The organism is Thioalbus denitrificans (assembly GCF_003337735.1).
Taxonomy (GTDB): Bacteria; Pseudomonadota; Gammaproteobacteria; order DSM-26407; family DSM-26407; genus Thioalbus; species Thioalbus denitrificans.
Genome location: NZ_QPJY01000005.1, coordinates 18265 through 74150 on the forward strand (window position 1 = coordinate 18265; position 55886 = coordinate 74150).

A 55886-nucleotide genomic window follows, 5' to 3' on the forward strand; every position below is an offset into this window, starting at 1 on the left:
GAGACGATGGAGCCGTCGCTGTCGGAGGATCCCCTGCCGTCGAAGTCGCACCCAAGCCCCGCGCAGGCGGAGGTGAACGCGGCGGTCGGCGGGGCGTTGGTGTCGCTCCCGCCGCCGGCGGCGACGAAGACCGGTGCGAAGACCGGGTCGCCGATGTCCAGCAGGGGCTCCAGGATGCCGTCGCCGGAGTCGTCGGTCCAGTTGAAGTTGCCCTTCCCGAGCAGCGTGTCGCGGATGGCCTGGTGCGTATCGCCCTGGCTGGCCAGCAGCGCCGCGGCCCCGGCCACGTGGGGTGAGGCCATGGAGGTGCCGCTGATGGTGCCGTACCCGCCCCGCTCCAGGGGGTAGGTGGAGCGGATGCAGACGCCGGGGGCGGCGATGTCTGAGTTTAAGGGGTCGGTGACAAATGCTAATCGTTAGCATTTGTCACCGAATAGCTTTTCCCCGCCTCAGGGCTTGAATACGGTCACCGTCGTTCCGGTACCGCTGGTGAACTCCACGCTCGACACCTTCTTTCGGATGCCGCCCAGGGTGCATGCGCTGCCCGAGCAGCCTTCGGTTCCCCCACTGTAGGACCAGGTGCCGGTGAGGCCGGAGCCGTCCGCCGTCTCGACCATCGCGGTCCAGGTGGAGCCGTTGTTCTGGCTGCTGGTCAGCAGTTCCCCACCGCCGCCCGACGCCACCGTCACGTCGTGCTGAACTGTCCCGGAGGCGCCGCCGTCGTCGGTGACGGTGAGGCTGACCGTGTAGGTTCCGTCCGTTGCGTAGGTGTGGGAGGCGGTGGGCCCGGAGGCCGTGGCGCCGTCGCCGAAATCCCACGCGTGGGTGACGATGGAGCCGTCGCTGTCGGAGGATCCCCTGCCGTCGAAGTCGCACCCAAGCCCCGCGCAGGCGGAGGTGAACGCGGCGGTCGGCGGGGCGTTGGTGTCGCTCCCGCCCCCGCCGGCGGTGACGAAGACCGGCGCGAAGACCGGATCGCCGATGTCCAGCAGGGGCTCCAGGACGCCGTCGCCGGAGTCGTCGGTCCAGTTGAAGTTGCCCTTCCCGAGCAGCGTGTCGCGGATGGCCTGGGGCGTATCGCCCTGGCTGGCCAGCAGCGCCGCGGCCCCGGCCACGTGGGGCGAGGCCATGGAGGTGCCGCTGATGGTGCCGTACCCGCCCCGCTCCAGGGGGTAGGTGGAGCGGATGCAGACGCCGGGGGCGGCGATGTCGACGGTGGCCCCCCAGTTGCTGAAGTCCGCCAGCGTGTCGTCCTGGTCCGGGCGGCAGGTGGGGGCGCCATAGCCGCCCGCCGCGCCGTCGAAGTCGGCGAGCGCAGAGACGGTGATGGCGTCCGGCGAATTGGCGGGGGTGTGGTTGGCGGCGTCGTCGTCTTCGTTGCCGGCCGCCACCACCACGGTCACCCCGCCGTCGACGGCATTCCGGATCGCGTTGTCCATGGCCGTGCTGCTGCCGGAGCCGCCGAGGCTCATGTTGATCACCTCGATGCCGCCCCGGGCGGCGACCCAGTCGATGCCGGCGATGATGCCCGCCAGGCTGCCGGAGCCCTGCGCGTCGAGCACCTTGACGGCCCAGAGGCGCGCCCCGGGGGCCACGCCCACCACCCCGATGCCGTTGTCGAGCGCGCCGATGGTGCCGGCCACATGGGTGCCGTGATAGTGGTCGTCGTCGCCGTCCCGGGTGTCGTCGCAGAAGTAGCTGCGTTTCCAGGGCGGACCGCCGCCGGTGCTGTTCAGGCAGTTGGCGCCGCCCACCACGTTGAGGTCCGGGTGCTGCCGGTCGATGCCGGTGTCGAGCACCGCCACGTCCGCATCGACCCGGTAGTCGTCCAGCCCGTCGATGGCCAGCGCCGCCTGGTCGGCGAACATCCGCCGGACGCCGGTCGGGACCTCCTGCCCGAAGGCCCTCACCGGAATGTCCTCCTCCACGTAGGCCACCCGCGGGTCGCGGGCCAGGCCGGCCAGCGCCGCGCGGGGCATGGTGATGGAGAAGCCCCGCAGCGCCGTCCCGTAGACGTAGCCGACCCGGCCGCTGGTGCGCCGGGCCACGTCGGCCGCCACGGCTTCGGGCATGCCCGCGTCCGCGTTCAGCACGACGATGTAGCGGTCCTGGGGCGGGCCCGCCTGCGCCATTGCGGAGAGGGTGAGGAGGCACACGGCGAGCAGGCCGGAAAGGGAATGCCGGGATTGCGGGTTCATGATCTTATTCGCCTCCGCTGGCGCGACTGGCAGTCATCTTGTCAGTCAATAGTAGCAGCCGGCACGCCGCCCCGATGCATTCCCGCAGGCCGGGTATGGGAATGGGGATGCCCCCGGAGCCGGCCGGCCTGTGGAGGAGAATGATGCAGCCGGTGACCGCCTTGGGCCGCCCGCGGCTCCGGGCGCCCCACGCGGGCTCTACGCCTACTGCCCCCCGCCGTCCCCGGCGCCCGCCTCCGGCGCGCTCTTGACCAGTTCGTCGACCGATGCCTGCATCCGGGCGAGGGGCAGGGCGCCGGCGCGCACCAGCACCTTGCCGGTTTCGTTGTCGCGCAGGAGGTTGCCGGGGGTGCCGCTGATGCCGAGCGCGATGCCCGTTTCGTAGTCCTTCTTCACCCGGTCAGCGTGGCGGCCGCTCTCCAGGCAGGCCTCGAAGGCGGTCCGGTCCAGTCCGATCTCTGCGGCCAGGGCGCCGAGGTCGCCGCCGGGCATCCCCTTTCCGTTGGAGGCGGTGCGTTCGTAGAGGGTGTCGGCGAAGCGCCAGAAGGCGTCGTTGCCGCCCAGCTCGGCGGCGCACTCGGAGGCTTCCGCCTCCCGCTGGGCCATGGGGTTGTGGAAGGCGAGGGGAAAGTGGCGGTAGACCCAGTTCACCTGGCCGTCCGAAGCGTCCACCAGCGCTTTCGCCGTGGGGTGGAAGCGCTTGCAGAACGGGCACTCGAAGTCGGAGTACTCGACGAGGGACACGCGGGCTTCCGGGTTGCCGTAGATGTGGTCGCGCGCCGGGTCGGCGGGGGGCATCTTGTCCGCCCTGCTCCGGGCCGCCTCCGCGCGCTGGCGCGCGGCTGCCGCCTGGGCCTCCCGCTGCTTCGCCACGTAGCGCTCGATGCCGGCGTCGATGGCCTGGTCCAGCGCGCCGCTCTCCTGCAGCTTCCTGACCACCTCGCCGCTGATGCGCTCCACCAGCGCCGCATCGTCCTCCGGCGCCGCCTGCGCCGGGGCGGCGGTCAGCAGCAGGAGGGCGGCCAGGATGGGGGCCGCGCGGCGGCGCATTGCGGGGCTGAACGGGATCATGGCGTCCTCCTCGTCGGGTCGGGTGGGCGGCTTCCGTCCGGATCGCCGGGGCGGGTGTCCGGCCCTGGCGGAACGGCTCCGGTCCCGGAGCGCGGCGCCGATAGAAACCTTGGACAGCGGAAACGGGATCAGTTCGTTTGGAATCGGTGTGGTCGGGTGTGCGGTGGGGAGGAAAGGGAGGTAGACGGTGGGCGGGTGGTTGGGACGGGGGCTGTGGATTTGTACTCGTCCCGTATATATGGATTTCGGGCGGCGGGGTGTGAGTGGTTGGGTTCGAGTCCCGATATCCCCCGTCTTTGTCAAAGAACACATTTATCAATAAACACGGACTCGCTGAAACGTGTTGCCATGGTTCATGGTGATTGACGTGGAGTTTGTCGAAAACCAGTGAAACACTATTGGCTATACTTTCTGTATGGAATTGCTGGCGATTTTCAGAAGCCTGCAAGCGGTCTGGCTGCGGTCAACCTGGATACTATATGGTCCGCCTGTGCGTTGTAGCGATAAGCAAAGGAGGAGCCGGTGATGAAGACGAAATGCACTCTATGGCTCTTGACAGTGATGATCATGTTAGCGGGAGGCTGTGCCGGTTCTCGGCAGCAGTTCAGCCAGGAACAGTATCCCATCGGCATGACGGTGCACAGTCCCTTCGTTTTCTATGGGAAACAGGTGCCCCTGCCCGAGGGTGATTGGCGTATAAGCGCACATCTCGATGAGTCCAGGGCTTTAAGGACCAGCGATGTTGCAGGAGGTTCCGGCCCGACGGTCGAGAGCGGAGGCTACACCCGCGTGTTCGCCGCGCTTACCGAGAGCAGGGACAATTTACTGACAAAAGCCGTGATAATCAGTTTGCCGATCAATGTGCCTGGGAGTATCGGGCTTTCGCTAAATGACATTTGCAACGAATATGATCTTCAGTATTGTGTGAGCCCCGAAAAAGGTGCCCATACCCAGTCCCAGTGGTGGGTTTACAGGGAACCTGTTGGAGCGCTCGTGGTTGATCTATGGCTGGAAAATCTATTGCGAGACAACGCGGAATCCAAAGTCAACCCCGTCATGCTTGAGATGCTGAAAGACCTGAACGCCAGAGATGTCTCGTTTGATGTGTACATGCAGTCCGTTTGCTACCAGATGGCGCGTGGTCGAGAGATGATGACGGTCTGTTATCTCTGGAATGAGCACACCGAACACGTTACGAGCCTTTCATTGTGGCGTTGGGGCGCGGAATGGTTGGACAAGGTCAAGGCGGGGTTCGATAACAAGTTGGCACCATGAGTTGGTGCCGGGAAATCGCAGGGCTTTGATGGTGATGTCTGGATGCTGGCAACAAATGAACAATCCGTGGACGGTCACGCAGTTTATATGATTCTGTGTGGAATCCCCCGGCTCTGTAACGAAGAAGTCGGACCGTGTTGACGGGGTGGAAGCCGCATGATGTGTTGCATAAATCAATTCATCGGGTATTTTCCATGGAGGTGGAAGTCAATGAGGTCTGTTCATGTATTGTTGGCGACTGTCGCATTGACGGTATTTTCAGTTTCATCAGTTATTGCAATGCCGTCCACCAGGCAGATGACTGAGGAGTCATTGAGCTTTGGGCGTGACATAGATTTCGTCGAGAATGTGAAGGTAGATATTGCTGGTGCGGAAGCAAGTGCAGATATAAGTGTCAGACTCCCTGGGACGATAGTGAATGGAAATGTTGTACCGGTGTTCATTGACTCCTCGCTGAATGGAGTCAAGGCAATAGATTTGTATTCAAACAGGCATAACGACAGGATTGCATCGTTTACGCTGGGAAAGGTCACGCTTCCTTATGTAAGTACACGATTCAGGGTCGGCAAATCGGGTGAGTTGTACGTTGTGATGCGTGCTGGCAATAAAGATTACTATGCGGTGGGCAATCTGAATGTTCTGAAATCCGGGCAGGAAAATATGCGGGCATGTGATACGGACGCACGGTTTTATACAACGGTTGAGGATGGGGTTGTCACAATAAAGTACATGATCATGCACTGCATGAATGTTGGAAGATACATCAAGTGGATGAAGTTATCGCATGATGGTGAAACCATCGTGGAATCAGAGCTGTCTCTTGGAGTCAGCAGAAATCCATTTTTCAGCTTCAAGTTCATGGGTAATGAAAGAGGCAGTTACAAGCTTGAATGGGAAGATACGGCTGGTGATAAAGGCGTGAAAATTTATAGAAAATGATTCCATGTCCGGGAATGGTTTCTGCATGGTGGTGCAGTATCCAGTTGGGGATGCGGGTCGGTAAGCTTGGCGGCATGAAACCTCCCCGGGAACTGACATTGGTGGCCTGCTCCGGGCAACGCCTAGCCGAGGTCGATTGATTTCACCCCGCGGAGCGCGGGGTGATTCCCCGACTACTTCTTCTTCCCCCGCTTTTCCATCTCCTGGCGCAGCAGCTCGCCGAAGGTGCCGACGCCGGGCTCGGCGCGGGGCTCCTCCCGGGGCGCGGCCGGCATCTCGGCGGCGTCCGCCACGTCGGCGTCCAGCGACAGGCTGATGCGCTGCTTCTCCGTGTCGACGCCGAGCACGGTGACCTCCACGGTGTCGCCCTCGTTGAGCACTTCGCGGGGGTGGGTGATGCGGCGCCCGGCGCCCAGCTCGCTGATGTGGACGAGCCCCTCCAGCCCCGGCTCGAGCTCCACGAAGGCGCCGAAGGGCTGCAGGCGCGTCACGGTGCCCCGGACGCGGGCGCCGGCGGCGTAGCGCTCCCCGGCCTGCTGCCAGGGGTTGGCGGCCAGGGCGCGGAGCGACAGGGCGATGCGCTGGGGGTGCCTGGGGTTGTCGCTCTTCTCGATGCGCAGCACCGCCACCTCCACCGCCTGGCCCACGCTGAGCAGGTCCTGGGGGTGCTTGACGCGGCCGTAGGCCAGCTCGCTGACGTGGATCATCCCCTCCACGCCGCCGAGGTCCACGAAGGCGCCGAAGTCCTTGAGGCTGGTGACGACGCCCGGCAGCACCGCCCCCGGCTCCAGCCGGGCGCGGATCGCCTCGGCCTGGGCCGCGCGCTCCTCCTCCAGCACCGCGCGCCGGGAGAGGACCACGTTGGGGCGCCGGCCGCCCTCGATGCGGGTGACGCGGAAGGAGAGGTGCTGGCCCACGAAGGGCTCCAGATCCTCCACGAAGCGGATGTCCGCCTGGGAGGCGGGGCAGAAGGCGCGCAGGCCCGCCACCTGCACCTCCAGGCCGCCCTTGGTGACGGCGCTGACCAGCCCCTCCACCGGCAGGCCGCTGCGGAAGGCCTCCTCCAGCTCGCCGGTGTCGTGGACGTGGCGCTGGGTGCCGGTGCCCAGCAGCAGGGTCCCGGTGCGCTCGTCGTTGCTGATCACCACCGCCTCGATGCTGTCCCCCTCCGCCACCTTCAGCGTGCCTTCGGCGTCGGTGAGCTCGGCGATGTCGATGGAGCCCTCCACCTTGCCGCCGAGGTCCACGAAGGCGCGCTCGGCGTCGATGGAGATGATGGTTCCGCGCACGTGGTCACCCGCCTGCGGCGTGGCCTTGGCGGGGGTGGGGTGTTCGCGATCGTACTGCCGGAGCAGCGCTTCGAAGTCTTCGGTATCGGCCATGGGGAGAGTTTAACCCGGATAGTCCGTCGGGAGGCGCGATTACCGCGCCGGTCGGGTGAAGCGCGCCGCCTGTTCGCCGTCGCGCAGGAGTGTCGCGGTGCCGTCGCCTTCCACCACCAGGCGGTAGTGCTCCTCGAGGTCGGGGCTGGACGCGGCCTTGCAGGCCAGGGCGATGGCCCGCGCGCTGTCGCCGCTCCAGAAGCAGTGCCGCCCCGCCTGCGCCTCGCCGGCGGCGAACAGGTCGGCCCGGCCCTCGTAGGTGACCTCCAGGCGCTGGAAGCCGGCGCCGGAGCCGGGCGCGGCGATCCAGGTGCCGGCGGCCGGGTGCGGCGCGCAGCCGGCCAGGGCCAGCAGCAGCGCGGCGGCCGGGCAGGCGAGGCGGATGGCGGATCGTTTCATGGCGCGTCCCACGGGGAGGAGAGGGGAAACGTACCCCGATTCGACGGTGCGGGCAATCCGCCTCCGGACCGGGCCGGCGCCGCGGCGCCGGTCAGTAGCGGTAGCCGCGCTCGATCTCGGCGCGGGTGAGCACGCCGTAGACCCGCGGGATGCCCGGCACCGTGGTGCGGACGACGTAGAGGGCCTCGGCACCGTGGCGGTGCATCTCCTCCTGGGCCTCCTGCAGGCTCGCCTGGATATCCACGGGCGTGGCGGTGAGGCGCTCGGCGGGGAGCTCCAGCAGGTCGAACGCCTCCCGCTCCGGCGCCTCGCGCAGCGCCCGCACCAGGTCCACCGCCGGGAGCAGCTGGGCGGGGGCGTCCTCGGGGCGCACCAGGATCCAGCCGGGGGCGTCCGCCAGCTCCCGTTCCACCCGGGCGCGGTCGGGCCGCGCCGGCAGCTGGGCGTAGCTGCGGCTCATCACCCCGGCCACCCCCACCTGGCGCAGCGCCCGGGCGATGCGGTCGTTGCGGTAGTCCACCCCCATGGAGCGCAGCAGCGCCAGGAAGGCCGACTCGCGGCCGTGCAGGGCGCCGCAGGTGAGGGTGGCGGCGATCACCGCCAGCATGCCCGGGAAGAGGATGTTGGGGTTGCCGGTGAGCTCCAGGATGGCCAGCAGCGCCGCCAGCGGCGCCTGCAGCACCCCGGCCATCATCGCCCCCATGCCGAGCATCACGTGGAAGCCCACCGAGGCCTCGGGGATGAAGCCGAAGCCCTGCGCCACCACGGCGAACAGGCCGCCGCCCATGGCGCCGATGACCAGCGACGGGCCGATGAGCCCGCCGGGCACCCCGAGCCCCACCGCCGCGGCGGTGGCCAGCAGCTTCATCACCACCATGGCCGCCAGCAGGCCGAGGGTCACCTCCCCCAGCAGCGCCTGGTTGACGGTGTCGTAGCCGATGCCCATCACCGCCGGCACCCACAGGGCGATGAGCCCCGTCAGCGTGCCGGCGACCACGGGCCGCAGCCACAGGGGCAGCCGCCGGCCCCAGCCGTTGAACAGCAGCAGGGCGCGGATGAACAGCGCCGCCGCCCCGCCGAGCGCGATGCCCATGAGCAGGATCAGGGGCATCTCCGCCATGGAGCCGAGATCGAGGGGCGGGACGGTGAAGGCGAGATCGTCGCCGAAGGCGAGGCGGGTGAGGGTGGTGGCGCTGATGGTGGCGAGGATCACCGGGGCGAAGGCCGCCACGGTGGACTCCATCATCAGCACCTCCATGGCGAAGGCCACCCCCGCCAGCGGCGTGTTGAAGGTGGCGGCGATGCCCGCCGCGGCGCCGCAGGCGGCCACCACCCGCAGGCTGTTGTTGGGCAGCCGCAGCCACTGGGCGGGGATGTTGCTGGCCGCCGCGCCCAGGTGGATGCTCGGCCCCTCGCGGCCCACCGAGTGGCCCGCCACCAGCGCCAGGGTGCCGCCCACGAACTGCATCAGGGCGTTGCCCCAGGGCAGCCGCCCCTGATGGTAGTCGAGCCGCACCAGCAGGTGCGGCACCCCCACCCGGCGCATCCCCTCGGGCACGGCGCGCCACAGCAGCCCGAGCACCAGTCCGCCCGCCACCGCCAGCAGCAGCCGCCACTCCGGCGCCAGGTGCTCGTAGTCGTAGAGGTGGCCGTGGAGGAAGGTGCGCTGCAGGATCTCCACGACCCAGCGGAACAGGATGATGACGGCGGCGGCCAGCACCCCGCTGAGGATGCCGAGCAGCGACAGCTCGGCGATGGCGTCGGCGCGGGAGACCCGCAGGCGGAACGCCTCCAGGCGCCGCGCCGCGCCCGTCCGGAGCCTCTCGCCCACGCTCTGTTCCATCGCCGCCTCCCCGTCCCCGACCCGACCGAGTATGGGGCGGCGGGGCGGGGCGGGGCAACCGCGCGGCGGCGGGTCCGGGACAGGGATCAGCCCAGGGCGCCGGCCGGCTCCGCCGGCAGGGCCGGGGCCGGTATCATCCCCCGCAGCCGCTCCAGCGCCGCCGGATCCAGCCGGCCCACGCGGCTCGCCCCGCCGCACAGCGCCCGCCGGAAGCCCAGGTAGTGGGGCTCCAGCGCCAGCAGCTCCGGCACGTCCGCCTCCCGCAGCGAGCCCGCCAGCCCCGTCACCAGCCCGAGGTTGCGGCCGAGCGCGAGGAACGCCGTCAGCTTGCGCCGGCTCACCAGGCCGGGCAGGGCGCCGGAGCGCTTGTCGGCGGTGTCGAGCATCACCCCGGTGAAGCCGGCCGCGCCGATCCGGGCCACCAGGCCGAGGTCGGGGGCGCGGTCGGCGAACAGCACCGCCACCAGGCGCACGCCGGTGGCCAGCCGGCCCAGCGCCTCGACGCAGGCCTCGGTGCCCGGCTCCCCGGTGAGGCCCACCTTGACGTAGTCCACCCCGGTGACCGACATGCGCCGCACCCGCGCCACCAGGGTGGCCGGGTCCATGGGCAGGTCACCCACGGTGGCGCTCACCGGCCGTCGCCGGCGCACCTGGTCGACGATGGTCCGCACCTGGGGCTCGGGCAGGGCGCCCAGCGCGCCCCGGGCCGGGTCCTTCAGGTCGATGATGTCCGCGCCGCCGGCCAGCGCCAGCTCCGTCTCCTCCAGCGTGCACACGCTGGCCAGCATGCGGGTCATGCGCACGCCTCCCGCTGCCGGTGGGCGGCCACCGCGGCCAGCAGCCATTCCCAGGCCTCCCGCTCCCGCGCCCCGGCGGTCTTCTCCACGGCGATGGCGAGGTAGCCGAGCTCCGCGTCGATCTTCTCCGCCGGCAGGCGGTCGAGGCGGCTGACCAGGATGGCCAGCTCCAGCACCGCCGCCTGGGCCCGGTTGAAGCCGCGGAAGGGGGCGTGGGTGGCGTGGTGGCGCGCCCGGCAGAGCAGGCGCGGGCGCACCGGGTCCTCCTCCACCCGCTCCACGCTCACCTCGGTGTGGGCGATGGCGCCCGCCAGGCGCAGCCCCGCCACCCGGTCGGTGGGCACCACCGGCCAGTCCCGGCGCCCGGTGAGGCAGCCGGCGAAGACGCGCACGTCGTCGGTGCAGTTGATCGCCGCGCAGCCCTCCCGCAGCAGGTTGTCCAGGGTGCGCGAGGGGCGGAACGGGGCGATGAGCACCTCGCCGCCGCTCTCGCGCACGCCCATGGGGGCGATGTGGGCGCTGCCGTCGGCGTTGCGGGTGGTGACGATGACTTCCTGGATCATCGGTTCCTCCGGTCAGTGGATCACCAGCTCGGCCCCGGCGGTCTCGGCGAGCCGGCCGGGGTCGAGGCGGAAGTTGTCCAGCCGCTGCAGGTGGTAGCGGTCGAACCAGGCCGCCAGGGGCCGCTCGATGGCGCGGTCGTAGTCCGGGTTCACGGCGTGGGTGCGCCCCCGCACCGGGTTGACGACCCGGCCGTCGCGCACCACCGGCACGCCGTCCTTGAACACCAGCCGGGCGGCGCGGAACATCTCCCCCCGGTCCTCGAGGTCGGCGTACACGGCGATGTCCGCCACCGCGCCGGGGCCGAGGTGGCCGCGGTCGCCGAGCCCCAGCAGGCGCGCGGGCGCGGCGCGGGTCATCACCGCGATCTCGTACAGGCTGTACTCCCGCTCCAGGTGGCGCAGCAGGCAGGCGTCGGCGGCCTCGGGGTTGATGCGCGCCAGCCAGCGGGCGCGGTGGTCGCGGCTCATGAGCAGGTGGAACAGCTCCGGGTAGGCGGTGAAGGGGGCGCCGTTGGGGTGGTCGGTGGTGAAGAAGACCCGCCACGGGTCGTCCACCAGCAGGAACAGCTCCAGGCCGATGGCCCACTGCAGGGCGTTGACGAAGTTACCGGCCCGGTAGCGGAACGGCACGATGCCGCCGCCGCCGTCCTCGCCCTCCCACAGCGCCCACTTGCGCGGCCGGGCGATGCCGCGGGCGGCGTGCTGGCGCATCACGTCGCCGGAGATGGTCACCGTCTGGCCGAACAGCACCTGGCCCACGTCCACGGTGATGTTGGGGTGGCGGCCCAGCGCCTCGGCCAGGCGCGCGGCGCCGGTGGAGAAGCCGTGGGGGCCGTCGGCGCCGTAGCCGTAGAACTGCACGTGGGCCAGGTGCATGGGCAGCCCCTCGGCCGCCTCCATGGTGCGCAGCGCCGTGTCCACGTTGCCGGGCACGCCCAGGTTGTTGCAGTGGACGTGCAGGGGGTGGCCGATGCCGAGCGCCACCACCGCCCGCTGCAGGGCGTTGAGGATGCGCCGGGAGGTGACGCCGTAGAAGGGCACCTCGTCGTCGAGCCCGAACTCCCGGGCGTTGAACTTGAAGGCGGTGGCGCCGCCGGCGTTGATCACCTTCACCCCCAGGCACTGGGTGGCGCACAGGGTCCAGGCCACGTAGTCGTTGACGGTGGCCTGCCCTGCGCCCTCGCGCAGCAGCCGCAGCAGGAAGTCGTCGTTGCCGAGAATCGCCAGCCCCGCCTTGTCGAGGATGGGGATGTCGGCCAGCTCGGCGTGGGCGTGGCCGGCGTTGATGGGCAGCACCGCCGGCTCCACCACGGTGGTGAAGCCCATCTCCGCGTAGCGGTAGCCGGTGTCGAAGGTGGACCAGGGCGAGCCCCCGAAGGGCAGCCCGGGGTAGCGGGCCTGTTGCGCCACGTGCTGCTCGGGCATCAGCACCCGGGCGTTGTTCACGTTGCCGCCGGCCACGTGGCTGTGGATGTCGATGGCGCCGGCCATCACCACCTGGCCCTGGAGCGGGTAGTGGGCGTCCACCGCCGCCGGGTCGGCGGGCGGCGCGCAGATGCGCCCGTCGCGCAGGTAGAGATCGCGCACCTCGCCGTCGATGCCGTGGGCCGGGTCGTAGATGCGTCCGCCGCTGAGCCGGGTCAGCATGTCAGTTCTCCTCCCGCGCGGGGATCAGCTCGAGGATGCGGCCGAGCACCGCCGCGGCGGTGGGCCAGGGATTGTCGCGCAGGCGGCGCAGCCCGAGGGTGGCGAGCCCGTCGCCGCGGTGGATGAGCCCGGCGTGGTCGATGCCGGGCACGCCCACGGGGATGAACACCTCGGGCTCGGCGGCGAGCCGCAGCCCCGGGTGGCCCACCGCGACGGTGGGCACGGGGGACTCGGGCGGGGCCGGGTCCGGGCGCAGGCAGGAGAGCCACAGCAGGGCGTCGGCCTCGCCCGCCGCCAGCAGGCGATCGCCGCGGTGCAGGTGGGGATCGTAGGCGGCGCGGCCCCCGGCGAAGGCGGTGCGCAGGCTGAAGCCGCTGTGCCAGGCGCAGGCCTGGTGGGCGCTGGCGTCGGCGTCGCCCGCGCCGAGGGGCAGCAGCGCGGCGCGGCCGGTCCCGTTCAGCGATCGGACCAGGCCGGCGGCCTGCGCCAGGGCGAGATCGGCGTGGGGGAAGTCGAACTCCGCCGCGCTCCAGGCGATGACCGGGTAGCGGGCCGCCCGCAGCCGCGCCAGCAGCGCCGCCAGCGCCGTCCGCCCCGCGCCGCCCGCCCCGTCGGCCATGACCGGCCGCCCGGCGAGCAGCGCCCGCAGCCAGCCGAGCGCCTCGCCGGCCCGCGCCACGGGCACCGGCAGCAGCTCCGGCTCCAGCGCCCGCACCGCCTCCGGCAGGGTCTCCGGGGCCACCGTGTCGAGGATCACCAGCGCCGGCCCGGCGCCGCCGTCCAGCCGTTCGGCGGGCCGCAGCACCCGGCCGGCCAGCCGCGGCAGGCGCCGGAACAGGCCGGCGCCCAGCACCACCAGCAGGTCGCAGCGGTTGCGCACCTCGCCCAGGCTGGCGGTCATCCAGCCGTCGCCCTGGAACACGGCGAGGTTGCGCTGCAGGGCGTCGCCGTGGGCATGATCCACCGTGGCCCCGAGGGCCCGGGCCAGGTGCAGGGCGGCGCGGATGCCGGCGAGATCGGCGGCCAGCCCGCTCACCAGCGGCGCCCGCGCCCCGCCGAGCAGGCCGGCGGCCGCGGCGCAGGCCGCCTCGAGGCTCGCCGGCGCGCCGCCCACCCGCGGGACGGCCGGGGACGCCAGGGCCGCGTCGGCCGCCGCAGCGGCGGCGTCCAGGATCGGGCAGTCGTCGGGGGCGCTGAGGCGCAGCCGCGTCCCGTTCAGGTGCGGAGACAGATCGTCACACCCCAGTGCACAGAAGGGACAGGGGACGGTGGCGGCGGCGGTGGCGGGGCTGGCGTCGGTCATGGGGTTTGCTGATCTCTCCGGGTGTCCGGCGGGAGATTCAGCAAGAACCGGACCAGCGCCGCGGGGGTCAGGCGCGCCGGCGGCGGGTGGGGCCGGGGGCGGCCTGCCGTTCGAGATCCACGGCCGGCGGCCGCACCACGCTGCCCCAGTCGAGGGGCTGGTCCTGGACGTAGCGCTTACCCAGCCGGTGGGCGATCTCCGCCCGCGCCAGCTCCACCCCGAGGTAGAAGGCGTGGCCGCCGTCGCCCTCCACCCCGAGGGCGGGGTAGAGCTCGAACGGGTCGCTGCCGCTGCGCACGCCGTCGCGGTTGTAGACGTGGATGCCCGCCCGGCTCACCTGGATGCGGAAGTTGGGGTCGCGCACCGCGCCGGCCGCGGCGGCGATCTCCTCCGGGGTGTAGGGGAAGGGGCGGCGCTCCCGGTGGGCGGCGAGCCCCCCGTGCAGCCGCTTGGGCAGGCGCTGCTCGGCCCGGGCCCGGAACATGATGCGCCGGGCGAGATCCGCCTCGCGCACGGCGCTGGCGCAGTGGGGGCTCACCTGGGTGGTGAGCACGTGGCGGATGCCGAGCTCCGAGGCGAAGCCGAACAGCAGGGCGTTGATGCCGGTGGTGTCGGCCTCGGTGAGCTCGGTGAGGTTGCCCACCCCCAGCATCAGCTCCGCCCCGGGATAGCGCCCGCGCAGGGTGTGGTAGCGCACCAGGGAGTCGGCGAAGCCGAAGTGGATGGGGTCCAGCACCGGGTCGGCGATGCAGGGGCGGCCCCGCTCCGCCATCCATTCCAGGCTCGCGCCGAGCGCCTCCAGGCCGCCGTCGGGGCCGGGGATGAGCACCGGCACCGCGGCGGTCTCCTCCGCCACCCACAGGGTCTCGGGCGTGAGGCTGAGCAGGAACGCCGCCCCGGCCCGGTCGCCGGCGATGAGATCCTCCGGGCGCAGGGAGTCGACGCTGACCCGGTGGCCCGCCCCGCACAGGGCCTCCACCGCCTCGGCCAGGTGGGGGAAGGGGGTGTCGGGCAGGCAGCCCAGGTCGATGACGTCGGCCCCGTCGGCGGCCAGCGCCGCGGCCCGCTCCAGGATGGCGGCCACCGTGAGCCGGGGGGCGTCGGTGATCTCGGCGAAGATGCGCACGTCGTGTTCGCTGAGATCGGGCGGGCCGCCGCCGTCGCGCCCGAGGTACTCGGGCAGGTCCATCAGCTCCTCGGGGCCGCGCTCCACCGGCACGCCGTAGCGGGCCGCCAGCGCCTCCAGGTCGCCGCGGCAGCGGCCCGGCACGACGATGCGCTCCGCGCCGCCGGCACCGGGCAGGCGGCGGGCGATCATCTCGGCGGTGAGCAGCGCCGCCACGCTCACCCCCAGCTGCCGTATCTCCCAGCGGAACGGGAGCGGCGCGAGCCCCTCCAGCACCCGGCGCAGGTTGGCCTCGGCCAGCCGGCCGGTCAGGAACAGGACGTGTCCGGACATGCCGTCTCCCCCAGCAGGACCCCGGCCAGCTCCTCGAAGCGGGTGACCACGCGGGTGTGCTCGAACCCGGCCAGGCGCCCGGTGTTCTCCAGGTCGATGCGCCGCGGGTAGACCGGGACGGTGCCGCCCGGCGCCTCGGTCTCCATCGCCGGCTCGCTGTCGCAGGCGAACACGACGCTCGGCACGCGGCACTTGCCCGCCTGGGCGTAGATGTTGGTGACCAGGGTGTCGGAGATGCCCTGCACCATCTTGGCCACGGTGTTGGAGGTGGCCGGGGCGATGACCAGCCGGTCGTAGACGCCCTTGTAGAACAGCCCCACCGGCGCGGCGCTGGCGGTGGTGTCGCGGAATACCCGCAGCCGCGACTGCAGCGACTTCACCGGGATGCCGTACATGTGCAGCACCTCCGCGGCGGCGCGGGTGAGGAAGAGATCCACCGCCGGCAGCCGCTCCGCCAGCTCCAGGCACTCGCGCAGGTAGTGGCCGGAGCCGGTCAGGCCCCAGGCGATGCGCGGCGTGCGGGGCGGTGCGGTCACGGCGCCACCTCGCGCCGGCACACGCCCCACTGCCGGTCGGCCTCCTCCACGGCCACCTCCAGGGTCTCCAGCCCCCGGTTGCTGCCCGCCTCGCGCAGGGCCCGGATCAGCTCGCCGCCGATGTGCCAGGCCAGCATCTCGGCGGTGGCGTTGCTCACCGGCAGCACCCGGCAGCTGTCGGCGGGCAGCACGAAGCGGCGGCCGTGGCTCTCCACCCGCAGGGCGTCCCCCTCGGGGGTGATCGCCACCTCGCGGCTCTCGCCGGGCAGCAGCACCCGGTCGTGGAGGGTGCGGCAGATGGCCGCCGCCAGGCGGGTGAGCTCCACGAAGTCGAGGACGAAGGCGTCCCCGGTGTTGCGGCCCACGGCCTCCACGCGGACGTGGAAGTTGTGGCCGTGCAGGTTCTCGCAGGTGCCGCCGAAGGTGATGAAGTGGGCGGCGTTGAAGTGCAGCTCGCCGGGATCGACGCGCACGGCGAAACGTTCGGGGTTCGGGCTCAACGGTCTCCTCCGCTGCCGGGATGATCTCTCCGGGGAGGAGAGCAAAAGACGTGCCGCCCCGCAAGGGCGCCGTGCGCCCCCGCGGGAGGCCGGTAACCTAGCGCGGCGGCCGGATGCCGTAGCGCTTCATCTTGCGGTAGAGGGTGTTGCGGCTGAGGTTGAGCCGCGCCGCGACGCGGGTGACGTTCCAGTGCAGGGCCTCCATCTCGCGCAGGATGGCGTCGCGCTCGGCGGCGGCCAGGGCGTTCTCCGGCTGCTGCCCGGACCCGTCCCCGGCGGCGGCCAGCGGCAGCTCCAGCAGCTCGTCGGGCAGATCGTGCACGGTGATGTTGTCGCTCTCCGCCAGCCCCACCACCGTGCGCATGACGTTGCGCAGCTGGCGGATGTTGCCGGGCCAGGCGTAGGCGTCGAGCCGGGCCAGCGCCTCGGTGTCGAAGTGCAGCTCCCGCCCCCCGGACTCGGCCCGGGCGAGGGCCTCGATGAGGGCGCGGCGGTCGCCGCGCTCCCGCAGCGGCGGCAGGGTGAGGGTGATGCCGTGCAGGCGGTAGTAGAGATCCTGGCGGAAGCGTCCCTCGGCCACCTGCTGCTTCAGGTCCCGGTGGGTGGCGCTGATGAGGCGGATGTCCACCGCCACGGCGGTCTCGCCGCCCAGCGGGAACACCTCCCGCTCCTCCAGCACCCGCAGCAGGCGCGCCTGCAGGTGCAGGGGCATGTCGCCGATCTCGTCCAGGAACAGGGTGCCGCCGTCGGCCTGCAGGATCTTGCCGCGGCTGCCCTCGCGGCTGGCGCCGGTGAAGGCGCCGGGGCGGTAGCCGAACAGCTCGCTCTCGATGAGCGTCTCCGGCAGCGAGGCGCAGTTGACCGCCACGAACGGCTTGTGGCCGCGGCGCCCGGCCTGGTGCACGGCCTTGGCGAACATGTCCTTGCCGGTGCCCGTCTCGCCCATCAACAGCAGCGGGATGTCCCGGTCGCTGAGGCGGCGCGCGCGCTCGATGTTGCGGCGCATGCGCGCGTCCCCGAACTCCAGCGCGGCCAGGGGGTCGCCCGGCTCGTCGGTCACCGCCGCCACCGCCGGGGCCGCGCGGCGGCCGCGGGCGGCCGCCGCGAAGGGGGCCGGGGCCTGGTTCTCGGGCGGCTGGAACACGGCGAAGTAGCGCCGCCCGCCGCGGGCCTCGCGGATGGGCAGGGGCTGGAAGGTGTGGTGCTCGGCCCGCTGCAGCGCCTGGGGCAGGGAGAGGTTGAACACCTCCTGCAGGGGGCGGCCGACGATGTCCGCCTGGGAGACCAGGTCGAGCTGGAACAGGGCGCTGCGGTTGGCGGCGAGGATGCGCCCGTCGGGCTCGAAGGCGATGGCGCCCTCGCCCAGGGTGCTGACGAACTCGGGGCGGCTGTGGAAGCGGGCGATGTAGCTGGACTTCATGGCGCACAGGAAGACCCGGTTCTCGATCATCTGCGCCGACATGTTCACCAGCACCATGGTGTGCTGCTGGGCCAGGCTCGATTCGCTGGAAGCGTCGAGCACCGCCAGCATCTCGCCGTGGGGATCGAAGATGGGGGCGGCGGAGCAGGTCAGCCCGGTGTGGTGGGCGAGGAAGTGCTCGCGGTGGTGGATCACCAGCGGGCGCTGCTCCACCAGGCAGGTGCCCATGCCGTTGGTGCCCTGGGCCGCCTCGCTCCAGACCGCGCCCGCGTGCATGCCGCTGCGGGCCGCCGCCTCGGTGAACAGCGGGTCGCCGACGAAGTTGAGCACCACGCCGTCGCGGTCGGTGAGCAGGATGGCGTAGCCGGAGCCCGCCACCTGCTGGTAGAGGCTGGTCATCTCCGTGCGGGCGATGTCGAGCAGCCGGTCGCAGCGCTCCTGGCGCTGCAGCAGCTCGCCCCGCTCCAGCACCACCGGCTCGCGGCGGTCCGCCGGGTGCAGGCCGTGATCCTCCACGCAGCGCCGCCAGGACTGGGTGATATGGTTCTCGGGGACTTCCAGGCCCCGGGTGTTGCCGCGGACCACGGCCTGCACCAGGCGGGCGTGGTTGGCGATATCCGGATAGTGCATGTCATCCTCCTGGCAGCGCGTTCCGCGGACTGGCGCAAGAAGCGTGCCTTGTGGTGCTGCAATCCCCTGGCCGCGCCGTTCTCCGGGACCGTGGAGACGGCGCTGTTCGTATTGTGGTCATGCTGCAGTAATACCCGAGTCTAGTCCCGGGGAAATCCTCCGGGCAACCCCGGGCCGCTGTCAGCGCGGGACACTGTCACGGAAACGTGACAGTGCGTCACCCGTCCGGGTGAGCGTTCGGGCCCGGCGCGGGCTCCACCCGCACGGCGCAGAACTTGAATTCCGGGATCTTCGCCACCGGGTCGAGAAAGTCGTGGGTGAGCAGGTTGGCGGCCGCCTCGTGGTAGCAGAAGGGCAGGAACACCTGGCCCGGCGACAGGCCGCGGTCGGCGCGGGCGAAGGCGGTCACCGCGCCGCGCCGGGAGCGCAGGGTCACGGCCTCACCCGGGCGCAGGCCGAGCCGCTCCAGCTCCTCCGGGTGCAGGCTCGCCACCGGGAAGGGCTCGATGGCGTCGAGCACCGTGGCGCGGCGGGTCATGGCGCCCGTGTGCCAGTGCTCCAGCTGGCGGCCGGTGATGAGCACCCAGGGGTAGTCGCCGTCGGGCAGCTCGGCGGCGTTGCGCAGGGGCGCGGGCACCAGCCTGGCGCGGCCGCCGGGGCGGGGGAACTCCTCCGTGAAGATGACCGGCTGGCCCGGATCGGCCTCGCTGGGGCAGGGGTAGGTGACGGCGTCCTCCCGCTCCAGGCGCTCCCAGGAGATGCCGGCGATGCTCGGCATGGCCCGGCGCAGCTCGGCGAAGACGCTGGCCGGCCCGTCGTAGTTCCAGTCCAGCCCCAGGCGCCGCGCCATCTCCTGGACGATCCAGAGGTCCTGGCGCGCCGCGCCCGGCGGGTCGAGGGCGGCCCGTCCCAGCTGCACCCGGCGGTCGGTGTTGGTGAAGGTGCCGCTCTTCTCCGGGAAGGCGGAGGCGGGCAGGATGACGTCGGCGTACCAGGCCGTCTCGGTCATGAAGATCTCCTGCACCACCAGGTGCTCCAGCCCGGCGAGCGCGGCGCGGGCGTGGGCCAGGTCCGGGTCGGACATGGCCGGGTTCTCGCCCATGACGTACATGCCGCGAATCTCGCCGGCCTTGGCCGCGTGCATGATCTCCACCACGGTGAGCCCCGGCTCGGGATCGAGGGCGGTGCCCCACAGGGCCTCGAAGCGCGCCCGCGCCTCCGGGTTGTCCACCCGCTGGTAGTCGGGGAAGACCATGGGGATGAGCCCCACGTCGGAGGCGCCCTGCACGTTGTTCTGGCCGCGCAGGGGATGCAGGCCCGTGCCCGGCCGGCCGATCTGGCCGCTGATGAGGGCGAGCGAGATGAGGGCGCGGGAGTTGTCGGTGCCGTGCACGTGCTGGGACACCCCCATGCCCCAGAAGATGATGGCGTTGGGGGCCGAGGCGTAGACCCGCGCCACCTCGCGGATGGTGTCGGCGTCGATGCCGCACACCGGGGCCATGGCCTCCGGCGTGAACGCGGCAAGGTGTGCCTTGAGCGCCGCGTACTCCTCGGTGCGCTCGCGCACGAACGCCTCGTCCACCAGTCCCTGTTCGATGACGGCCTGCATCAGGGCGTTGAGCAGGGCCACGTCGCTGTCGGGCCGGAACTGCAGGAAATGGCGGGCATGGCGGGCGATGGCCGTGCGCCGCGGGTCCATGACGATGAGGGTCTTGCCCGCCCGGGCCGCGTTCTTGATGAAGGTGGCCGCCACCGGGTGGTTGTCGGTGGTGTTGGAGCCGATGATGACGATGACGTCCGCCTCGGCCACGTCCGCCACCGGGTTGGAGACGGCGCCGGAGCCGATCATCTCCAGCAGCGCCGCCACCGAGGAGGCGTGGCACAGGCGCGTGCAGTGGTCCACGTTGTTGCTGCCGAAGCCCGTGCGCACCAGCTTCTGGAACAGGTAGGCCTCCTCGTTGGAGCCCTTGGCGGAGCCGAAGCCGGCCAGGGCCTTGGGGCCGTGCCGGTCGCGGATGGCCTTGAGGCCGCCGGCGGCGAACGCCAGCGCCTCCTCCCAGCCCGCCTCGCGGAAGTCGCGGAACGGGTCGTCGTGATCGAGCCCGAGCTCCGGCGTCCTGGGCGCGTCGGCGCGGCGAATCAGCGGCTTCGTCAGGCGGTGGCGGTGGTGGACGTAGTCGAAGCCGTAGCGCCCCTTCACGCACAGCCGCCCGTGGTTGGCGGGGCCGTCGCGGCCGGTGACCTGGAGGATGCGGTTGTCCTTCACGTGGTAGGTGAGCTGGCAGCCCACGCCGCAGTAGGGGCAGACCGAGTCCACGGAGCGGTCGGGCGCCTCCAGGGCCACGCCGCCGGCGGGCGCCAGGGCGCCGGTGGGACAGGCCTGGACGCACTCGCCGCAGCCCACGCAACTGCTCGTACCCATGGGATCGCCCAGGTCGAAGACGATGTGGGCCTGGCTGCCGCGGGCGGCGTAGCCGATGACGTCGTTGGCCTGGGTCTCGCGGCAGGCGCGCAGGCAGCGGGTGCACTGGATGCAGGCGTCCAGGCGCACGGCGATGGCCGGGTGGGAGGCGTCCGCCGCCACGTCGGGGCGGGCCGGGAAGCGCGGCGGGCCCAGCTCCAGCTTCCGGCGCCACTGGTCCAGCTCGTTGTGCAGGGTGTAGGGCGCTTCGGGCATGTCGGAGGCCAGCAGCTCCAGCACCAGGCGCTGGGCGCGGCGGGCGCGCCCGGTGGCGCTGTGGACCACCATGCCCTCGGTGGGGGCGCGGCAGCAGGAGGGGGCCAGCACCCGCTCGCCCTCGATCTCCACCACGCAGGCGCGGCAGTTGCCGTCGGCGCGCAGGCCGTCCTGGTGGCAGAGGTGGGGAATCTCCACCCCGTGGCGGCGGGCCGCCTGCAGCAGGGTCTCGCCCGGCAGCGCCTCCAGGGTTCGGCCGTCGAGGGTGAAGCTCACGGGGGCGGTCGCGGGGAGCGCGGACATCACTCGATCTCCTCGGGGAAGTGTCGCAGCACGCTGCGCAGCGGGTTGGGGGCGGCCTGGCCCAGGCCGCAGATGGAGGCGTCGCTCATCACCGCGGCGAGCTCCTCCAGCAGGGCGCGGTCCCACACCGGCGCCTCCATGAGGGCGGCGGCCTTGGCGGTGCCCACCCGGCACGGCGTGCACTTGCCGCAGGACTCGTGGGCGAAGAAGCGCATGGCGTTGAGGGCCGCGGCGCGGGCGCCGTCGTGCTGGGAGAGCACGATGATCGCGGCCGAGCCGATGAAGCAGCCGTGCTCCTCCAGGGTGCCGAAATCGAGGGGCAGGTCGGCCATGGCGGCGGGCAGGATGCCGCCCGAGGCGCCGCCCGGGAACCAGGCGTGGAGCGCGTGGCCCTCCGCCATGCCGCCGCAGTGCTCGTCGATGAGCTCGCGCAGGGTGATGCCGGCCGGCGCCAGGTGCACGCCGGGGTTGCGCACCCGGCCGCTCACCGAGAAGCTGCGCAGCCCGCTGCGGCCGTGGCGCCCCTGGCCCGCGAACCACTCCGCGCCGCGCTCGAGGATGTCACGCACCCAGTACAGTGTCTCCAGGTTGTGCTCCAGGGTGGGGCGCCCGAACAGGCCTGTTTCCGCGATGTAGGGCGGGCGCAGGCGGGGCATGCCGCGGCGACCCTCGATGGACTCGATCATGGCCGACTCCTCGCCGCAGATGTAGGCGCCGGCGCCGCGGCGCAGGTGCAGCTCGGGGAGGGGGCAGGGCGGGTCGGCCCGCAGCCGCTCCAGCTCCCGGGCGAGCAGGGCGCGGCAGCCGGCGTATTCGTCGCGCAGGTAGATGTAGACCGCCTCCGCCTCCACCGCCCGCGCGGCCACCAGCAGCCCCTCCAGGAAGCGGTGGGGGTCGCGCTCCAGGTAGTGGCGGTCCTTGAAGGTGCCGGGCTCGCCCTCGTCGATGTTCACCGCCATCAGCCGCGGGCCCGGGTAGCCGCGCACGATGCGCCACTTGCGCCCGGCGGGGAAGCCGGCGCCGCCGAGGCCCCGCAGGCGGGCGTCCTCCAGGGTGGCGATGACCGCTTCCACCGCGAGCCCGCCGCTCTCCAGCTGCGCCGGCAGCCGGTAGCCGCCGCCGGCGCGGTAGGCGTCGTAGTCGATGGCCGCGGGCAGCGGCGCCCGGGTGGCGCCGTTCGCCACCGCCTGCGCCACCGTCCCGGGCGTGGCGCGGGGCACCGGGTTGTGTCCCACCACCGCCACGGGCGCCTCCGCGCAGCGGCCCACGCAGGGCACCGCCTGCACCCGCACGCCCGCGCCGAGGGCCGACTTCAGCGCTGCCAGCAGCTCGCCGGCGCCGGCCAGCTCGCAGCTCACCGAGTCGCACACCCGCACCGTCAGCGGCGGCGGGGGCGTTTCGCCGTCCCGCACCAGGTCGAAGTGGTGGTAGAAGCTCGCCACCTCGTAGACCTCGGCGGCGGCGAGGCTCAGCTCCTCGGCCAGCGCGGTGAGGTGGGCCGTGGAGAGATGGCCGTGGGCGTCCTGGATGCGGTGCAGGTGCTCGATGAGCAGGTCGCGGCGGCGGGGGGCGTCGCCCAGCAGGGCGCGCACCTCGCGCAGGGCCCGGGGCTCTGCGGTGCGGCCGCGCGGACGTCCGCGGGCCCGGCGGGGCCGGTCCGGTGTGGCGCTGGTCAAGTCGTCTCTCCTCGTTTCTGCGTTCGGTTTCTGTCCGGAACCAGTATATGCCGCCGCGGGGCGCGGGCTTTCAGCGGTGGGCGGCGGCCGGGGCGTCGGCGCGCCGCAGGAGGGTGCGCACCGTCTCGGCGATGGTCTCCGGCGGGATGCCGTAGGGCAGCTTGCGCACCAGCCGGCCGTCGGTGTCGATCACGTAGAGATCGGCGCTGTGGTCCACCGGGTAGAAGCCGCTGGCCTCGCGGGGACCGAAGCTGTAGCGCACGCGGTACTGGTCGGCGACGGCGCGGATCGCGTCCGGGCTGCCGGTGAGCGCGGTGATGCGGGGGTCGAACCAGCCCACGTAGTTGCGCAGCACCGCCGGGGTGTCCCGCTCCGGGTCGACGCTCACGAACAGGGGCTGCACCCGGTCGGCCAGTTCCCCGAGGCGGTGCAGGGCGGCGGTCACCTCGCCCAGGGTGGTCAGGCAGATGTCCGGGCAGTGGGTGTAGCCGAAGAACAGCAGCACCACCTGGCCGCGCGCCTGCTCCAGGCTGAAGGGGGCGCCGTCGTGGTCGGTGAGGGTGAAGTCACCGCCGAGGCGCGCCTGGGCGGGTGTGCCGAGGGCGAACAGCAGCGCGAACAGCGCCGGCCAGGGGCTGAGGTGTCTCATTCTGCGTCTCCCTGCGGGTCATCCTGTCTCATTCCGGCCCGCTTGCGCTGTGGGCCGGGGGTCCGGGGGCGGGCGATGCAGGATGCATACCAGCCGCCCGCGCCCGGATTCTTCCCGCCGCGCCCGGCGCAGGAGCCCGCGGGGTGTCACGCTTTCCGGGCACTCGCGCGGCCAGTCTGTTGCCGTGGTGTCACGCCGGGCACCGCCCGGCGGGCGGTGGCCATTGTCCTATGAGGTTGCAGGGGTATTGGCACCGAAATTGCCTTTTGTCATATCAGGGCTGCCCGCGCGGCCGGGTGCCGGAGTCCGGAACCGGCGGCGCGAAGGTGCATAAATCAACGGCAGCCCCCCAAAGGAATCTCTTTCTGAGCGAGGTGGAGACAACCATCATGAACAAGCACAAGATGACAGTGACGCAGAAGTTCCGACGCACCGCGGCCACCGCCGCGCTGGGCATGGCCGCGCTGGCCGTGGGCATGGTGCCGGTGACGGGCCAGGCCGACGAGACCTGCATGTCGCCCTACATGGCCAAGATCGTGGGCCAGGAGGACTACGTCTACGTCTGGACCCTGGGCGTGGAAGGTGTCGGCGACGGCCAGGACAAGCTGGTGACCGTGGACGTGAACCCCAACTCCAAGACCTACGGCCAGGTGGTGAACACCCTGTCGGTGGGCGGGCGCAACGAGGCCCACCACTCCGGCTTCACCGATGACCGCATGTACCTCTGGGCCGGTGGCCTGGACACCAACAAGGTGTTCATCTTCGACGTCCACTCCGATCCCCGCCAGCCGAAGCTCTCCAAGGTGATCACCGACTTCGTCTCCAAGAGCGGCGGCGTGGTCGGCCCCCACACCACCTACGCCCTGCCGGGCCGCATGATGATCACCGGCCTGTCCAACAACAAGGACCACGGCGGGCGCACCGCGCTGGTGGAGTACACCAACGAGGGCGAGTACGTCGCCACCTACTGGATGCCCACCGACGACAGCCTGCAGGGCGCGAAGAAGACCGGCAACTACGCCGACGGCTACGGCTACGACGTGCGCGTGCTGCCGCGGCGCAACTCCATGTTCACCTCCGCCTTCACCGGCTGGTCCAACTACATGATGGACTTCGGCAAGATGCTGAACGACCCGGAGGCGATGAAGCGCTTCGGCAACACCGTGGTGCGCTGGGACCTGCACCAGCGCAAGCCCAAGGAGGTGTTCGACGTGCCCGGCGCGCCGCTGGAGATCCGCTGCGCCTGGCAGCCGAACCACAACTACTGCTTCACCACCACGGCCCTGACCTCCAAGATCTGGCTCATCCACGAGGATGACCAGGGCCAGTGGCGCGCGGACGAAGTGGCCGACGTGGGCGATCCCTCCAAGGTGCCCCTGCCGGTGGACATCTCCATCAGCAGCGACGACAGCATGCTGTGGGTCAACACCTTCATGGACGGCAAGACCCGCGGCTTCGACATCACCGACCCCTTCCACCCGAAGCAGGTGCACGAGGAGAAGATCGGCGCCCAGGTGAACATGGTCTCCTCCAGCTGGGACGGCAAGCGCCTCTACTACACCAGCTCGCTGCTGGCCAACTGGGACAAGAAGGGCGCGGACAACGAGCAGTACCTCAAGCTCTACGAGTGGGACGGCAAGAACCTCGCCAAGAAGTTCGAGATCGACTTCATGAAGGAGAATCTCGGCCGCGCCCACCAGATGCGCTTCGGCGCCTACAGCCTGTACGCCAGGAAGCCCGGGGAGGGCAGCCGGGTCGCCCAGGGCGACTGAGCCCGCGCCCCGGCCGGATCCCCGCGGATCCGGCACTGGACCCGCGGAGCCGCTCCCCCGGACGGGGGAGCGGCTCCCTTCACGGCGATGGACCCGGCACCCGCACCGAAGAGGCGGCGCGGCGGCGGGCCACGTGACACGAGGATGCGACAGGCATGTTCCCTTTCCTGCAACGATTCGCGGCCGGCGCCGCGCTCCTGGCCCTGCCCCTGGCGGGCCAGGCCCACGCCGACCAGCGCGACACCGAGCCGCCCGCGGGCGGCGCCCGGATCCAGGCCCCCTTCTATACCGGTGTCGACTACGAGCCGCCGGCCCCCGGCAGCTACCGGCTGCCCCCTCTCGGCACCGCGGCCGACGGCCGGGTTCTCGCCAGCGACGGCCGGCCCCTGCGCCTGTACGACCTGTTCGACGGCCGCTACGTCCTGCTCAGCTTCATCTACAGCCACTGCAGCGATGTCAACGGCTGCCCCCTGGCCACCGCCGTGCTGCACCGGATGCAGAAGCTGATGGCGGAGGATCCGGAGCTGGCGGACAACCTGCGCCTGGTGAGCCTCTCCTTCGATCCCGAGTTCGACACGCCGGAGGTGATGGACCTCTACGGCGCCGCGTTCCGGGACGGCCCCGGCGACTGGCGCTTCCTCACCACCGCCTCCCAGGCGGAGCTCGAACCCCTGCTCGCGGCCTACAACCAGTCGGTGATCCGTGACGTGGACGCCGAGGGCCGGCCCACCTCCAGCTTCTCCCATATCCTGCGGGTGTTCCTGATCGATCCCGAGCGGCGCATCCGCAACATCTACAGCGTGGCCTTCCTGTACCCGAAGCTCATCAGCAACGACGTGAAGACCCTGCTGCTGGAGGCGCGCGCGGAGGAGACGCACACGGCCGCCGCCCACCCGGCCGGGCTGCCCGACCGCTACCGCCCCGGCGACTTCAAGGAGGGCTACGAGAGCGGGGACTACGCCACCCGCAGCCTGGCGGTGGAGAACCGCCGGGGCCGCGCCGCGGACCTGCTGGCGCTGGCGGAGCGCACGCCCCTGGGCCTGCCGCCGCTGCCGGTGCCGGAGAACAACCCGATCACCCGGGAGAAGCTGGAGCTGGGGCGCAAGCTGTTCTACGACCGGCGCCTGTCCCTGAACGACACCTTCTCCTGCGCCATGTGCCATATCCCCGAGCAGGGCTTCACCAACCACGAGCTGAGCACGGCGGTGGGGGTGGAGGGGCGCACCGTGCGGCGCAACTCGCCCACCCTCTACAACGTCGCCTACGCCACCCGGCTGTTCCACGACGGGCGCGAGTTCTCGCTGGAGCACCAGGTCTGGGGGCCGCTGCTGGCCCGCAACGAGATGGCCAACCCCTCCATGGGCTGGGTGCTGGAGAAGATCCGCCGCATGCCCGACTACGCCGGGCGGTTCGAGGCGGCCTTCCCCGGGCGCGGCCTCGACGCCGAGACCCTCGGCGAGGCGTTCGCCACCTACCAGCGCGCGCTGGTTTCGGGCAACTCGCCCTTCGATCGCTGGCGCTACGGCGGCGAGGCGGAGGCGCTGGATCCGGCCGCCCGGCGCGGCTTCGGGCTGTTCACCGGCAAGGCGGGCTGCGCGGCCTGCCACACGGTGGGCGGGGAATCCGCCCTGTTCACCGACAACGATATGCACAACACCGGCGTCGGCTACCGCGAGTCCATGTACCGGCCGCCGTCGAGGAAGCCGGTGCTGCTGGCGCCGGGGGTCACCGTGGAGGTGGACATGGCGGTGGTGGAGACCGTCTCCGAGCGCCCGCCCGGCGACGTGGGGCTCTACGAGGTGACCCAGAACCCCGGCGATCGCTGGAAGTACCGCACGCCGTCGCTGCGCAACGTGGCCCTCACCGCGCCCTACATGCACAACGGCTCCCTGGGCTCCCTGCGGGAGGTGGTGGAGTTCTACAATCGGGGCGGGGTGGACAACGAGCTGCTCTCGCCCCTCATCCGGCCGCTGGAGCTCTCGGAGGGCGAGGTGGACGACCTGGTCGCCTTCCTGAAGTCGCTGACCGGCGACAACGTGGAGCTCATCATCGCCGACGCCTTCGCCGCGCCCGTGGGAGACATTACCCGTGACGATCCGAACTGGAGCCATGACAACCGCCTGCGCTAGAGCCGGGCGCGGCCTGCTGCTGGGCCTGCTGCTGGCCGCCGCCGGCACGCTGCCGGCGGCGGCCGGGGAGGGGCTGCAGCCGGTGGCCGGCACGCCGCCCGCCGCCCCCCTGGAGCTGCCGGACCTGGCGGGCCATACCGTGCGCCTGGCGGACCTGCGGGGGCGCTGGGTGCTGGTGAACTTCTGGGCCGCCTGGTGCGCCCCCTGCCGCAAGGAGATGCCCTCCATGGAGCGGGCCTGGCGCACCCTCCGGCCCGAGGGGCTGGAACTGCTGGCGGTGCACGCCGGCCCCAGCGCCGCCGCGGCGCAGAAGTTTCTCGAGCAGGTGCCGGTGGGCTTCACCGTGGTGATGGACGAGGCGCTGGCGGTCTCCGGCTGGGACATCCCGGGGCTGCCGGTCACCTACCTGGTGGACCCGCAGGGCCGCCAGGTGGCGGTGGCCGTGGGCGACCGCGAGTGGGACAGCCCGGCGATGATCGCGCGCCTGCGCGAGCTGATGGGGACGGAGGGCGGCTGAGGCCCTCCGCCCGTCCCCCGCCGGCGATCCGATCCGGACTCAGCGCGCCTGCGCGTTCCCGGCCGCGGCGCGCGCGATCGCCTGGATGTCCGTGGCCATGAGCCGCGGGTCGTGGGGCGCGCCGAACACGGCCGCGTACTCCCCGCGGGGGTTGATGAGCAGGATCGCCGCGGAGTGATCCACGAGGTAGCCCATGGCGCTGTCGGGCGCCTCCACCTTCTCGTAGCGGATGCCGAGCTGCCGGGCGAGCCCGGCCAGCTCCGCGGGGGTGCCCGTGGCGCCGATGAAGCTGGGGTGGAAATAGGGCACGTAGCCGGCGAGCCGCGCCGTGGTGTCGCGCTCCGGGTCCACCGAGACGAACACCGTCCGGTAGGGGGTGTCCGCATCCTCGGCCGTGAGCAGGTGCCGCACCCGGGCCAGGTTGGCGAGCGCGGTCGGGCAGATGTCCGGGCAGGAGGTGTAGCCGAAGGCGAGCAGGCTCCAGCGGCCCCGGAGCGAGGCCTCGGTGAAGGGCGCGCCGTTGTGCGCGGTCAGGGTGAAGGGTTCGACCCGCCGCGGGCCGGGCAGCAGCGTGGCCTGGGCGAGCGCCGGCTGCAGGTGCGGGGTTGCCGGCGCCTCGCGGCCGCCCCGCAGGCCGTCCAGGGCGAGGGTGAGCCCGAAGGCCAGCACCGGCAGCAGCGTGGCCAGGAGCCACAGGTGAATGCGGGGCCGGACCGGTCCCGCGGTGTCCGTTTGCATCTTCCTCATACTCGACTCTCTCCTCTGCTGTGCCGGGGTGCGTGGTCCCCGTGCCGTCCCGATAAGCTAGGGCTGTCCGGCCCAGCCCCGGGCGGACGGGGCGGGTGCCTGCCCCGCGTCCGGCGGCGCCGCCGTCGCATCCGCCGGAAGGTCGGCGACGCCGATGAGCGGGCGCGATGAGTTCCAGACCACCAGCAGGCTGCTGGTGGCCATGGCCAGGGCGGCGAACAGGGGATTGAGCACGCCGGTCACCGCCAGCGGAATCGCCACGGCGTTGTAGAGCAGGGCCCAGCCGATGTTCTGCCGGACCCGGCGCCGGGTGGTGCGGATCAGCTCGAAGGCGGTGAAGACCCGCTCCAGGCGGTCGCCGGGAATGACGATGTCCGCCGCCTCCGCCGCGAGCGGGGTGGGGGTGCCGAAGGCGATGCCGAGGTCGGCGGCGGCCAGCGCCGGCGCGTCGTTGCTGCCGTCGCCGACCATGACCACCCGGCCTTCCGCGCGGAGCTGCCGGATGACGGCCGCCTTCGCCTCCGGCGGGATGCCGGCGTGGAAGGCGTCCGCCCGCTCCTCGTACCCGCTCGGATGCTCCGCGCCCGTGAGCAGGATCACGCGTCCGTTCTCCCGCAGCCGGTCGATGACGGCCTCCCACTCCGGGCGCTGGCGGTCCCGGGTGACGATGGCGCCCCGGGCGCGGCCCTCCCAGCCCACGTAGGAGATCACCCCCTCGCCCGGCAGGCGGGCGGCGGCCGCGGCGGCGAGGCGGGCGGGAATCTCCCAGCCGAGGGTGGCGTACAGCGCCCGGCCGCCCACCACCACCCGCCGCCCCTCCACCGAGGCCTCGGCACCCTTGCCGGGGTGGAGCCGGAGGTCGGTGGCGGCCAGGCTGGCGTCCAGCCCGGCGATGGCCGCCGCGATGGGGTGGCTGGAAAGGCGTTCCACGGCGGCGGCGCGGGCGGCCACCACCGGTGGTCCCAGGACCTCCACCACGGACATCCTGCCGGTGGAGAGGGTGCCGGTCTTGTCCAGGGCGAAGATGTCGAACCGCGGCGGCTTGGCGAAGGTGTCGGCGCTGGTCACGAGGATGCCGTGGCGCAGGGCCGCGCCGACGGCGGTGGCGGTGGTGAGGGGCACCGCCAGGCCGAAGGTGCAGGGACAGGAGACAATCAGCGTCGCCAGGCCGGCCAGCAGCGCCGCGCCCGGCTGCGCCCCCTCCAGCAGCAGCCAGCCGGAGACCAGCGCGGCCAGTGCGAGCACCGCCGGTACGAAGACCCGCGCGATGCGATCGGCGAACCCCCGCACCCCCGCGGTCGAGCCCTGGACGCTCCAGAGCACCCGGGCCAGGTTCTCGACCTGGCTGGAGACCGCCGCGCCCACCTCGATCTCCAGTCCGCCCTCCACCAGCCGCGTTCCGCCGAGGACGGCCTCGCCCGGCCCCCGGGCCGCGGGAAACGGCTCGCCGGTCATCAGGGACTCGTCCACCGCGCCCTGTCCCAGCACGACGCGGCCGTCCACCGGCACCGGCTCCCCGGCGCGGATGAGGACCCGGTCGCCGGGGCGCAGTTCGCCGAGGGGGAGGCTCCGGAGCCCGCCGTCCCGCCGGGTGCGGGCGGCCGGCGCCCAGGCCTCGGTGAGCCGGGCCAGCTCGCGGGTGGCGTCCGCCTTCGCGCCCTGCTCGAAGTAGCGGCCGGTGGTCACCACCGCCACGATCACGGCGGCCACGTCGAAATAGAGATCCAGCGAGCCGGTGAAGAGCCGGGCGGCGCTGTAGCCATAGGCGGCCAGGATGGCGATCGCCAGCAGGTTGTCCATGTTGAGCACCCGCGCCCGGAACCCGATCCAGGCGCCGCGCAGGATCGGCGCCCCCACCAGGAAGACCAGCAGCGTGGTGAGCACCAGCATGGCCCGCGGCGCGGCGGTGAAGGCGAGCCAGCCCACCGGCTCCAGGTCCCCCGGCGCCACGAGGCCGAGGTGGGTGGGGTAGAAGAACGCGAGGTAGAGCATCATCACCGTGGCCGCCAGCGCCGCCCCGGTGATGACCCGCAGCAGGGAGCGCGAGTCGTCGCTCTCCGCGGCGGGCCCCCCGGTGCGCAGGCTGGCCCGGTAGCCGGCGCGGCCGATCGCCCGGGGCAGGTCCGCCTCCCGGATGCGCCCGGGATCGTAGACGACCCGGGCGGTGGAGGTGGCGTAGCTCGAGCTGACCGAGTGGATGCCCTCGATGCCCGCCGCGCAGCGCTCGATCAGGATTTCGCAGGAGGAGCAGTGCATTCCCTCGATGCGGAGGAACGCCTCGGCGCCCTGGGGCGGCGGCGATGCGGCGTTGGCCGCGGGCCGCGCCGCCGCCGCGAGAATTGCGCTGCCGAAGGTGCGGAACACCGTGCTGCAGCCGTGGCAGCAGAAGCCGCGGCCGCCGTCCATGACGGGTGGCGCGGGAGTGGGCGCGCCGCACAGCGCGCAGCCCGCGGCGTCCGGCGCGCGGCCGTCCCGCGCCGGCGTGGCCGGGTCAGAGGGGGATGCAGACATCGAGCACCGTTCCGGCCAGCAGCAGGCTGAGCTGGGCGAGGGAGGCGAAGAAGCTCCTCATCGCGCACTTCGGCGAGGTGTCGCGCAGCAGCAGCAGGTTGCGGTGGATGAAATAGCCCCCGCCCGCCACGGCGCCGGCCAGGTAGATCCAGCCGAGCCCGTAGAAGAACGGCAGGATGGAGACGGCGACGAGGATCACCGTGTTGGCGAGGACCGCCCGGGCGGCGGTCCGGTTGCCGGCCACCACGGGCAGCATCGGAATGCCGGCCGCCGCGTAGTCCTGCCGCTGGGCGATGGCGAGGCTCCAGAAATGGGACGGGGTCCAGAAGAACAGGACCAGCGCCAGCTGCAGGGGCACCGGCCCGATGGCGGGGTCGACGGCCGCGGCGCCGGCCAGCACGGCGAAGCTGCCGGAGGCGCCGCCGATGACGATGTTCAGCCAGGTGCGCCGCTTCAGCCACACCGTGTAGACCACGGCGTAGAAAAAGGCGCCGAGGAAGATGTGGAGGGCCGCCTGGGCGTTGAGCACGACGACCGCCACCGCCACGCTCGCCGCCAGCATGCCGGTGATCACCAGCAGCCAGGCGGCGCTCTTGTGGAAGGCGCCGGTCACGAAGGGCCGGTTGCGCGTGCGCTTCATGCGCGCATCCAGGTCGGTTTCGTAGTACTGGTTGAATGCGCCCGCGCTGGCGGCGGCCACCAGGACCGTGAGGGCCAGGATGGCGGTCTCCCACGCCGTCATCTGCCGGCCGGGGGTCGCCAGCATGGCGACCACCGCGGTCAGGGTCATGATGATGCCGATGCGCAGCTTGAACAGGTTGCCGAGTTGTCTGACCATGCCGCCTGGAACCTCCGCCTGGACCGATACCGCACTGCACCGGGTGGTGCGTACCCACTGCCTCCGGTCGCGGAGCGGGGCGGCCGGCACGGCCGCCCCGCTCGTTGCCCGGTTGAAGAGCATCAGCTGCCCGGTCCCTCAGGTCGCCGTTTCCGCGGCGAGATCCCCGAGGGGCGAGATCTCCCGGGCCCGCTGCAGGTTGACGAGGTAGACCACGAAGGCCGTGCTGAGGATGAGGCCGAAGATCAGGATCGCCACCCCGTAGCCCATCCAGCCGCCCTGGGCCCAGTCGGCGAAGCGACGCGGCATCCCCGCCGCGCCCCCGGCCTGGAAGGTGTAGAGCAGCCCCATGGCGCCGATGCTGTAGAGGGCGACGAAGCGGTTGCCCAGGGTGCGGTCGAGGCGGCGACCGGTGATTACCGGGTAGTGGTGGTAGAAGACGCCCATCCACATCAGCGCCATGGCCGTCAGCACCGACATGGTGTGGCCGCTGACGGACATGGTCGCGTGCAGCTGGGCGTTCACCGCCACGTTGGCGATGACCATCGCGGTGACGCCGTCGAAGATGTAGATGACGAAGCCCATCAGGATCGCCATCAGCCCGGGCTCGGCCCGGATGCCGTGTTTCCAGATGGTGGCGAGGATGGTGAAGATGGAGAACGCCGCGCCGATGCCGGTGCCCCAGCTCATGATGTTGCCGTGGTAGGCCAGCGCCGAGGGCAGGGCGGGAAACATGTTGTAGAAGTGGTGGAAGAAGGAGGTGACGGAGGTGACCAGCAGGATCCACAGCGCCACGTTGGCCAGCTTGTCGCTGTAGAGCTTGCGGGTGCCGTCGGCGAGGTAGAGCGGGAGGGTGGCGTACACGGCGCTGATGACCATGATCGCCATCGCCTCCATGAGGTTGTGGGCGAAGATGTAGAAGGCGAACTGGAACACCACCGGCTCCGCGGCCCAGGCGATGGCCGACATGGGCAGGATCCCGTACAGGCCGAGCAGGATGGTGCCGGCGATGATCATCAGCGGCGTGCCGGTGATCAGCAGCACCAGGGCCGCCATGATCATGCCCACCATCCCCGGGTCCTTGATGGTGCGCCGGGAGAGCACCAGCTCCTCGTGCTCCCTGGAGAAGAAGGTCATGCGCAGGAGCTGCAGCGGGTAGAGGAAGATCACCGAGGTCAGGACCAGGGCGATGCCGGTGAAGCCGAGCACCACCAGCCCCATGCTCCACTGTCCCGTCTGCACGCCGACGATGGGCAGGGGATACATCACCGCGTAGCTGATCTTGAGCCCGGAGAAGACGGCGGCGGTGAGCAGCAGCCCGCCGATGTTCATGCAGTAGTAGATCAGCGCCGGAAGTTTTCCCGAGGCCTTCTTTCCGAGGCAGCCGCCGGCCCGGTGCAGGCTCACGCCCACCATGAGCTGGAAGGTGAAGGGAAACGCCAGGGCCGCGCCGTGGGCGGTGATGGCGGTGTAGAAGACATTGGTGTTCAGCCCGAGCAGTTGGGCCACGGGCATCAGGATCCCCAGCAGCGCGGCGGCGATCAGCCACACGAAGGAGGTCATGACCATCAGGCTCGGCCAGGCGTTGATGTCCTCGAGCCCGGTGCTCCTGTCGACGTTGAACATCCTGCCGAACAGCGGGGTGTTCTGGACGATTGCGGTTGCGTTCAACATTTTCTCTATCCTCGCTTTTCGGAAGCCCTGTCAGCCCCTGGCGTCGACGACGACCAGTTCATCCCGCATGCCGTGGTGCACGATGCCGCAGTACTCCAGGCAGCGGACCGTGTAGCGTCCCGGCTCGGTGAAGGTGTAAATCGTCGAGGCGGCCTGTTTCAGCCCGGGGAGCAGCTGCATGGTGAACAGGACTCTCCCGTCCGGGTGGTAGACCGAGAAGCTGTGCATGGTGTCCGCGCTCTTGGCGGAGAAGCGCACCGGCACTCCCGCCTCGATGGTCCGCTCCGATATGTCGTAGCTCCAGGAGCGCGCCGTGACGTCCACCTCCTGGATCGCCTGCCCGGATTTGGCGGCGTGGGCGGTGGAGACCATCGGCATGTAGCTGATGCTCAGGATGTTGACCAGCAGGAAAACCGCGCCGGCGAACGCCAGCCAGGTCACCTCCACCCGCGAGAACTTTTTCGGATGGGTGGCGCTGGGGGCGGAATCGACAAATGCCTTCTTGTAGACGATGGAGAGAAAGACAATCACGAAGGGGATCTGCAGCAGGAGCATTATCGTGAATGCCCCCCAGCCGGACTGGTACAGGAAATCAAGCATGGTCGGTCACCTTCTGGTTGGTGGACGGCTGCATCGTCATCGGTCTGGCCACTCATGGCTGCAACCCTTCAGCCAATGCCCGCCGGTTGCCTGTCAGCGTGTGCGACGAGATCGGGGTGCCGGACACCTGTCGCGGTGGAATATCCACGCGGGCCCGCTCGTCGTCATGTACAAAGAAGCATACTGTATGCCACTTTATTGGCGGCGATAATATCGTTGTAATGAAAATCGCCGGAAAACCGCCCGGGTTTTGAATGGGTCAATCCGGTATTTGATATACATCAATTAAGCATCGGTTAATAAAATAAATAAATTATCAATCCGGGCGCTGTCGGATATTGATTAATCGGGGCGATGAAAATGCGCCGAAACCAGGTGGGGCGCCGGTTCCGGCCGTAGCCGCGCCCGTCGGGGGTGGCGTGAAAATGGCGCGGGCGGGTTTTTCGGATATTCGGGCGCTGGGGTACGGAAGCGAGTGAAAATGCCCCTGATTATCAACACCGGTGGGGCGGGTCCGGTTCCGGCCGGGCGGTGGAACCGGACCCGGATGGCCGCGCCGTATCGACCTGCGCCAGAAATGGAACAGTCGGGACAACAGTCTGTTTTGCCCCTGCATCAGTGTGGAAATAGGGCTTCTCCATGGCTTGTGCCGCACCGGTCCCGGAGCGCGGGTTGGGAATTCAGTTGCGGCGCGGGCGCCCAGGACCCGCGGCCGGTGTTCGCGTCATACCGTCAGCGCCGCGTAGGCCGACGCGTCCAGCAGGTCGGCCAGGGCGTCCGGGTCGGCGGGTTCCAGCTCGATCAGCCAGCCCTCGTGATAGGGGGCGGCGTTGACCGTTCCGGGCGTCTCGGCGAGAGCGCCGTTGCTGGCCACCACGACGCCCGCCAGCGGCGCGATGAGGTCCGAGATAGCCTTGCTGGACTCCAGGGCGCCGAACGGCTCTCCGGCCGCCAGCCGTGCGCCTGCTTCCGGAAGATCCACGAACTCCAGCTCGCCCAGGGTTTCCTGGGCATGGTGGGTGACGCCGATCCGGCAGCGCTCCCCGATGCTCTCCACCCACAGATGCGCGGTGCTGTAGCGGCGGTCAGGGGGCGGGGACATGATCCACCTCCAGGTCGTGGCGCAGGGGCGTGTGGTCGGCCTGGCCGAACAGGTCCTCGGCGGCCTCCTGGATGCCTTCGGACAGGGTCGGGTGGGCATGCACGGTCCCGGCCAGCTCCTCGACGCTGCCGCCGCGGCGGAGCACCACCGCCGCCTCGTGCACCAGCTCGCTGGCGCAGGGGCCGACGATGTGGGCGCCGAGCAGGGTGCGGGTCCGGCGGTCGGCCACCAGCTTCACGAAGCCGCTGGTCTCGCCCATGGCCTGGGCGCGACCGAGGGTGCGCAGCTCGAAGCGGCTGCAGGCCACCGCCCCTCCCCGGGCTCGGGCTTCCGGCTCGGTCAGTCCCACGCAGCCCACCTCGGGCTGGGTGAAGACGGCCAGCGGCACGTGGTCCGCGGTGTAGGTGCGGCCCCCGCCCCGCAGCATGTGCTCCACGGCCACCCGGGCCTGGGCCGAGGCGGCATGGGCCAGCATGGCGCCGCCGGTGACGTCGCCCGCCGCATAGATGCCGGGCACCGCGGTGCGCATCCAGGAGTCCACGGCAATCTCCCCGCGTGGCCCCGGTTCGAGTCCCAGCCCGGGGAGCAGGTCGCCGGTGTTGGGGACGCGGCCCGTGCAGACCAGGATGCGCTCCGCCCGCCCCAGCTCCGTTTCGCCGTGGCAGGCCCGCAGGGTGCCGCCTTCCTCTTCCACCCGGTCGATGCCGCGGCCACCGAGGAAGCGGATGCGACGCCGCTTCAGCTCCCGGGCGATGAGCCGCGACACGTCGGGGTCGAGTCCGGGCAGGGGCGTCCCGGCACGTCCGGCCAGGGTCACCTCCACGCCCAGGGCGGCGAAAATGAAGGCGAACTCGCAGGCGATCACGCCGCCGCCGACGATGAGCAGGGAGGCGGGCAGGTCACGCCAGCCCAGTACCTCGTCGCTGGTGCAGACGCGGTCGCCGTCGAGGGGGATGCCGCCCGGGACATGGGGCCGGGATCCGGTGCACAGGAGCAGGTGGTCGACCCGGATACGGCGGCCGTCGTCGAAGCGCAGGGCGGGACCGCGCTCGCGCTCCGGCCGGGCCCGGGCCGGGATGAGCTCGATACCGCGGTCGCCGAACAGGCCGTGGATGCCCTTGGCGAGGCCACCGGTGAGGCGGGAGATGCCCGCCGCCATCTCCGGCCAGCGGGGCGTGGCCGCACCCTCCAGCGCGATGCCGTAGCGGGCCGCGTCGCGCAGCCGGTCGAGCAGGTGGCCGGTGGTGGCGAGGCGCTTGGTGGGGATGCAGCCGCGGTGCAGGCAGGTGCCGCCGAGCCCCGCGGCCTCGGCGAGGGTGACCCGGGCGCCGAGGGCGGCAGCCCGGAGAGCCGCCACGTAGCCCGCCGGACCGCCGCCGATGATGCCGATGTGGGGGCGCTGCCCCCGGTGATCCTGGAACGATGTCATCAATGCTTGCCTCCTTGGTTCAGAAGCGCCAGGTGAGAGCCGCGCCGAGCTGCCAGGCGCCCGCCTCCACCTCGGTGGCGCCGATGGCCTCTTCGTTCTTCAGCGCCACGCCGGCATGGGCGTCGAGGGTCAGTCCGGCGTTGATGTCCCAGCCCAGCCCAAGGGTCACCTGGTCCTCCCAGATCACCTCGGCGTTGGTGGCCTGGACGTACTGGACCAGGGCCGGGTTGAGCGGCACCGTGCCGCCACCGAGCCACAGGGAGTCGATGTCGCCGACCGCGGAGCCCACGTCGTCGCGGATGGGACTGTCGGCATGGCTGTAGCCGATGCGCCAGCGCAGGGGACCGCGGCCGAGCTGGGCCCCGATCGCGGCGATGAGCTGGTTCTTGTAGAGGTCGCTGTAGGCCTCGGCGCTCTCCCAGTCCTTCCAGACCAGGTCCGCGCCCAGCAGCAGGCGCCCGCCCAGCAGGCTGTCCATCGCGATGCCGAGCCCCACTTCCCGGGGCTGCTCGAAGGTGGGGCTGTGGTAGCTCGATGCCCCGTACTGGACCATGTTCTCGTACTCGATGGACAGCGGAGTGCGGTAGTAGCCGCCCAGGGTCAGTCCGCCGGCGGTGTAGGTGGCGCCGAGTGTGCCGCGGATGCCGAAGTTGCTGGTGGAGGCAGTATTGCCGTTGAGGCCGGCCTGTCCCAGCCCCATGGCCACCGTGGCGGCGGCTCCGAGGCTGAGGCGGTCGGTGATGCGCCGGCTCAGGGCCGCGTTGGCGCCGAACACCAGAATTTCCGCCAGGGGATCCAGGCTGCCCGCGATGCCGCGGAAGTCGGAGCCGACCCCGGCGATGACGCTCAGGCCGAGCCCCAGGGTGGTGTCCGGCCCCAGCGGTTGGCTGATGGCCACGTTGGGCACCAGATAGGGACCGGCCCCGGAGTCGCCCGACCAGGCGCTGCCGGTGGTGCTGCCGTCGTGGCGGGCCTCCACGCGGGGGGTGTAGAAGGTGGCGCCGAACATGAACCGGGTACCGTCCAGTTGCCCCAGGGTGGCGGGGTTGCCGAACACGGCCGAACCCACATCCTGGGGCCGGGCGACGCCCACGCCGCCCATGCCGCCGGCGGCGGGCATCATGGTGAGGTTGAGGTCGGTGCCGTAGTTGGCGGCGCCGACCCAGGCCGGAAGGGTGAGCCCGGCCGCCGCGAGAGCGGCGGCCAGGGGGGTTGCACGAAATATCCGCATCGGGGTGTCTCCGGGCTCAGGCGGCGCTGGTCTGCAGGCTGCGCAGCTGCCGGCCGTTGACACTTGCCGTCCCGCTGACGGGGATGGCGCGGCTGAGGATGTCCAGCACCGGGCAGTGGCTCTCCACCGTTTCGATGAGCCGGGCCAGGGTCTCCTCGTCGGCCTGGCTCTCGATGCGGGTGTCGAAGGTGATGCGCTTGTAGCCGGGGGGCACCTCGGCGTCGAGGCCGAAAAGACCCTTGAGGTCGAGGTAGCCGCGCGCGCTCACCTCCACCGAGGTCAGCTCGACACCCATCACCGAGGCGTAGGCCGAGTACATGATCTCCTGGCAGGTGCCGAGGGCGGCGAGCACCAGCTCCACCGGGTTGGGGGCCGAGTCCTGGCCGCCCAGCTCCGGCGGCTCGTCGATGGTGAAGGAGGGGAATTCGCGTATCTGGACGCGGCAGCGGACATCCTCCTCGAGCACGCTGCTGGCGCGGAAAACCACGTTCGACTGGCTGGGGTTGTTCTGGATGTTCCCGATGGTCTTGAGCAGCGCGGCCCGGACATTTTCCTGGGACATGGGTATTTCCTCCTCGCAGGATTCTGTATAGGTCCGCCGCGGTGCAGTGCCGCGACGGTGCGGGCGCGTCAGCGCCCGCAGTTCAATGCTGGGAGGAAAGTCGGCGGGGGGAAATTCGCGCGACTACGGTGGGGACTCCGTAGAACTACAGGGTTCCGGGGCCGGCGCGGCTGCCGCGCCGGCCCCGGCGGCGAGGAGCAGGGTGGCCAGCCCGGCCACCGAGCGCACCTCGAGCTTGCGCAGGATACTGGCCCGGTGGGCCTCCACGGTGCGCGGGCTGAGCGCGAAGGCGCGCGCCACCTGCTTGTTGGACTCGCCCCGGGCGAGGTGGTGCGCCACCTCCGTCTCCCGCGGGGTGAGCCGGGCCAGGCGCAGCGCCGCCCCGGCCTCGGCCCGCTGCCGTCTCCAGCGCTCCGCGTCCCGCTCCAGGGCCTCGCGGATGCGCGCGAGCAGGACGTGGTTGCGGAACGGCTTCTCGATGAAGTCCAGCGCGCCCCGGCGCATCATCTCCACCGCCATGGCGATGTCGCCGTGGCCGGAGACGACGATGACGGGCAGGCCGGGATCCCGTTCGGCCAGGGCCTGCTGCAGTTCCAGGCCGTCCATGCCGGGCAGGCAGACGTCGGTGACCAGGCAGGCGGGGCCGGCGGGTGTGTAGGCTTCAAGGAAGGCGAGGGCGGAGTCGAACTCCCGCGCCGGCAGGTGGACCGAGCGCGCCAGCACGGCGATGGCCTCGCGGATGGCGGGATCGTCGTCCACCACGTACACGGTCCCGGCGGGGGCGGAGGTCATGGGCCGGCCACCGGCAGGGTGAAGCGGAAGCGGGTCTCCCCGTCCTCCACGGTGCAGGCGATGCGCCCGCCGTGGTCCTCCACGATGGTGCGGCTGATGGACAGCCCCAGGCCGAGACCGCCGCTGCGGGTGGTGAAGAAGGGGGTGAACAGCCGGGTGCAGTGCTGCGGGCTGATGCCGCAGCCATTGTCACAGACCTGGAAGGCGATGGTCGCCCCGTCCTCGAGCGCCGCCTCCAGGTTGATGCGGCGCTCGCCGGCGGGGACCCGGGCCAGGGCCTGGATGGCGTTGGTGATGAGGTTGATCAGCACCTGCTCGATCTGCACCCGGTCGGCGCGTACCGGCGGTAGGTCGGGCGTGACGGAGCTGTGCAGGATCACGCCGTGGTGGCGCAGCTCCGCGGCGGTGAAATGCAGCACGTTGTCGACGATGACCTGCGGCGGGGTGGCCGCCGGCCGCGGGGCGCGCTTGCGCACGAAGTCGCGCAGCCGGCCGATGATGGTCGCGGCGCGGCCCGACTGTTCCACCACGCGCTCCAGCAGGTTCCGCACCTCGCCGTCGGCGCCGGGCAGCGCGGCGGCCGATTCCGCGTAGCTGGAGATGGCGCACAGGGGCTGGCTCAGTTCGTGGGCCAGCCCCGAGGCCAGTTCGCTCAGGGTGCTCAGCCGGCAGACGTGCGCCAGCTCGGCCTGCTGCTGGCGCAGCTTGGCCTCGGCACGCTTGCGCTGGTCGATGTCCCGGGTGATGGCCAGCAGGGCGTCGATATGCCCCTCGCCGTCGCGCAGCGGCGTGGCGTGGGTCTCGAGCCAGCGGCGCCGGCCGCCGAGGCCCGTCACCTCGAAGGCCAGGGTGGCGCGCTCGCCGGCGAAGACCCGCCGGGTGAGGGCCCGGTAGGCCGCGTGATAATCGGGGACCAGGAAATCGTAGACGGTGCGGCCCACCACCTGCCCGGAGGAGACGGCGTCGAGCAGGGCGCGGCCGGCCGGGTTGATCTCCAGGATGACGCCCTGCCGGTCGTGCAGCTTCACGCACTCGGGCTCGGACTCGATGATGGTCCGCAGGCGGTTGCGCTGCTCCTCCAGCTGCCGCGTCATCCACTTGCGCTCGGTGATGTCGCGGGTGATGGCCAGCAGTCCCGTCACGGCACCGCCGGGGGCGGCGCGCAGGGGCACGGCGTGGGTCTCCAGCCAGCGCCGCCGGCCGCGGAAGGTGAGCAGCTCGAACTCCATGGTGCCGGGCTCGCCCCTGAACACCGCCTCGGTGAGGGCCCGGTAGGCGGCGTGGTGTTCGGGGGCGATGACGCCGTAGACGGAGCGGCCGACGATGCGTCCCGGACGGCTGGCCTCCAGCAGCGCCAGCCCGGCGGCGTTCATCCGCTCGACGATGCCCTCCCGCGATTGCAGCTTGACGCACTCCGGGGCGGCCTCGAACAGGGTCCGGAACAACAGGTCGTCGCCCCGGGCGCCACGCCGCCGCGCCTGCCGCCGCAGGCCCAGCCAGGCGGCGCCGCCGCCCGCGGCGAGCCCGGCGGCGAGTGCGCTGATGAGAGCGGCGTGGGTCATCGGTGCTCAGTCCGGCGCGAAGAGCTCTCCCCTGCCGTCCGTGGCCAGGTCGCCCACCCAGCGCTGCAGCGGGTCTCCCCGCAGCCGTTCCGCCCAGGCCGGCTGGTGGCGGGCCAGCACCGGGATGAGCAGCTCGAGAAAGCCCGGACGCCAGGCGCCGGTGGCGTTGAAGGTGGGCGGCAGCCCTTGCGCCGGTGTGCCCAGCAGCAGCGTTCCCCGGCGCATGCCGGTGCCGGCCAGCGCGCCGGCCCGGCCCAGCACCGCCACGGTCCCGGCGATGATCCGCGCCGCGCAGCACTCCCCGGCGTCGCCGTCCACCAGCAGCAGGCCGCGGCGCATCCGCTCCCCGGCGCGGGCGCCGGCGTTGCCGGCCACGTGCAGCACCCCGCCGGTCATGCCGCGCCGCTCCCCGGCGCGGGGGGCGCCGGGACGCTCGCCGGCATCGCCGTGGACGCGGATCTCCCCGCCGGCCATGGCGCTGCCGGTGAAGGGCCCGCTGCTGCCGCGGATCTCCAGCACCCCGCCGCGCAGCCCCTCGCCGGCGTACCAGCCCACGTCCCCCTCCACCAGCACCCGGCCGCCGTCGAGTCCCGCCGCCACGCCGTCGAGGCGGGGATCGCCGCCGAGGATGCGCAGCTCGGCCGGGTCGCCGGGGCGCACGCGGAACAGCTCGCCGAGGGCCACCGGCGTCCGGCCGCAGGGCAGCGCCAGCCGTTCGATGGCCCCCGCGCCGAGCCCGGCGAGCCGGTCCGGGCGGAGGCCGGAGAGATCCACCCGGCCGGGGAGTGGCTGCCTCAGCTCCAGGGTCAGGGCGCTCATGCCAGCACCTCCCGCAGGGGGTAGTGGAACTGGCCGAGCCGGCCGCCGTAATTGCCCGCCGAGATGCGGCGCACCCCGCTCTCCGGGCCGCCGGCGCAGGCCGCCCCGATGCCGGCGCGCAGGGCGCCGCGCACGTCGGCGTCGGTCAGGCCGTTGACCACGATCTCCAGCACCGCCCGGATCTCCGGCGCCAGGCGCGATTCCACCAGTCCCCGCAGGGTGGGGCAGTAGGCGTCGTTGGTGGAGGCGGGCAGGGCCTTGTACTTGGAGCCCACCTTGGAGCCGGAGCGCACCACGCCGCCCGGGAAGGGGAGTACCACGTTGGGCAGCCGGCGCATGGCCGTCACGGCCGCCTCGCAGGCCGCGAGCGCCGCCTCCACCCCGGTGGCCAGCACCAGGAAGTTGCCGCCCCCCACCGCCTTCACCCGGGCGCTCAGCTCCGCGCACAGGAACTCCCCGTCCATCACCGGGATGCGCCAGTAGCGCCGCCCGTCGATGAGCTTGCTGGCCTGGTGGCCGTCGCCGAAGAAGCGCAGCCGCTGGCCGAGGGGGACCGGCTTGCCGCCCTCCGGCCCGGCTTCCATCCCGGCGAAGAGGGCGGTGGTGGGGCAGGTGAGCACGCACTGGCCGGCGCGCCGCTCGAGGTGCTTGGCCAGGTCGTCGCCCGACATGGCGAACAGCAGCACGCTCACGCCCGGGCGGCCGTCGGGTGTCTGCGCCGGCGCCAGCTCCGCCTCGATGCCCGCCTCCACGCCGCAGCCGATCACCGAGGTGGCGAACCCGGTCATGGTCTCGGCGGCGGTCCGGGCCCAGCGGGCGCTGATGGCGGTGATGATCACCCGCGTGGCCTGCATGCCGAAGGCCTCGGCGAAGGTGTCCTCGATCTCGACTCCGTTCAGGTGCACGGCGCTCCTCTTCGGCTCCGGGGCGGCCGGCGGTATGCCGGCGCGGTGTCTTCTCCCGATAGCAGGGTCCGTGCCAGCGCCGCCGGGGCCATGGAACCGGGCGGATGGGGGCCGGACCGGGACGGTGGCGGTGTCCCGTGTGCGCAGGGACCGTGACAGTGTGCCCCAGCCCGGTGGCAGCGGTGCGCCGCACGGGGCCGGGGCGGCGTGGTGAATCCCGGGCTTGCGGCGGTTGGCATGGTCGTTGCGATGGTGGGCGGCATGGACAGCGGAGCGCATACAGAGATGGCCGGCGGCGTCCGGGTGGAGACCCCCACCCGGCTGCACCTCGGCTTCGTGGACCTCAACGGCGGGCTGGGGCGCCGCTTCGGCAGCCTCGGCCTGACCATCGACGGCTACGCCACCCGGGTCCGGGTGGCGCCGGCGGCGCGGGACGGCGCCGAGGGGCCAGAGGCCGGGCGCGCCCTGGCCTATGCCCGGCGGGTGCTGGAGGCCGCCGGCCATGCCGGCGCGGTGCGGGTGCGGGTGGAGTCCACCGTGCCCGCCCACCAGGGGCTCGGGTCGGGCACCCAGCTCGGCCTGGCGGTGGGATGCGCGGTGGACCGGCTGTTCGGGCTCGGCCTCGGCACCCGTGGCGTGGCCCGGATCGCCGAGCGCGGCGCCCGCTCCGGCATCGGCATCGGCGCCTTCGACCAGGGCGGCTTCCTGGTGGACGGCGGGCGCGGCGCCGGTGACGGGCTGCCGCCGGTCATCGCCCGCCACCCGTTCCCGGAGGCATGGCGGGTGGTGCTGCTGCTGGACGCGCGCGGCGGCGGTCTGCACGGGCCGGCCGAGGCGGCGGCGTTCCGCGCGCTGCCCGAGTTCCCGGCGGAGCGGGCCGCCCATCTCGGCCGCCTGGTGCTGCTGGGAATCCTGCCGGCGCTGGCGGAAGCCGATTTCGAGCCCTTCGCCCGCGGGGTGGGCGAGCTGCAGCGCACGGTGGGCGATCACTTCGCCCCGGCCCAGGGCGGGCGCTTCACCAGCCCGGCGGTGGCCGCGGCGCTGGCCTGGTGCGAGGCCCGGGGGCTGTACGGCGTGGGCCAGAGCTCGTGGGGACCCACCGGCTTCGTGCTGGTGCCCGACGCCGATACCGGTTCGCGGCTGGTGGCGGGGCTGCGCCGGCGCTTCGGCGAGCTCGGCCCGCTGCGCTGCCGGCTGGTGGCGGCCCGCAACCACGGCGGCCGCATCGATGTGGGGGCGCGGCCGGAGCGGCTGCGCCGCGTGACCTGAGAGGAGCTGCCACCCCGATGGAGAAGCCGTACCTGCTGCACCTGCTGACCCCGGCGAAGAACCCGAGCCCGTTCGACGTGAACATGGCCCTCGACGCCGGCTGGAATCACTGCATTCCCTATACCGGGGTCGCCCTGGAGGAGGTGCCCGGGCTGGTGCAGGACGCCATCTTCTCCCGCGGCCCCAAGGGGGTGGCGCGCACGGGCCTGTTCCTGGGCGGCCGGGACGTGCACCTGGCCATGGAGATGCTGGAGCGGGCCCGGGCCGCCATGGTGCCGCCGTTCACTGTGGCCGTGCTGGCCGATCCCAGCGGCGCCTTCACCACCGCCGCGGCCATGGTGGCCTGCGCCGAGCGGGCGCTGCGGCAGCGCGGCCTGGACGGCCTGGCGGGACGGGAGGTGCGGGTGTTCGGCGGCACCGGCCCGGTGGGCACCAGCGTCGGGATCCTGGCGGCCGGGGCGGGGGCGCACGTGCGCCTGGTGAGCCACGAGGGCGCGGGTCCGGCGCAGGCCGCGGCGGCACGCTGCGAGCGCTACGGGGTGCGGCTGCAGGGCGGCGACGGGAGCGGCGCGGACGCCATCGCGGCGCTGCTGGCGGATGCCGAGGTGGTCTTCAGCGCCGCCCGCGCGGGCGTGCAGGTGCTCGACTCCGGGCTGCTCGCCGGCGCCGGACGGCTGGAGGTGGCCTGTGACGTGAACGCGGTGCCGCCGGCGGGCATCGCCGGGGTGGCGGCCGGCGCCGACGGCGAGCCGCTGGCGGGCACCCCGCGCGGGGCCGCCGGCCTCGGCGCCCTGGCGGTGGGCAACATCAAGTACCGCACCCAGCAGGCGCTGCTGCAGCGCCTGCGTGGCGGGGAGGCGGTGGACCTCCACTTCGGGCAGGCGCTGGAGGTGGCCCGTGGGCTGTGCGACTGACAACGCGCCGCTGCTGCTGGCGGCCACCAGCGCCCGCGCCCTGGCCCAGTCCGCCCGTCGCGGCGGCTTCGCGGTGCGGGTGCTGGATCGTTTCGGCGACCTGGACACCCGCGCCGCCGCGGACGGCTTCGCCCTGTGGCCGGAGACGGCCGGGGCCGTGGCGCTGGCCCGCCTCGGCCGGGCGCTGGACCCGGCCGCGGCGCTGGTCTACGGCGCCGGCTTCGAGGGGGCGGCGGAGTCGCTGCGGGCGCTGGCCGCGGGGCGGCGGCTGTACGGCAACGCGCCGGAGGTGCTGGAGCGGTTGGGCGAGCCCCGGGCGCTGTTCGAACTCTTCGCGCTGCTGCGCATCCCCCACCCGGAGGTGCGCTTCCGGCCGCCGCGGCGCCTCGACGGCTGGCTGTGCAAGGACGCGGGCGGCTGCGGCGGGATGGGCGTGGGCCCGGCCCGGGTGCAGGCCGGCTGTCCCGCGGGGCGCTACTGGCAGCGCCGGCTCAACGGTCCGGTCCACTCCCTGCTGTTCCTGGCCGACGGCGAGCGGCTGCAGGTGGTGGGCTGGAACCGGCTCGACGCCTGCCGCATCGACCACGGCCATCCCTATGCCTACGCCGGCGCCTGCGGGCGCGCCGCCCCGCCGGCCCACCTGCGCGGGGCGGCCCTGCGCCACGCCCGGCGCCTGGTCCGGGCGCTGGGCCTGGTGGGGCTGAACGGCATCGATTTCATCGTCGCCGGCGCCCGGGTGCGGCTGCTGGAGCTCAACCCGCGCCCGGGTGCCAGCTTCGCCCTCTACGACGCCGACTGGCCGGGCGGGCTGCTGCGGGCGCACGTGGGCGCCTGCGGCGGTCGGCTGCCGGTGGCGGGGCGTACGCCGCCGGGCCCGGCGCGGGCGCAGCGGGTGCTCTACGCCGCCGTGGAGACGCGGATCCCCCCGGATTTCCACTGGCCGGAATGGTGCGCGGACCTGCCGCGGCCGGGGAGCGCCGTCGCCGCCGGCGAGCCGGTGTGCAGCGTGCTGGCCGAGGCGCCCACCGCGGGCGCCGCGCGGCACCAGGGCGCCCGGCGGGTCGCGCGGCTGCGGCGCCTGCTGGGGCACGCCGGGTGCAGGAGGGCGGCATGAGCGTTCAGCCCCTGCAGTCGCAGCCGGCGCCCAGCGTCAACGCCCTGAGCGCGCCGCTGGTGGAGTCCCTGGTGGCGGACGCCGCGGCCCTGCGCCTGGGCGTGCGCCGCCTGGCGGACGGCGCCACCCTGGTGGACGCGGGCATCCGCGTGCCGGGCGGACTCGAGGCGGGCCGCCGCATCGCCGAGATCTGCCTTGGCGGGCTCGGCCGGGTCAGCCTGCTGTCCGACGGCGCCGGCGACTGGCCCCTGGGCGTGCACGTGCATACCGCCCAGCCGGTGCTTGCCTGCCTGGCGAGCCAGTATGCCGGCTGGAGCCTGGCCCATGGCGAGGGCCGCGGCGCCTTCCACGCCCTCGGCTCCGGCCCCGGGCGGGCGCTGGCCCGCAAGGAGCCCCTGTTCGCCGAGCTCGGCTACGCGGATGCCGCGGAGCGCACCTGCCTGGTGCTGGAGACCGACCGCGAGCCGCCGCCGGAGCTGGTGGCGCGCATCGCCCGCGACTGCGGCGTCGCCCCCGGGGGGCTCACCCTGATCCTCACCCCCACCCGCAGCCTGGCCGGCACCGTGCAGGTGGTGGCGCGGGTGCTGGAAGTGGCCCTGCACAAGGCCCATGAACTCGGTTTCCCGCTCCCCGCGGTCGTTGACGGGGCGGGGGCGGCCCCGCTTCCGCCGCCCGCCCCGGATTTTTTGACCGCCATGGGCCGCACCAACGACGCCATCCTGTTCGGCGGCCGGGTGCAGCTCTACGTGGACGGCGACGAGGAGGCCGCGGGCGAGCTGGCCGAACGCCTGCCGAGCAGCGCCTCGCGGGACTACGGCCGCCCCTTCGCCGAGGTGTTCCGCGACTACGACCACGACTTCTTCCGCATCGATCCGCTGCTGTTCAGCCCCGCGCAGGTGCTGGTGAGCGTGCTCGCCAGCGGCCGCACCCACCGCGGCGGCGCCCTGGCGCCGGAGCTGCTGGCGGCGAGCTTCGGGGGCGGGGCATGAGCCTGCGCATCGCCATCGTCACCGACGACCCGGGCTGGCACGGGGCCCGGCTGCGGGCGGCGTTCGCCGCCCGCGGCTGCGCGGTGCGCCTGGTCTCCCTGCGCGAGTGCCGCCTGGAGACCGGGCCGGGCGCGCCCGGGGTGTGGCTGCCGGGCTTCGGCGGGCGGCTGCCCGACGGGGTGTTCGTGCGCGGGGTGCCGGGCGGCAGCCTGGAGGAGGTGGTGTTTTATCTCGATATCCTGCACGGCCTGCGCGAGCTCGGCGTGCCGGTGGTGAACGACGCCCGCGCCATCGAGCGCACGGTGGACAAGGGCATGACCAGCCTGCTGCTGCACCGGGCCGGGATCGCGACCCCCCCGGCGGCGGTGGTGACCGGGGCCGGGGAGGCGCGCCGGCGGGTGCTGGAGGCGCGGGCGCGGGGCGGCGAACTGGTGTGCAAGCCCCTGTTCGGCTCCCAGGGCGAGGGCGTGGTGCGGGTGACGGAGCCGGATCAGCTGCCCCCGGCCGCGGCGTGCCGGGGCGTCTGGTACCTGCAGCGGTTCGTCCCCGTCGCCGGGCGCTGCCACGACTGGCGGGTGTTCGTCATCGGCGGCCGCGCGGTGGCCGCCATGCGCCGCGAGGGCGAGGGCTGGGTGAGCAACGTGGCCCGCGGCGGGCGCTGCGAGGCGGCGCTGCTGGACGACACCCTGCGCTCCCTGGCCGAGGGGGCGGTGGCCGCGCTGGAGATGGACTACGCCGGGGTGGACATCATCCGCGACGCCGACGGCCGGGCCTGGGTGCTGGAGGTGAACAGCGTGCCGGCCTGGAAAGGGCTGCAGTCGGTCTGCAGCCTGGATATCGCAGCGGCGCTGGCGGACCACTGCCTGCGCCGCTGCGCCGGCGCGCCGGCGGCGCTGGAGGCGCTGCCGTGAGCGCCCGGCGCCTGCGGGCGGCCTACCTCGAGGCGTGCCGGCTGGACCTGGCCGCCCTGAAGCCGGGCAACGTGGGCTGGCACGCCCCCGGCCACGGCATGGCGCCGCGGGACTTTCTGCTCAGCGCGCGGGTGAGCGCCGCGGCGCTCACCCGCGCCGGCGCCGGGCTCGGGGGGCGCATCGAGGCGGCGGTGGCGGCCACCCGCGCGGCGGTGGGGTGCAACACCAACCTCGGCATCCTCCTGCTCTGCGCGCCGCTGCTGGAGGCGGGGCCGGCGGAGGGGCCGGAGCAGCTGCGCCGGCGCCTGCAGGCGGCGCTGGCGCGCTGCGGGGTGGCCGAGTGCGAGGCGGTCTACCGCGCCATCCGCCAGGCGGCGCCGGGCGGCCTCGGCCGCAGCCCGCGCCATGACGTGCACGGGCCGGCGCGCACCGGGCTGGTGACGGCCATGGCCGCCGCCGCCGCCCGCGACCGCATCGCCCGCCAGTACGCCACCGGCTTCGCCGACCTGTTCGGCTACGCCCTGCCGCGCCTGCGCCGCCACCTGGCGCGCTGGGGCGACCGGGCCTGGGCGGCCAGCGCCCTCTACCTGGACCTGCTCGGCCGCTACCCCGACAGCCACGTGGCGCGCCGTCATGGCGCGGCGGCGGCCGAGCGGCTGCGCCGGCGGATGGCCCCCCACGCCCGGGCGCTGGCGGCGAGCACCCGGCCCGCGGCGCGGCGCGCCCGCCTGCTGGCGCTGGATCGAACCCTGAAGAAACGCGGGATCAACCCGGGCACCACGGCCGATCTGACCGTGGCGACCCTGCTGGCGGAGCGGCTCACGTCGGGCCGCCGGCAACCGATCCCGATCCCTGGCCGGGAACCCGGGGAGGTCCCGGCACCGGCAGTACCACGACCCCTGAACGAAAGAGGAGCAAGACAATGGCAGTGATCAACCGCACGATGGTGGGCGAGGCCCTGGTGGGCGACGGCAACGAGGTGGCCCACATCGACCTCATCATCGGCCCGCGCGGCTCGGCCGCCGAGACGGCCTTCTGCAACGGTCTGGTCAACAACAAGGACGGCTTCACCAGCCTGCTGGCGGTGGTGGCGCCGAACCTGCCCTGCAAGCCCAACACCATGATGTTCAACAAGGTCACCATGAAGGGCGCCAAGCAGGCGGTGCAGATGTTCGGCCCGGCCCAGCGCGGCGTGGCCATGGCCGTGGCCGACTGCGTCGAGGACGGCACCATCCCCATGGACGAGGCCGACGACCTGTTCATCAGCGTGGGCGTGTTCATCCACTGGCTGGCCGAGGACGACAACAAGATCCAGGACTACAACTACGAGGCCACCAAGCTCTCCATCCAGCGCGCCGTCGCCGGGGAGCCGAAGGCGGCCGACGTGGTGGCCCGCAAGAGCGTCGAGCAGCACCCCTTCGCGGCCCACGGCTGAGGGTCCGGGTAAACCCCGGGGCGGCGTCCGCCGCCCCGGGCCCGGCGGGAGACGTCACATGCAATGCCTTGAATGCCATGCCCGGCTGGAGCGGCTCGACAGCGAACACCTGCTCGGCTGCTGCGGGCTGACCCTGCAGGAGTACGCCCTGCGCCACCACCGGCCGCTGGAGCTGCTGCTGGCCCCGGACCAGGTGGGGGCGGAGGACGATCCGGCGGCCTGGACCGGCCCCGTGGCCCCGCCCCGGGAGCATGCCCGGGCGGTGCTGCAGGGCCTGCGCTGGGCCGGCCTGTTACGCACCGAGGGCGCCTTCGCCGTGATTCCGGGCGAGGTGCGGCGCCTCGACCTGCTGTTCTGGGATCTCGCCTGGCTGCGGGATTTCGGCTTCCGTTTCCGCCAGGAGTACCACTACGAGGGGCACCGGGTGATGGCCCGCAACCGGCTCAAGGCCCCGGCCGCGAACCTGCGCCGGCCCCGGGCCGTGCAACTCTCGCCGGTGCCGCCGCCGGGTTTCCGCGACAGCCTGGCGGTCTACCTGGCCCATGCCGCCGAGCCGCAGGCGGGCTACCTGTTCCTGCCCTTCCCCGACGCCCGCGACGGCGAGTCGGTGGCCGAGACCCTGCAGCGCGCCCACGGCGTGGCGCTGGTGCGGCTGGATGCCGCCGATCACCCCGGGGGCGTGCTGCTGCGCACCCGCGCCCGCGCCGACGGCGAGCGCCTGCTGGGGCTGCTGGAGTCGCGCCTGCGGGAGATGCCCGGCGCCTGGGAGCGGTTCACCGACGCCACCCCGGAGCTCGCCGTGGCCAAGGAGCTGGTGTTCGACGCCGCCCACTTCATCACCGATCACCCGGCCAAGTGCTCCAACCTGCACGGCGGCCGCTACCGCCTGCACGTGGAGATCCACGGCCGCGTGGACCCGGTCACCGGCTGCGTGGTGGACTACGGCTACCTGAAGCGGGTGGTGACGCGGCAGGTGGTGGAGCGGTTCGATCACCACACCCTGAACTACGCCGACGGGGCGCTGGCCTGGCGCTCCAGCACCGAGCTGCTCTGCATCCACATCTGGGAGCGGCTCATCGACTACCTGCCCGGGCTGCGGGCCCTCACCCTCTACGAGACGCCCCAGTCCTGGTGCACCTACCGGGGGCCGGACCTGGCCCGGTTCCAGGCCGAGGGCGAGGCGGCGCTGCTCGGCCACTTCCGCGATCCGGCCCTGGGCCGCTCGCCGCTGCGGGCGCTGGCGGCGGAGCCGGGCGCGCGGCTGCGGGTGGTGGGGGAGGCGCTCAGCTGAGGGGCGCGCACGCGAAGCGGCGCAGGGTCGCGGGGCCGATGCGCCCGTCGTGCAGCGCGCTGGCCACCAGCGCCCCGGCCGCGCCCGCGGCCGCCAGGCGCCGCAGGTCGGCGGGGCCGCGCACGCCGCCGGCGGCGTAGAAGCGGGTGGCGGGCGAGAGGCGCCGGTAGCGGCGCAGGCGATCAAGGTCCGGTCCGCGCCCGGCGCCCACCCGGCCCAGGGTCATGAGAATCACCTCCGGCGGCCACAGGGCCGGCGCGCGGTCGAGGGGCCGGGGGCCGAGGAAGCCGCCGCCGCGCCAGTCCAGGGAGAGGATCGCGGCCCCGGTCGCGGCGGGCGGGAAGGGCAGGGCCAGGGTCTCGGAGCCGAGCACCGCCCGGCCCGGGCCGCGGTCACGGAAGCGCGCCAGCTGGGCCCGGGTGCGGAAGCCCGCGTCCACCCACAGCGCCAGCGCCGGGAAGCGGCGCCGCAGGGAGCGGAGGACGCCGTGCTGGGCCGCGCCGCCGGTGATGGCGTCGAGGTCGGCCACGTAGAGGGCCGGAAAGGGATGGAGCCGGAGCAGCGCCTCCACCACGGCCAGCGGATCGCTGCTGCCGGGGCACAGGGGGCTCTCCAGGGGCCGGTAGGCGGCCCGTTCGCCGCGGCGGGCGTGGACCACCACGCCGTGCATGAGGTCGATGACTGGGACGATTATCAAGGGACGGCTGGCCGTGCGCATTTTCGTGTTCGAGTATGTTACCGGTGGCGGGATGCTGGCTGAATACCCGCCGCCCTCCCTGGTGGACGAGGGCGACCTGATGCTGCGCGCCCTGGTGGAGGACCTGGCGGCGGTTCCGGGCGTGGAGCTGGTGGTGACCCGCGACGCCCGCCTGGAGCGTCCCCCGCCCCTGCCGGCGGAGGTGGTGTCCCTGGACGGGCCCGGCGATTTCCCCGCGGCCTGGGCCCGCTGCGTGGGGGAGGCCGACGCGGTGTGGCCGGTGGCCCCCGAGTCCGGTGGTGTCCTGGAGCGCATCGGCCGGGCGGTGCAGGCCGCCGGCCGGCTGCTGCTCGGCTGCCGCCCCGAGGCGGTCGGCGTGGCGGCCAGCAAGCTGGCCACGGTGCGCAGCCTCGCGGCCCGCGGGGTGCCGGTGGTGCCCACCCATTCGCTGGAAGGGCCATTGCCCGCCCACGACGGCTGCTGGGTGGTGAAGCCCGATGACGGCGCCGGCTGCCTGGGAACCCGCATCGTGGGCGGCGCCGCGGCGCTGGAGGCCTGGCTGGCGACGCTCACCGGGAGCGAACGGGCGCGGCTGGTGGCGCAGCCGTTCGTGCCCGGCACGCCCGCCAGCCTCTGCGTGCTCGCCCGCGACGGCGCCGCCCGGCTGTTGAGCGTCAACCTGCAGCGGGTGGCGCTGGTGAACGAGGGCTTCGCCCTGCTCGGCTGCGTGGTCAACGGCCTGGAGGAGGGCGGCGACCCGGTCTACGCCGCCCTGGCCGAGGCCGTGGCGGCGGCGCTGCCGGGCCTGTGGGGCTGCTTCGGGGTGGACCTGGTGGTGACCCCCCACGGCCCCCGGGTGCTGGAGGTGAACCCGCGCCTGACCACCTCCTACGCCGGGCTGCACCGGGCGCTGGGGGAGAACCCGGCGGCGCTGGTGCTGGACCTGCTGGATCCCGGCCGGGCCCTGCCCCGGTCCGCCCGCGGCGGCACGCGGGTGGACGTGGACCTGGAGTATCCCTGTGTCGCCTGAGGCCGCGGTGCTGGGCTGGGACCTGGGCGGGGCGCACCTGAAGGTGGTGCGCTGGAGCAACGCCCGCGGCGTGGAGGGCGCCCTGCAGCTGCCCTGTCCCCTGTGGCGGGGGGAGCCGCACCTGGAGGCGGCGGTCGCCGAGGCGCTGGAGCGCCTGGGGGCGGGGGTGGCGCTGCATGCCCTGACCATGACCGGCGAGCTGGTGGACCTCTACCCCGGGCGGGCCGAGGGGGTGCGCCGGCTGGTGGCGCTGATGGCCGGGCGCCTGCCGACGGAGTCGCTGCGGGTCTATGCCGGCCCGGAGGGCTTCCTCGCCCCCGCCGCCGCCGTGGTGCGCACCCGCCTGGTGGCCTCGGCCAACTGGCACGCCAGCGCCGCGCTGGCGGCCCGGCGGCTGCCGGCCGGGCTGCTCGTCGACGTGGGCAGCACCACCTCGGACCTGCTGCCCTTCGCCGGGGGAGCGGTCCTGGCCCGCGGCTACACCGACCATGAGCGGCAGGCCCGCGGCGAGCTGATCTACGCCGGGGTGGCGCGCACCCCGGTGATGGCCCTGTGCCGGGAGGCGCCGGTGGGCGGGGAGTGGACGGGGCTGGCGGCCGAGCACTTCGCCACCACCGCCGATGTCTACCGCCTCACCGGCGAGCTGCCCGAGGGCGCCGACCAGCATCCGGCCGCCGACGGCGGCGACAAGAGCCGCGCCGGCAGCCGCCGGCGGCTGGCGCGGATGGTGGGGCTGGACGGGGAGGATGCCGGTGCGGAGGCCTGGGACGGGCTCGCCGCCTACCTGCGCGGCCGCCAGCTGGACCGGCTGGAGCAGGCCTGCGGACGGCTGCTCTCCCGCGGCGAACTGGCGCCCGACGCGCCCCTGGTGGGCGCCGGCACGGGGCGCTTCCTGGTGCGGCGCCTGGCCGGGCGGCTGGAGCGGCCGTGGGTGGATTTCGAGACCCTGCTGCCGCTGGGCGGCGCGGGCGCGGCGGCCTCCGACTGCGCCCCGGCCGCGGCGGTGGCGGTGCTGGCGACCCTGGAGGCGGCATGAGCGAACAGTGCGGCAGGGTCCAGGAGCTGGACTACCACCCGGACAGCGGCGCGCTGTTCGAGGCCCTGGCCGATCGTCCCTGGTCGGTGTTCCTGGACAGCGGCCGTCCCGGCTGCGAGGGGGGCCGCTACGACATCCTGGCCGCCGATCCCATGGCCACCCTGGTGACCCGGGGCGGGGTCACCGAGGTGCGCGGCCCCGACGGCGTGGCGCTGCTGCCCGACGATCCCTTCGACCTGCTGCGCCGGCTGCTCGGCCCGCGCGGCGGGACGCCCGCCGGGCTGCCCTTCGCCGGCGGCGCCATCGGCTGGTTCGGCTACGACCTGGCGCGGCGCCTGGAACGCTTGCCGGTCCGGACCCTGGACGACGAGGGGCTGCCGGAGATGGCCGTGGGCCTCTACGACTGGGCCCTGGTGGTGGACCACGCCGAGCGGCGCAGCTGGCTGGCGGGGCAGGGGCGCGACCCGGCCACCGCCCGGCGCTGGCCGGAACTGGCGGCGCTCCTGGGCCGCCCGCGCCCGGGGCCGTCCCGCGCGCCCTTCCGGGTGCGGGCGCCGGTGGCCTCGAACCTGGAACCGGCGGACTACCGCGCCGCCTTCGAGCGCATCCAGCGCTACATCCGCGCCGGCGACTGCTACCAGGTGAACTTCGCCCAGCGCTTCTCCGCCCCGGTGGCGGGGGACCCCTGGAGCGCCTACCGGCGCCTGCGGCGCATCAACCCGGCCCCCTTCGCCGCCTACCTGAACACCCCCCACGCCCGGGTGCTCAGCGCCTCCCCCGAGCGCTTTCTGGAGGTGCGCGACGGCGCGGTGGAGACCCGGCCCATCAAGGGGACCCGCCCGCGCGGGGCGGACGCAGCCGGGGACGCGGCGCTGGCCGCGGAGTTGGCGGCGAGCCCCAAGGACCGGGCGGAGAACCTGATGATCGTGGACCTCCTGCGCAACGACCTGGGCCGGAACTGCGCGCTCGGCAGCGTCCGGGTCCCGGCGCTGTTCGAGGTGGAGCGCTACGCCACCGTGCACCACCTGGTGAGCACCGTCACCGGCCGCCTGGCCCCGGGCCGGGACGCGCTGGCGCTGCTGCGGGGCTGCTTTCCCGGCGGCTCCATCACCGGCGCCCCCAAGCTGCGCGCCATGGAGATCATCGAGGAGCTGGAGACCCACCGGCGCGGCATCTACTGCGGCGCCATCGGCTACCTCGGCTTCGACGGCGCCATGGACACCAATATCGTCATCCGCACCCTGGTGCAGGCGCGCGGCCGGGTCAGCTTCTGGGCCGGGGGCGGCATCGTCGCCGACTCGGAGGCCGAGGCCGAGTACCGGGAGACCTTCCACAAGGCCGCGGCCCTGCTGCGGCTGCTGGAGGGCGCGGAGCTGCGCGATGTGGGTCGTTAAGCTGGGCGGCAGCCTGGCGGCTGGCGGGGCGCTGCCGGCCTGGCTGGAGGCGATCACCGCCGCCGCCGCGCCGTTGGTGGTGGTGCCCGGCGGCGGCCCCTTCGCCGACGCCGTGCGCGCCGCCCAGGCCCGCTGGGGGTTCGGCGACGCCGACGCCCACCACCTGGCGCTGCTGGCCATGGAGCAGTACGGGCGCATGCTCTGCGCCCTGGCCCCGGAATTGGTGCCGGCCGACACCCCGGAAACCCTGCACGCCGCCCGCGCCGCGGGGCGCAGGGCCGTGTGGCTGCCGGCGGCCATGGCCCTCGCCGACCCGGACATTCCCCGGGACTGGTCGGTGACCTCCGACGCCCTGGCCGCCTGGCTCGCCGGCAGGCTGGGCGCCCGGGGGCTGGCGCTGGTGAAGTCGGCGCCCCTGCCGGAGAGCGGCAGCCGCCCCCTGGCCGGGCTCTGTGCCGAGGGCCTGGTGGACCCCCGCCTGGAGGGCTACGCCCGCGCCGCCGGCGTGCCGGTGCGGCTCCTGGGCCCGGACGCCCGCGCGGCGCTGCCGCGGGTGCTGGCGGGCGATGCGGGCGCGGGGCTGGAGGGCACCTGGAGCTGACGGAGGCGCAGCCTTTACAGCCACGACGGAAGGGGTTTATGTTCGGCGACAGGGCCAGGGAGAGGACCCGTCGTGGCAATACCGGCATACCCACCTGATATTCCGACAGCCTCCATCCGGCGGGCTGTGGTCACATCCTATGCCGCGGCGCAAGCCGTGCTCCCTGCTCGTCCGTGCTTGAAGGCACATTGGCGGGTCAGTCCCAGCCGGAGACCGATCCGGCGGGTATGGCCATCGGTGACTTTTCGCTGCGACGCTGTCATGCGGGATGTTTCCCGTGGGTCAACCTGGCGTTGCGCCTGGAACGCAGCAGTAAATATGAGGCTGATTGTTTTTTCTTTGATCGCACTGGTGTGCGTGATGCCGGTGTGGGCCGGGGAGCGCGCGGACCGGAGCGGCACCCCCGACCCCGCCGGGTTGCCGGTGGTCGTCCGCGCGGTCGAGGTCGGGAACCTGCCGCCTCACGGGTCCCTGGAGTTCCAGTGGCGAGGCTATCCGTTCCGTGTCGTCAGACGGACCGGCCAGGATCTGGAGCGGCTGAGGAGGAGCCCCGCAACCGAGGCGGGCTCCGAGGGCGGGGCGCCGCATGCAATCATGACTTCCCTCGGGTGCCATGAATGCATCAAGCCGGACGGCTATGCGCAGAGCCTCCACCGCTCACCGGATCCGGAATACTTCGTCATGCTCAGCGTGGGACCGCACTACGGCTGCTACATAAGCTACTTCCCCCCGGGCGATGACAACCGTT

General features: G+C 72.7%; 49 protein-coding genes (1 of these 49 running past the window's edge). 18 read left to right on the top strand and 31 right to left on the bottom strand.

Annotation, left to right across the window (positions count from 1 at the left end):
• From DFQ59_RS20540 to DFQ59_RS11210, 3 genes are all read right to left on the bottom strand, one after another.
• Nucleotides 1-380, bottom strand: a 380-nt coding sequence (locus DFQ59_RS20540; RefSeq protein WP_147275247.1) for a S8 family serine peptidase, incomplete at its 3' end; no start/stop codon positions are given.
• A gap of 69 nt (nt 381-449) precedes the next feature.
• Nucleotides 450-2198, bottom strand: a complete 1749-nt coding sequence (locus tag DFQ59_RS20070; protein ID WP_211314902.1) for a S8 family serine peptidase — start codon at nt 2196-2198, stop codon at nt 450-452.
• A gap of 204 nt (nt 2199-2402) precedes the next feature.
• A complete protein-coding gene (locus DFQ59_RS11210) occupies nt 2403-3269 on the bottom strand; it encodes a DsbA family protein (protein ID WP_211314903.1) in 867 nt (288 codons plus the stop codon).
• Between the two features lie 525 nt (nt 3270-3794).
• Here DFQ59_RS11210 and DFQ59_RS11220 point away from each other — a divergent pair.
• On the top strand, nt 3795-4544 hold the full coding sequence (locus tag DFQ59_RS11220) for a hypothetical protein (protein ID WP_114279804.1): 750 nt from the start codon (nt 3795-3797) through the stop codon (nt 4542-4544).
• Between the two features lie 210 nt (nt 4545-4754).
• A complete protein-coding gene (locus tag DFQ59_RS11225) occupies nt 4755-5483 on the top strand; it encodes a thiosulfate oxidation carrier complex protein SoxZ (RefSeq protein WP_170142136.1) in 729 nt (242 codons plus the stop codon).
• A 173-nt stretch (nt 5484-5656) separates the two neighbouring features.
• On the opposite strand, the gene rpsA is transcribed toward DFQ59_RS11225, so the two are convergent.
• The 14 genes from rpsA to DFQ59_RS11295 all read right to left on the bottom strand — a co-directional run bounded on the left by rpsA (nt 5657) and on the right by DFQ59_RS11295 (nt 23267).
• Nucleotides 5657-6865 (bottom strand): 30S ribosomal protein S1, encoded by a 1209-nt coding sequence (gene rpsA, locus DFQ59_RS11230; protein ID WP_114279806.1) that lies wholly within the window; start codon nt 6863-6865, stop codon nt 5657-5659.
• Between the two features lie 39 nt (nt 6866-6904).
• Nucleotides 6905-7264 carry a hypothetical protein gene (locus DFQ59_RS11235; RefSeq protein ID WP_114279807.1) on the bottom strand — a complete coding sequence of 120 codons (360 nt, stop codon included), beginning with the start codon at nt 7262-7264 and terminating at the stop codon, nt 6905-6907.
• A 91-nt stretch (nt 7265-7355) separates the two neighbouring features.
• Nucleotides 7356-9107, bottom strand: a complete 1752-nt coding sequence (locus DFQ59_RS11240; protein ID WP_114279808.1) for a chloride channel protein — start codon at nt 9105-9107, stop codon at nt 7356-7358.
• Nucleotides 9108-9193: 86 nt separating this feature from the next.
• Nucleotides 9194-9904, bottom strand: a complete 711-nt coding sequence (locus tag DFQ59_RS11245) for a (5-formylfuran-3-yl)methyl phosphate synthase (protein WP_114279809.1) — start codon at nt 9902-9904, stop codon at nt 9194-9196.
• Entirely contained in the window at nt 9901-10467 is a 567-nt protein-coding gene (locus DFQ59_RS11250) for a DUF447 domain-containing protein (RefSeq protein WP_114279810.1), read from the bottom strand. The genes DFQ59_RS11245 and DFQ59_RS11250 overlap by 4 nt, the downstream gene beginning before the upstream one ends.
• A gap of 12 nt (nt 10468-10479) precedes the next feature.
• Complete coding sequence (locus DFQ59_RS11255; protein ID WP_114279811.1) at nt 10480-12114, bottom strand: formylmethanofuran dehydrogenase subunit A; 1635 nt, start codon at nt 12112-12114, stop codon at nt 10480-10482.
• 1 nt (nt 12115) lies between these two features.
• Entirely contained in the window at nt 12116-13417 is a 1302-nt protein-coding gene (locus tag DFQ59_RS11260) for a molybdopterin-binding domain-containing protein (RefSeq protein WP_114279812.1), read from the bottom strand.
• 67 nt (nt 13418-13484) lie between these two features.
• On the bottom strand, nt 13485-14876 hold the full coding sequence (locus DFQ59_RS20545; RefSeq protein WP_114279813.1) for a DUF6513 domain-containing protein: 1392 nt from the start codon (nt 14874-14876) through the stop codon (nt 13485-13487).
• Complete coding sequence (locus DFQ59_RS11270; RefSeq protein WP_211314904.1) at nt 14852-15412, bottom strand: flavoprotein; 561 nt, start codon at nt 15410-15412, stop codon at nt 14852-14854. The genes DFQ59_RS20545 and DFQ59_RS11270 overlap by 25 nt, the downstream gene beginning before the upstream one ends.
• On the bottom strand, nt 15409-15912 hold the full coding sequence (locus DFQ59_RS11275) for a 6-pyruvoyl trahydropterin synthase family protein (protein WP_211314905.1): 504 nt from the start codon (nt 15910-15912) through the stop codon (nt 15409-15411). Before DFQ59_RS11275 ends, DFQ59_RS11270 begins: the two co-directional genes overlap by 4 nt.
• A gap of 97 nt (nt 15913-16009) precedes the next feature.
• A complete protein-coding gene (locus tag DFQ59_RS11280) occupies nt 16010-17962 on the bottom strand; it encodes a sigma-54-dependent Fis family transcriptional regulator (protein ID WP_114279815.1) in 1953 nt (650 codons plus the stop codon).
• Nucleotides 17963-18179: 217 nt separating this feature from the next.
• A complete protein-coding gene (gene fdhF, locus DFQ59_RS11285; RefSeq protein WP_114279816.1) occupies nt 18180-20942 on the bottom strand; it encodes a formate dehydrogenase subunit alpha in 2763 nt (920 codons plus the stop codon).
• Nucleotides 20942-22618, bottom strand: a complete 1677-nt coding sequence (locus tag DFQ59_RS11290) for an NAD(P)H-dependent oxidoreductase subunit E (protein ID WP_114279817.1) — start codon at nt 22616-22618, stop codon at nt 20942-20944. Before DFQ59_RS11290 ends, fdhF begins: the two co-directional genes overlap by 1 nt.
• Nucleotides 22619-22688: 70 nt before the next feature.
• The gene (locus DFQ59_RS11295; protein ID WP_114279818.1) at nt 22689-23267 is read right to left on the bottom strand and encodes an SCO family protein; all 579 of its coding nucleotides are present in this window, start codon (nt 23265-23267) and stop codon (nt 22689-22691) included.
• A gap of 389 nt (nt 23268-23656) precedes the next feature.
• On the opposite strand from DFQ59_RS11295, the gene mtoX reads away from it, so the two are divergent.
• The 3 genes from mtoX (at nt 23657) to DFQ59_RS11310 (ending at nt 27685) form a co-directional block, all read left to right on the top strand.
• Entirely contained in the window at nt 23657-25039 is a 1383-nt protein-coding gene (mtoX, locus tag DFQ59_RS11300; RefSeq protein ID WP_281268253.1) for a methanethiol oxidase, read from the top strand.
• A gap of 155 nt (nt 25040-25194) precedes the next feature.
• The gene (locus DFQ59_RS11305; protein ID WP_114279819.1) at nt 25195-27168 is read left to right on the top strand and encodes a cytochrome c peroxidase; all 1974 of its coding nucleotides are present in this window, start codon (nt 25195-25197) and stop codon (nt 27166-27168) included.
• Nucleotides 27149-27685, top strand: a complete 537-nt coding sequence (locus tag DFQ59_RS11310; RefSeq protein WP_114279820.1) for a TlpA disulfide reductase family protein — start codon at nt 27149-27151, stop codon at nt 27683-27685. Before DFQ59_RS11305 ends, DFQ59_RS11310 begins: the two co-directional genes overlap by 20 nt.
• Before the next feature lie 39 nt (nt 27686-27724).
• On the opposite strand, the gene DFQ59_RS11315 is transcribed toward DFQ59_RS11310, so the two are convergent.
• The 13 genes from DFQ59_RS11315 to fhcD all read right to left on the bottom strand — a co-directional run bounded on the left by DFQ59_RS11315 (nt 27725) and on the right by fhcD (nt 42457).
• Nucleotides 27725-28423 (bottom strand): SCO family protein, encoded by a 699-nt coding sequence (locus tag DFQ59_RS11315; protein WP_170142137.1) that lies wholly within the window; start codon nt 28421-28423, stop codon nt 27725-27727.
• A 66-nt stretch (nt 28424-28489) separates the two neighbouring features.
• The gene (locus DFQ59_RS11320; RefSeq protein WP_114279822.1) at nt 28490-30943 is read right to left on the bottom strand and encodes a heavy metal translocating P-type ATPase; all 2454 of its coding nucleotides are present in this window, start codon (nt 30941-30943) and stop codon (nt 28490-28492) included.
• On the bottom strand, nt 30924-31781 hold the full coding sequence (gene cyoE, locus DFQ59_RS11325) for a heme o synthase (protein WP_114279823.1): 858 nt from the start codon (nt 31779-31781) through the stop codon (nt 30924-30926). The genes DFQ59_RS11320 and cyoE overlap by 20 nt, the downstream gene beginning before the upstream one ends.
• A gap of 138 nt (nt 31782-31919) precedes the next feature.
• Nucleotides 31920-33452, bottom strand: a complete 1533-nt coding sequence (locus DFQ59_RS11330) for a cbb3-type cytochrome c oxidase subunit I (protein ID WP_211314906.1) — start codon at nt 33450-33452, stop codon at nt 31920-31922.
• Between the two features lie 33 nt (nt 33453-33485).
• Entirely contained in the window at nt 33486-34055 is a 570-nt protein-coding gene (locus tag DFQ59_RS11335) for a cupredoxin domain-containing protein (protein ID WP_114279825.1), read from the bottom strand.
• Nucleotides 34056-34779: 724 nt separating this feature from the next.
• Entirely contained in the window at nt 34780-35157 is a 378-nt protein-coding gene (gene gcvH / locus DFQ59_RS11340) for a glycine cleavage system protein GcvH (protein WP_114279826.1), read from the bottom strand.
• A complete protein-coding gene (gene lpdA / locus DFQ59_RS11345; protein ID WP_114279827.1) occupies nt 35141-36586 on the bottom strand; it encodes a dihydrolipoyl dehydrogenase in 1446 nt (481 codons plus the stop codon). The genes gcvH and lpdA overlap by 17 nt, the downstream gene beginning before the upstream one ends.
• A gap of 19 nt (nt 36587-36605) precedes the next feature.
• Nucleotides 36606-37817, bottom strand: coding sequence for an OmpP1/FadL family transporter (locus DFQ59_RS11350; RefSeq protein WP_114279828.1), 1212 nt, complete (start codon nt 37815-37817; stop codon nt 36606-36608).
• A gap of 16 nt (nt 37818-37833) precedes the next feature.
• Entirely contained in the window at nt 37834-38379 is a 546-nt protein-coding gene (locus DFQ59_RS11355; RefSeq protein WP_114279829.1) for an OsmC family protein, read from the bottom strand.
• Between the two features lie 123 nt (nt 38380-38502).
• Nucleotides 38503-39171: a response regulator transcription factor gene (locus DFQ59_RS11360; RefSeq protein ID WP_114279830.1), complete on the bottom strand. Its 669-nt coding sequence runs from the start codon at nt 39169-39171 to the stop codon at nt 38503-38505.
• Nucleotides 39168-40733 carry a PAS domain-containing protein gene (locus DFQ59_RS11365; protein ID WP_114279831.1) on the bottom strand — a complete coding sequence of 522 codons (1566 nt, stop codon included), beginning with the start codon at nt 40731-40733 and terminating at the stop codon, nt 39168-39170. The genes DFQ59_RS11360 and DFQ59_RS11365 overlap by 4 nt, the downstream gene beginning before the upstream one ends.
• A 6-nt stretch (nt 40734-40739) precedes the next feature.
• Complete coding sequence (locus DFQ59_RS11370; RefSeq protein WP_114279832.1) at nt 40740-41552, bottom strand: formylmethanofuran dehydrogenase subunit C; 813 nt, start codon at nt 41550-41552, stop codon at nt 40740-40742.
• A complete protein-coding gene (gene fhcD, locus DFQ59_RS11375; RefSeq protein ID WP_114279833.1) occupies nt 41549-42457 on the bottom strand; it encodes a formylmethanofuran--tetrahydromethanopterin N-formyltransferase in 909 nt (302 codons plus the stop codon). The genes DFQ59_RS11370 and fhcD overlap by 4 nt, the downstream gene beginning before the upstream one ends.
• A 237-nt stretch (nt 42458-42694) precedes the next feature.
• Here fhcD and DFQ59_RS11380 point away from each other — a divergent pair, with 237 nt between their 5' ends.
• Genes DFQ59_RS11380 through DFQ59_RS11415 form a run of 8 tightly spaced genes read left to right on the top strand, consistent with a single transcriptional unit; the run spans nt 42695 to nt 50380 of the window.
• Nucleotides 42695-43726, top strand: a complete 1032-nt coding sequence (locus DFQ59_RS11380) for a beta-ribofuranosylaminobenzene 5'-phosphate synthase family protein (RefSeq protein ID WP_245937261.1) — start codon at nt 42695-42697, stop codon at nt 43724-43726.
• A gap of 17 nt (nt 43727-43743) precedes the next feature.
• Nucleotides 43744-44640 (top strand): NAD(P)-dependent methylenetetrahydromethanopterin dehydrogenase, encoded by an 897-nt coding sequence (locus tag DFQ59_RS11385; RefSeq protein WP_245937262.1) that lies wholly within the window; start codon nt 43744-43746, stop codon nt 44638-44640.
• Nucleotides 44624-45754: an ATP-grasp domain-containing protein gene (locus tag DFQ59_RS11390; RefSeq protein ID WP_114279835.1), complete on the top strand. Its 1131-nt coding sequence runs from the start codon at nt 44624-44626 to the stop codon at nt 45752-45754. The genes DFQ59_RS11385 and DFQ59_RS11390 overlap by 17 nt, the downstream gene beginning before the upstream one ends.
• The gene (gene mch / locus DFQ59_RS11395) at nt 45751-46743 is read left to right on the top strand and encodes a methenyltetrahydromethanopterin cyclohydrolase (RefSeq protein WP_114279836.1); all 993 of its coding nucleotides are present in this window, start codon (nt 45751-45753) and stop codon (nt 46741-46743) included. Before DFQ59_RS11390 ends, mch begins: the two co-directional genes overlap by 4 nt.
• Nucleotides 46740-47654: an ATP-grasp domain-containing protein gene (locus DFQ59_RS11400; protein ID WP_114279837.1), complete on the top strand. Its 915-nt coding sequence runs from the start codon at nt 46740-46742 to the stop codon at nt 47652-47654. Before mch ends, DFQ59_RS11400 begins: the two co-directional genes overlap by 4 nt.
• Nucleotides 47651-48586: a triphosphoribosyl-dephospho-CoA synthase gene (locus tag DFQ59_RS11405; RefSeq protein ID WP_211314907.1), complete on the top strand. Its 936-nt coding sequence runs from the start codon at nt 47651-47653 to the stop codon at nt 48584-48586. Before DFQ59_RS11400 ends, DFQ59_RS11405 begins: the two co-directional genes overlap by 4 nt.
• Nucleotides 48577-49089 carry a formaldehyde-activating enzyme gene (gene fae / locus DFQ59_RS11410; protein WP_114279838.1) on the top strand — a complete coding sequence of 171 codons (513 nt, stop codon included), beginning with the start codon at nt 48577-48579 and terminating at the stop codon, nt 49087-49089. Before DFQ59_RS11405 ends, fae begins: the two co-directional genes overlap by 10 nt.
• A 58-nt stretch (nt 49090-49147) precedes the next feature.
• A complete protein-coding gene (locus DFQ59_RS11415) occupies nt 49148-50380 on the top strand; it encodes a 6-pyruvoyl trahydropterin synthase family protein (protein WP_114279839.1) in 1233 nt (410 codons plus the stop codon).
• On the opposite strand, the gene DFQ59_RS11420 is transcribed toward DFQ59_RS11415, so the two are convergent.
• Nucleotides 50373-51077 (bottom strand): HisA/HisF-related TIM barrel protein, encoded by a 705-nt coding sequence (locus DFQ59_RS11420; protein WP_211314908.1) that lies wholly within the window; start codon nt 51075-51077, stop codon nt 50373-50375. The two genes, DFQ59_RS11415 and DFQ59_RS11420, sit on opposite strands and share 8 nt — an antisense overlap.
• On the opposite strand from DFQ59_RS11420, the gene DFQ59_RS11425 reads away from it, so the two are divergent.
• The 5 genes from DFQ59_RS11425 to DFQ59_RS11445 form a co-directional block, all read left to right on the top strand.
• Nucleotides 51058-52107 (top strand): ATP-grasp domain-containing protein, encoded by a 1050-nt coding sequence (locus DFQ59_RS11425; RefSeq protein WP_211314909.1) that lies wholly within the window; start codon nt 51058-51060, stop codon nt 52105-52107. The two genes, DFQ59_RS11420 and DFQ59_RS11425, sit on opposite strands and share 20 nt — an antisense overlap.
• Entirely contained in the window at nt 52097-53143 is a 1047-nt protein-coding gene (locus tag DFQ59_RS11430; protein WP_211314910.1) for a hydantoinase/oxoprolinase family protein, read from the top strand. The genes DFQ59_RS11425 and DFQ59_RS11430 overlap by 11 nt, the downstream gene beginning before the upstream one ends.
• A complete protein-coding gene (gene pabB, locus DFQ59_RS11435) occupies nt 53140-54537 on the top strand; it encodes an aminodeoxychorismate synthase component I (protein ID WP_114279842.1) in 1398 nt (465 codons plus the stop codon). Before DFQ59_RS11430 ends, pabB begins: the two co-directional genes overlap by 4 nt.
• Nucleotides 54524-55138 (top strand): amino acid kinase family protein, encoded by a 615-nt coding sequence (locus tag DFQ59_RS11440; RefSeq protein ID WP_114279843.1) that lies wholly within the window; start codon nt 54524-54526, stop codon nt 55136-55138. The genes pabB and DFQ59_RS11440 overlap by 14 nt, the downstream gene beginning before the upstream one ends.
• 318 nt (nt 55139-55456) lie before the next feature.
• Nucleotides 55457-55886: the 5' portion of a Rieske (2Fe-2S) protein gene (locus tag DFQ59_RS11445; protein ID WP_114279844.1), read on the top strand. 179 nt of this gene lie beyond the right edge of the window; 430 of the gene's 609 nt are visible here — the first part of the coding sequence; the start codon lies at nt 55457-55459; the stop codon falls past the right edge of the window.

What these genes read in the sequence shown, in the direction of transcription:
- mch (WP_114279836.1), top strand. Translation starts at nt 45,751, where the DNA reads ATGAGCGTTCAGCCCCTGCAGTCGCAGCCGGCGCCCAGCGTCAACGCC.
- DFQ59_RS11260 (WP_114279812.1), bottom strand. Translation starts at nt 13,417, where the DNA reads ATGACCGACGCCAGCCCCGCCACCGCCGCCGCCACCGTCCCCTGTCCC.
- DFQ59_RS11225 (WP_170142136.1), top strand. Translation starts at nt 4,755, where the DNA reads ATGAGGTCTGTTCATGTATTGTTGGCGACTGTCGCATTGACGGTATTT.
- DFQ59_RS11365 (WP_114279831.1), bottom strand. Translation starts at nt 40,733, where the DNA reads ATGACCCACGCCGCTCTCATCAGCGCACTCGCCGCCGGGCTCGCCGCG.
- DFQ59_RS11235 (WP_114279807.1), bottom strand. Translation starts at nt 7,264, where the DNA reads ATGAAACGATCCGCCATCCGCCTCGCCTGCCCGGCCGCCGCGCTGCTG.
- DFQ59_RS11255 (WP_114279811.1), bottom strand. Translation starts at nt 12,114, where the DNA reads ATGCTGACCCGGCTCAGCGGCGGACGCATCTACGACCCGGCCCACGGC.
- DFQ59_RS11295 (WP_114279818.1), bottom strand. Translation starts at nt 23,267, where the DNA reads ATGAGACACCTCAGCCCCTGGCCGGCGCTGTTCGCGCTGCTGTTCGCC.
- cyoE (WP_114279823.1), bottom strand. Translation starts at nt 31,781, where the DNA reads ATGGTCAGACAACTCGGCAACCTGTTCAAGCTGCGCATCGGCATCATC.
- DFQ59_RS11335 (WP_114279825.1), bottom strand. Translation starts at nt 34,055, where the DNA reads ATGCTTGATTTCCTGTACCAGTCCGGCTGGGGGGCATTCACGATAATG.
- fae (WP_114279838.1), top strand. Translation starts at nt 48,577, where the DNA reads ATGGCAGTGATCAACCGCACGATGGTGGGCGAGGCCCTGGTGGGCGAC.
- DFQ59_RS11245 (WP_114279809.1), bottom strand. Translation starts at nt 9,904, where the DNA reads ATGACCCGCATGCTGGCCAGCGTGTGCACGCTGGAGGAGACGGAGCTG.
- DFQ59_RS11210 (WP_211314903.1), bottom strand. Translation starts at nt 3,269, where the DNA reads ATGATCCCGTTCAGCCCCGCAATGCGCCGCCGCGCGGCCCCCATCCTG.
- DFQ59_RS11440 (WP_114279843.1), top strand. Translation starts at nt 54,524, where the DNA reads ATGTGGGTCGTTAAGCTGGGCGGCAGCCTGGCGGCTGGCGGGGCGCTG.
- DFQ59_RS11425 (WP_211314909.1), top strand. Translation starts at nt 51,058, where the DNA reads ATGACTGGGACGATTATCAAGGGACGGCTGGCCGTGCGCATTTTCGTG.
- DFQ59_RS11370 (WP_114279832.1), bottom strand. Translation starts at nt 41,552, where the DNA reads ATGAGCGCCCTGACCCTGGAGCTGAGGCAGCCACTCCCCGGCCGGGTG.
- pabB (WP_114279842.1), top strand. Translation starts at nt 53,140, where the DNA reads ATGAGCGAACAGTGCGGCAGGGTCCAGGAGCTGGACTACCACCCGGAC.
- DFQ59_RS11355 (WP_114279829.1), bottom strand. Translation starts at nt 38,379, where the DNA reads ATGTCCCAGGAAAATGTCCGGGCCGCGCTGCTCAAGACCATCGGGAAC.
- DFQ59_RS11360 (WP_114279830.1), bottom strand. Translation starts at nt 39,171, where the DNA reads ATGACCTCCGCCCCCGCCGGGACCGTGTACGTGGTGGACGACGATCCC.
- DFQ59_RS11385 (WP_245937262.1), top strand. Translation starts at nt 43,744, where the DNA reads ATGGAGAAGCCGTACCTGCTGCACCTGCTGACCCCGGCGAAGAACCCG.
- DFQ59_RS11320 (WP_114279822.1), bottom strand. Translation starts at nt 30,943, where the DNA reads ATGTCTGCATCCCCCTCTGACCCGGCCACGCCGGCGCGGGACGGCCGC.
- DFQ59_RS20070 (WP_211314902.1), bottom strand. Translation starts at nt 2,198, where the DNA reads ATGAACCCGCAATCCCGGCATTCCCTTTCCGGCCTGCTCGCCGTGTGC.
- DFQ59_RS11310 (WP_114279820.1), top strand. Translation starts at nt 27,149, where the DNA reads ATGACAACCGCCTGCGCTAGAGCCGGGCGCGGCCTGCTGCTGGGCCTG.
- fdhF (WP_114279816.1), bottom strand. Translation starts at nt 20,942, where the DNA reads ATGTCCGCGCTCCCCGCGACCGCCCCCGTGAGCTTCACCCTCGACGGC.
- DFQ59_RS11240 (WP_114279808.1), bottom strand. Translation starts at nt 9,107, where the DNA reads ATGGAACAGAGCGTGGGCGAGAGGCTCCGGACGGGCGCGGCGCGGCGC.
- lpdA (WP_114279827.1), bottom strand. Translation starts at nt 36,586, where the DNA reads ATGACATCGTTCCAGGATCACCGGGGGCAGCGCCCCCACATCGGCATC.
- DFQ59_RS11280 (WP_114279815.1), bottom strand. Translation starts at nt 17,962, where the DNA reads ATGCACTATCCGGATATCGCCAACCACGCCCGCCTGGTGCAGGCCGTG.
- DFQ59_RS11400 (WP_114279837.1), top strand. Translation starts at nt 46,740, where the DNA reads ATGAGCCTGCGCATCGCCATCGTCACCGACGACCCGGGCTGGCACGGG.
- DFQ59_RS11315 (WP_170142137.1), bottom strand. Translation starts at nt 28,423, where the DNA reads ATGCAAACGGACACCGCGGGACCGGTCCGGCCCCGCATTCACCTGTGG.
- DFQ59_RS11380 (WP_245937261.1), top strand. Translation starts at nt 42,695, where the DNA reads ATGGTCGTTGCGATGGTGGGCGGCATGGACAGCGGAGCGCATACAGAG.
- rpsA (WP_114279806.1), bottom strand. Translation starts at nt 6,865, where the DNA reads ATGGCCGATACCGAAGACTTCGAAGCGCTGCTCCGGCAGTACGATCGC.
- DFQ59_RS11350 (WP_114279828.1), bottom strand. Translation starts at nt 37,817, where the DNA reads ATGCGGATATTTCGTGCAACCCCCCTGGCCGCCGCTCTCGCGGCGGCC.
- DFQ59_RS11305 (WP_114279819.1), top strand. Translation starts at nt 25,195, where the DNA reads ATGTTCCCTTTCCTGCAACGATTCGCGGCCGGCGCCGCGCTCCTGGCC.
- DFQ59_RS11415 (WP_114279839.1), top strand. Translation starts at nt 49,148, where the DNA reads ATGCAATGCCTTGAATGCCATGCCCGGCTGGAGCGGCTCGACAGCGAA.
- mtoX (WP_281268253.1), top strand. Translation starts at nt 23,657, where the DNA reads ATGAACAAGCACAAGATGACAGTGACGCAGAAGTTCCGACGCACCGCG.
- gcvH (WP_114279826.1), bottom strand. Translation starts at nt 35,157, where the DNA reads ATGTCCCCGCCCCCTGACCGCCGCTACAGCACCGCGCATCTGTGGGTG.
- DFQ59_RS11250 (WP_114279810.1), bottom strand. Translation starts at nt 10,467, where the DNA reads ATGATCCAGGAAGTCATCGTCACCACCCGCAACGCCGACGGCAGCGCC.
- DFQ59_RS11220 (WP_114279804.1), top strand. Translation starts at nt 3,795, where the DNA reads ATGAAGACGAAATGCACTCTATGGCTCTTGACAGTGATGATCATGTTA.
- DFQ59_RS20545 (WP_114279813.1), bottom strand. Translation starts at nt 14,876, where the DNA reads ATGTCCGGACACGTCCTGTTCCTGACCGGCCGGCTGGCCGAGGCCAAC.